The sequence below is a fragment of the Clostridium sardiniense genome (genome assembly GCF_016907995.1).
Lineage (GTDB): Bacteria > Bacillota > Clostridia > Clostridiales > Clostridiaceae > Clostridium > Clostridium sardiniense.
This window is the reverse complement of the sequence record NZ_JAFBDA010000010.1, coordinates 57,672-115,342: the sequence shown is the minus strand read 5'-3', so window position 1 is coordinate 115,342 and position 57,671 is coordinate 57,672. Positions and strand designations below refer to the sequence as shown.

Below are 57,671 nucleotides of genomic sequence, written 5' to 3'. Positions count from 1 at the left end.
CTCTCATGATTGAAGTTAGTTTAAGTTTTTTATGGTTATTATCTATTGTAGCGATAATTATAGAATCAGCTCTTGCAGCCTCATCTACTTTACGCGCATCTGTTCCTATTAGTAATATATTTGTAATTCCTGGTTGTTCTTTATAATCTACAGTTTCTGCTTGAGGACTTCCTTGATATATTTGTCCTCTAATATACATGTAAGCTCCTCCAGCTCCTAATATAATAAGAAGGAATAATATCCCTATTGAAATCAAAATCTTTTTCTTTTTAGACATCTTTTTCTTTATGATTTTTGTATTCTTCTTCTTATCTCCCTTATCTTGCATGTCTTCCCTCCCTAATGAATCAAGATCTTAAATCTTAATTACAATTTTCAAAATAACTTAATCTGTGATTTTTCAGTCTAACAATACTATTATAATCGACTTTTTATCTTAAAACCAGTACTTTTATACGTATTTTCCTTACAATTAGACTAAAATTTATTAATATTATTCAAATTTTGTATTTATTTATTATATTTTTTAAATTTTTAGGCTATGATATAATAATAAAAAAGATTCAGAGTACCTTTGGAGGAAAAATATGAAAAATAAAGTTCTAAATCTACTTAGAAATAATAATGGATATATTTCTGGAGAGTATATTAGCGAAGTACTAGGAGTATCTAGAAACTCTGTTTGGAAACATATTAATAGCCTAAAAAAAGATGGTTATGTTATTGATGCAATTCGAAATAAAGGATATAAAATTATTAAAACTCCTGATAATATAGATTTCAATTCAGTAAGTGAATTCTTAAAAACTAAAATTTTAGGAAGAAATTACTTTTATTATAAAGAAATTGACTCTACAAATATAAAAGCTAAAGAGATTGCTCAAAATAATAATAGTGATTATTCTGTTATAACATCTGAAATTCAAACTAAAGGTACAGGTAGATTTAATCGTGTTTGGCAATCACCTAAGGGAGGTATATGGACCTCTCTAATATTAAAACCTAATATAAGTCCAAATCAAGCAAACAAAATAACACTAATCGCAGCAGCTTCAGTATTTAAAGTTTTACATGAACTTGATATACCTTGCAAAATTAAATGGCCAAACGACATATATATTAATAATAAAAAATTCTGTGGAATACTTACTCTTATGAATTGTGATATGGATACAATAAACCATATTATAGTAGGAGTTGGTATGAATATAAACATTACTAAAGAGGAGTTTACTTCTGATCTAAATACTGCAACTTCTCTATTAATAGAAAAAAATATTGAATTTAATCGTTCAAAAATACTTGCAAATTTTTTAAATAATTTTGAAGTTTTTTATGATGATTTTGTAGATAAGAATGATTTATCAGAGGTTATACATATTTGTAGAAACAATTCACTTCTTATTGATATGACTGCTAGACTAGTTACTCCAAGGAGTGAGGAGTTGGTAACTTGTCTTGGAATAGATGATGATGGAGAACTTATAATTAAGGATGAACTTGGAAATATAAGAAAAGTAATCAGTGGAGAAATAACATTTAAAGATGAAAATACTCAATAGCTAAGTTTAGCCGTTGAGTATTTTTTTATATCAAGTATTTTTTATAATAATTCTATTCCATTTTCTTTACATATTCTATTATTTTTTTCATCCCAAACAGATGCTTGAACTTCTCCAACATGTGCTTTTCTTAAGAAATACATACATATTCTTGATTGTCCAATTCCTCCTCCAATAGTATAAGGAAGCTTTCCTTCTAATAATGCTTTATGAAATTCTAAGTTCTTTCTTTCTAAGCAGTCAGCTTTCTCTAGCTGACTTTCTAAAGATTTTTCATCTACTCTTATACCCATTGATGATAATTCCATAGCATCGTCTAAAACTGAGTTCCAGAATAAAATATCTCCATTTAAGTTCCAGTCATCATAATCTGGTGCTCTACCATCATGCTTTTCACCTGAAGCTAATTCATGTCCTATCTGCATTATAAAGACTGCCCCTTTATCTTTACATATTGCAGCTTCTCTTTCCTTAGATGTTAAATCTTTATACATGTCCTCAAGTTCTTGAGATGTAATAAAGAATATTTCCTCTGGAAGTTCTTCTTTTATATCTATAAGGTTATCTTTTACAAACTTTTCTGTATCCTTAAATACACTATATATTCTTCTTACAGTATCTTTTAAAGTTTCTAAATTTCTATCCTCTTTATTTATGATACGCTCCCAATCCCATTGATCAACATATATAGAATGTAGATTATCAAGATCCTCATCTCTTCTTATAGCATTCATATCAGCATACAGACCTTTACCAACTGGGAAATTGTATCTATGTAAACTCATTCTCTTCCACTTTGCAAGGGAATGTACAATTTCTACATCTTCCTTTGATGCCAAAACATCAAATTTTACTGGTCTTTCAACTCCATTTAGATTATCATTTAATCCTGATTTAGAATCAACAAAAAGAGGAGCTGATACTCTGATTAAGTCTAATCTCTCTGCTAAATTCTTTTCAAAATAATCCTTTATAGATTTAATATGAACTTCTGTTTCAATTAGTGTTGCTTTACTTTTATATCCTTCTGGTATAATAATACCTTCTTGTTTCATAAATAGCCCTCCTTTAATTTTAAATATTATTATATACAAAAAAATAAAAAAAATAAAGTATTCTTTAAATATAAAGAATACTTTTTGTTAATTTCTAAATATGACACTGGTCTAAATGTGATTTTAATATTTTTGCTGACTCTTTAAGTCTACTTTCTTCACTATTTGATAATGGTATCTCTATTATCTCTTTAGCTCCTTCTCTATTAACTATAGTTGGAATTGCTAAATACATATCTTTAATTCCATATTGCCCTTCAAATAAAGAATCAATAGTTAATATACTATTTTCATCTCTAAATATAGCCTCAACAATTCTATTGACAGCAAGTGCTACTGCAAAATATGTTGCTTTTTTTCTGTTTATTATTTCATAAGCAGCATTTTTAACATCTTCTTCTATTACTTTTTTAATTTCTTCATCCCAGTTAAGTGATTTTTGTTTTGCATATATATCAAAATCTTCTCCACCTATTCTACCATTGCTCCAAGTAACTAATTCACTGTCACCATGCTCACCAATAACATATGAATGTATATTATTATTATTTACACTAAAGTATTTACCAAGTACATACTTTAGTCTAGAAGTATCTAGCACAGTACCTGATCCTATAACTCTTTCTTTTGGGAATCCTGATAACTTATAAGTTATATAAGTTAATACATCTACTGGATTAGATACAACTAATAAAATTGATTCTGGACTTAATCTTGCGATTTCAGGAACAAATCCTTTGAAAACTTCAAAGTTCTTTCCAATCATATCTAATCTAGTTTCTCCTTCTTTTTGTCCAATACCTGCTGTTATTATTACTATATCAGAATCTGCAGTCTCCTCTAGTGATCCTGCATATATATTGACTGGCTTTACAAAAGATGTTCCATGAACTAAATCCATTACCTCTCCCATTGCTTTATCCATATTTATATCATATATGCAAATTTCTGTTGCTATTCCACTATTCATTAATGCATAAGCTGTAGTTGCTCCTACAAAACCTGCTCCAATTATTGATACTTTTCTTTTTCTTTCAACTAACATAACTTTCCCTCCGGTTTCCATGATTCCATTAGTTTAACCAATTTGCTATTTTTTATTATAATTTAATTATACTATCAGCGATAATTAATTTCAATTAATTCTTACTGTTTTCATCTGATTTTTTGTTATTTTATTATGAACAGATATGGTATATAATTATAATTATATTTGTACACTAGGAGGATATTCAATGAAATTACTTTTTTTCGATACAGAAACAACAAGCATACGCCCTGGACACATATGTCAACTAAGCTACATAGTAGTGGATACATCAACAAAGCCTCAAACTACTACAGGTAAAAACTTCTTTTTTGCAGTTGATGAGATGGATCCAAATGCTGAAGCAGTACATGGTTTTTCTCTTGAAAAATTATACGAGCTTTCAGAAGGAATGTATTTTGAAGATTCCGTTGGTGAATTTATAGATGATTTTATGGAAGCAGACTTTGTAATAGGTCATAATGTAAATTTTGATGTTAAATTTATGCATAGTGAATTATTATTCCTTGGAGCAAATTATGAACCAAAGAGAACATTCTGTACTATGTCATACTATAAGGATATATGTAAAATGCTAAAACCTAATGGCACTTTTAAAAATCCAAAACTTGAAGAGGTTATATCATATCTAAATATTACAAAAGAACAAATTGAAAGTAAGGCAAAAGAGTTATTTGGCGGAAGTGGAAACTATCATGATGCTAGATTTGATACAGCTGCCACTTATTTAACAGTAATAGAAGGTCTAAAAAGAAAGATAATACCTCATGGATACTTCTCAAATATATCTAAAAATTAATCTACATTAGGTTAGAAGGGTTACAATATGAAAATATTGTAACTCTTTTTATCATACTGTATAATTTTTAATATATCATAATGGTGGGGAGGAGATTTTATTATGAGTTCTCAATCAAAAACTTTTTTAAAATTCGTTGCTTCTATAATTTTAATAGCATTCATATTAGATATAATGTTACATAATGTAATTTTATCTTCAGGTGTTGCATTTTTAATATCTGTTACTTTCTTTTATTCACCTGATAGGCTTATTGCTAAAAAAGAAAAAGAAGAAGAAGGTAAAAATAAGGATGTCGCTACTAGATCAACTAGTGTAAATTCAAAGAAAAAGAAGAAGAAAACTAAATAGACTTAAATAAAAAAGAGTTAGTTTAAAATCTAACTCTTTACTCTTCATTTAATATTTTTTGGTACTGTTTAATTTTCTCTTTATCCATAGCTTCAACACCTTCTAATGGATAATTAAGTCCCATATTTTCGTATTTATTTACTCCAAGTAAATGGTATGGAAGAAGCTCTACTTTCTCTACATTATCTAAAGTTTTTATAAATTCCTTTAACTTTCTTATATGTTCTTCCCCATCAGTTAATCCAGGCACAACAACATGTCTTATCCACATTTTTGTTCCAGCATTTTGCACCGCGCCAAGAAACTTTAGAGACTCATCAATATTCATTAAAGTTACATTTTTATATCCTTCTCTTGTTAGATCTTTTATATCAAAAAGAACTAAATCTGTATATTTTAATATTTCATCATACATTCCAACTCCAAATCCTGAAGTATCTATACATGTATGTATACCTTCTTTTTTACATAGCTTCAATGCTTCAATTAAAAACTCTGGTTGTCTTAAAGGTTCGCCACCTGAAAATGTAACGCCACCATTTGAAGTATTAAAATACGCCTTATATCTTTTTATCTTATTTACCAATTCAGATGGAGTATATTCTTCACCACAGCCATATTCCCATGTATCAGGGTTATGACAATACTTACATCTTAAAGAACACCCTTGCAAAAACACAACAACTCTTATACCAGGCCCATCTACAAGCCCCATAGTTTCTATTGAATGAATTTTTCCTACAGTCATAGTCATTAACTTCCTCCTTGAACAATTGATGATTTAAAGTTTATAAATATAACTTCTATTTATAAATTTTAAATCATCAATTACTTATTTAAAATTATAATACATATCCCCTGCTAAGTATAACCCTAGCAGAGGATAATTTAATTGATACTACATTTTAATAGTATAAATATTACATTCTTGAGTGGAATGTTCTGTTTATAACATCAAGTTGTTGCTCTCTAGTTAACTTGATGAAGTTTACAGCATATCCTGAAACTCTGATAGTTAATTGTGGATATTCTTCTGGTCTTTCCATTGCATCTAATAATGTCTCTCTGTTAAATACATTAACATTTAAGTGATGTGCTTTTTGACCAAAGTATCCATCTAACATATTGCTTAAATTAGATATTCTATCTTCCTTTGACTTTCCTAAAGCATCTGGAACTATTGAGAAAGTATTTGATATACCATCTTGTGAATGCTCATATGGAAGCTTAGCAACTGAATTTAATGATGCAAGTGATCCACTTGAATCTCTACCATGCATTGGATTAGCTCCTGGTGCAAATGGTTCTCCAGCTTTTCTTCCACAAGGAGTTGTTCCTGTCTTCTTACCGTATACTACGTTTGAAGTTATAGTTAATACAGATTGAGTATGGTATGAATTTCTGTAAGTCTTATTCTTTCTGATCTTTTCCATCATATTCTTAACTAAGAATACAGCTATTTCATCAACTCTATCATCATCATTTCCGTATTTAGGGAAATCTCCTTCAACTTCGAAATCAATAGCAATTCCTTCTTCGTTTCTTATTGGCTTAACCTTAGCATACTTAATAGCTGATAAAGAGTCAGCACAAACTGATAAACCAGCTATACCGCAAGCCATTGTTCTAAATACATCTCTATCATGTAATGCCATTTGAAGTGATTCATATGAATACTTGTCATGCATGTAGTGGATACAGTTTAAAGTATTAACATAAAGGTTTGCTAACCAGTCTGTCATTACATCAAATTTTTCCATAACTTCATTGTAATCTAAATAATCACTTGTTATAGGTGCCATCTTAGGTGCTACTTGTACTCCTGACTTTTCATCTATACCACCATTTATAGTGTAAAGTAAAGTCTTAGCTAAGTTAACTCTTGCACCGAAGAATTGCATTTGCTTACCTATTCTCATTGCAGATACACAACAAGCAATAGCGTAGTCATCTCCCCAGTATTCTGTCATTAAATCATCATTTTCATATTGAACTGAACTTGTATCAATAGATACCTTTGAACAGAAATCTTTGAAGTTTTGAGGTAATCTAGTTGACCATAGTACTGTTAAGTTTGGTTCAGGTGATGGTCCTAATGTATAAAGTGTATTAAGAACTCTAAATGAATTCTTAGTAACTAAACTCTTTCCATTTAATCCCATACCACCAATTGATTCAGTTACCCAAGTTGGATCTCCTGAGAATAAATCATTGTATTCTGGTGTTCTTAAGAACTTAACTAATCTAAGTTTCATTACGAAATGGTCCATTATTTCTTGAGCTTCTTCTTCAGTGATTACTCCTGCATCTAAATCTCTTTGAATATATATGTCTAAGAAAGTAGAAGTTCTACCTAATGACATAGCAGCACCATTTTGTTGCTTAATTGCAGCTAAGTATGCAAAGTAAACCCATTGAACAGCTTCTTTAGCATTCATTGCAGGCTTTGATAAATCAAATCCATAGCTTGATCCCATTGCTTTAAGTTCTTTTAAAGCTACTATTTGATCGCTAATTTCTTCTCTTAATTGAATTACATCTGCATCAATAGTATTAACTTCTAAGCTCTTCTTTTGAGCCATCTTGTCTTCTATTAATCTATCTACACCATATAAAGCAACTCTTCTATAGTCACCTATAATTCTTCCTCTACCATAAGCATCTGGAAGTCCTGTTACTATACCATATTTTCTAGCTAACTTCATTTCATCAGTATATGCATCAAATACACCTTGGTTATGAGTCTTTCTGTGCTTAGTGAATATTTCTGATATTCTACCATCAACCTCATATCCATAAGCTTTAGCTGCATTTTCTGCCATTCTTATACCACCTTGTGGCATAACAGCTCTCTTAAGTGGAGCGTCAGTTTGTACACCCACTATCTTTTCTATTGCTTGGTCTATATAGCCAGGCGCATATTCATTTATTCCTGATACTGTTTTAGTATCAACATCTAAAACTCCACCATTTTCTCTTTCCTTCTTAAATAGCTCACTTACTTCATCCCATAACTTAGTTGTATTTTCAGTTGCTCCCTTTAAGAAAGAATCATCTCCCTCATATGGAGTATAATTATTTTGAATAAAGTTTCTGACATCAATTTCTTTTTGCCAATTTCCTTCTTTAAAGCCTTCCCATTCCCTAAACATTAATGCGTCGCCTCTCTTTCATATTAATTTATGATTAAATTATAAATGATAAATTTTTCACAGTCAATAATTATTTTCATTTGAAACTTGCTATCATTAATCTAACCTTCTTTCACTTTATATTTTAAACGAAAAAGGACTAAATGTAAAAGTTTTTTTAACAATTAGTCCTTTTTTTATATTTTTTTAACAATATTTTTCATTTTTATGAGCTTGTTTTTACTTTGCACCATATTGCTTATAATAATTATTTATTCTTTCCATAATTTCATCATCTATTATTACTTTATCATTTATTTTTCTGTTATAAAGATACTCTATTACTTCTTCCATAGTTACTATAGCACATGTCTTAAATCCAAACTTTTCTTTTATTTCATTTAAGGCAGATTTTTCTCCTTTTCCTCGTTCCATCCTATCTACAGATATTATAAGTCCAGTAACATCAATCTCCCCTTGTCCCTTTAAAATAGGCATTGTTTCGTATATTGACGTACCTGCTGTTGTTACATCTTCAACTATTAAAACTTTATCTCCATCTTTTAAATTAGCACCAAGAAGTATTCCCTTATCTCCATGATCTTTAACTTCTTTTCTATTAGAACAGTAATCTACATCTATATTATACATGTCTGATAATGCAATTGAAGTTGTAACTGTTAATGGAATTCCTTTATATGCAGGTCCAAATAAAACATTAAATTCTTCTCCAAAATTCTCCTTTATAGCTTCTGCATAAAACTCTCCAAGTCTCTTTAGTTGACTTCCTTTTTTGTAATTTCCTGTATTTACAAAAAATGGTGTTTTTCTTCCGCTCTTTGTTACAAAATCTCCAAATGTAAGAACTCCACACTCTACCATAAACTCTATAAACTCTTTTTTATACGCTTTCATACTAAAAAACCTCCAAATTTTCGTTAAATTTTAAACAATCCCTATTATCTCGTTAATATCTTTTATTCCTTCTTTTATTAAGAAATTTTCCATTCCTTCTATTATTTCTTTTCCTGCCATTGGATTTGTAAAATTAACAGTTCCAATCTGTATAGCTGATGCTCCCGCCATCATAAACTCAATTGCATCTTTCCAATTAGAAATTCCACCTAGTCCTACCACCGGTATATCAACCGCCTTTGATACTTCGTGTACCATTCTAAGTGCTATTGGTTTTATAGCTGGTCCTGATAACCCTGCATATGTATTATTAAATACTGGTTTTCTTTTATTTATATCAATAGCAAATCCTTTTAATGTATTTATTAAAGATAATGAATCAGCCCCAGCTTCTCTACATTTTACAGCCATTTCCACTATATTTTCTGCATTTGGTGATAATTTCACCATAAGAGGTTTATTAGCGATACTCTTTATTTTGCTGACAACATCATATGCAACTTCTGATCTTATTCCAAAAGCCATACCACCTGATTTTACATTTGGACATGATATATTAAGTTCTATCATATCAATATCTGTATTATTAAGCTTAATTATGGCCTCTTCATAATCTTCCATACAACCACCACCAACATTTGCAATTACATTAGTATTAAGCTTTTTCATTTTCTTCAATTCATGTTCTATAAAGTGATCTATTCCTGGATTTTGAAGTCCAACTGAATTCATCATACCACTTGGAGTTTCATATACTCTTATTCCTTCATTTCCATCCTTTGGATTTATAGTTAATCCCTTTGATGATATTCCACCTAGTATACCAACATCATAGAAATCTTTATATTCTTCTCCAAATCCAAATGTACCTGAAGCTGCTATAACAGGATTCTTAAATTCTACTCCATTTATATTAACCTTTAGCATATAACTCCTCCTCTACAGTTCTACATAGTTTCCATCAAATACTGGTCCATCTTTACAAGTTCTCTTATGCCCATCCTTTGTCTTACATGTGCAAACTAAGCATGCTCCGACTCCACAAGCCATATGTTTTTCCATTGATACAAATATCTTTGTACCACATTCTTTGCACATTTCTACTACCTTTTTCATCATAACTTCCGGTCCACAACATAAAACTACATCATAATCTCTTGGATTTAAGACTTCTGTTACAAAACCTTTCTTTCCGTGCTTTCCTGTATTAGTTGTTATATTTATATTGTCTACATACTTTTCAAAGTCATTTATTAAATATACATCATCTCTAAATCCTGCATATAGATCTATATTAGATGCATTATTTTTTTCTCTAAGTTCTTTAGCTACTTGAAGCATAGGTGCAGTTCCTATCCCTCCAGATACTAAAGCAACTCTACCTAACTTTTCATTTACATTAAATCCATTTCCTAAAGGTCCTGTAATTTTTATTTCATCTAATTCCTTAATCTTGCTTATTTCTTCTGTTCCAGTACCAACTACTGCATAAAGAAATGTAAGCTTATCATCTTCTTTTTCACAAATACTTATAGGCCTTGGAAGAAGTGCATTTTTGACTTTAAGCATATAAAATTGACCACACTTTATCTCATTCTCATCTTTTACTACTAATTTAAATATCCCTTTTGCTATCTCATCATTACTAAGTACAGTAACATCTTTATAGACAATACCCATAGTCAAAATCCTCCCTATCTATTACACGCTGATCTTATTTCGTCTCTCATTCTAATTACTTCTTCTCTAGCACCTTTTGCAAAGTCTTTCTCAGAAGCTTTATTATTTTTATAAGCTAGAAGTATTCCTCTTGAAGAGTTTACTACTCCTCCGTTTCCATTATTAAGATACATTGCAACATCTTCAGCCTTTCCACCTTGCGCTCCATATCCTGGTATTAAGAAAAACATTTCCTTTAAAGTTTCTCTAATCTTTGCACCTTCTTCTATATGTGTACATCCAATTACTCCACCCATTGGAGTATATCCACATTCACCCATATATTCTCTTCCCATGTTTAATACCTTTTCGCCAACTATATCATAAACATTTCTTCCAGCTGGAGTTTTGATATACTCTATATCTTTTGCTCCTTTATTTGAAGTTCTAACTAAGCTAAATATTCCTTTATCTCCACCTTCTATATAAGGTATATATGGCTCTATGCTATCCATCCCCATATATGGACTTAATGTTATAAAGTCTGCTTCAAAGTCGCCTTCAAAATGAGCTTTAGCGTACATTGTTGCTGTAGCTGCAATATCCCCTCTTTTTATATCAGCTATAATTATTTCACCCTTTTCTCTAAGGTATGCTAATGTATCTCTGTAAGCTTCTAGTCCTTCAATGCCTAATGCCTCATAATAAGCTATTTGCACTTTAAAGCATGCAGCTACATCAAATGTTGCATCAATTATTGCCTTATTAAACTCAACAATAGCATCTTTATTTGACTTTCCCTCTTTTATAAAACTTGGTATGTAGTCAAGTGATGTGTCAAGACCAACACACACCACTCCTCTTTCATTAACTCTATTATATAATTTATCTATTATTCTACTCTTCATCTTTTAATCCCCCACTATTTTTTATATAAAACTCTTCCACCTTTTATTGTCATAACTACTTCACCATAGAACTCCATACCTTCAAATGGTGTATTTTTCCCTTTTGAGTGGAACTCCTCTGAATTTATAACTATCTTTTTATTTGGATCTATTAAAACTACATCTCCATCTAATCCAATACTAATATTACCCTTATTCATCTTTAATATATTAGCTGGATTTCTTGACATCATCTCTGATAGCTTATTTATTGATATAACTCCATCTTTTACAAGTTTTGTATAACATATTGGAAAAGCTGTTTCTAGTCCTACCATCCCTGGTGAACCTTTCTTTTTATCTTCATAAGTATGCGGTGCATGATCTGTTCCTATACAATCTACATCCCCATGACTTATTGCTTTAATTAAAAAGTCAACATCTTCTCTTTCCCTTATTGGAGGATTAACTCTATAATTACTAACATCATTAGTTAGTGCAATATGATGTGGGGTAACTTCACAAGTTACTTGTACCCCTTTGCATTTTCCATCTATTATATATTGCATAGCTTCTTTAGTACTTACATGAGCCATATGAAGCTTAGCTTCTGTAACCTTTGCAAGTGTTATATCTCTCCAAGTCATCATATTTTCTGCAAGTCGCATATCTATATCTGAAAATTCACCTGACTCTGCATGAGACATAACTATCCAGTCATTTTCTTTTGCTATCTTCATAGCTTCCATCATAACTCTTGAATCTGATACTCCAACTCCATCATCTGATATTGCTCTCACTCTAGAATCATTTTTAAATTCTTCTAAGTGTGATATTGTTTTCCCATCAAAATTCTTTGTTATTGTTACACATTGGTGTATATCTATAAGGTTTAACTTCTCTTCCTTTTCTTTGACATAATTTAAAACTTCCTTAGTTGAACATATAGGACTAGTGTTTCCCATTAAACATACTCCTGTATATCCACCTCTAAGTGCAGATCTAGATCCAGTCTCTAGATCTTCTTTATAAGTAAGTCCAGGATCTCTAAAGTGGGCATGAGTATCAACAAATGATGGCATTAAAGTTAATCCATTTGCATCTATAGTTTCTACTCCACTTTTACTTATATCTATACCTACTTCTTTTATTTTTCCATTTTCTATATAAACATCACCAAAAAAGTTTTGGCATGAATCAATTACATTTGCATTCTTTATTAATATATTCAAATCAAGCACCTCTTTAAGCTCTTATACTAGTTTCATTATGTGATCACAATACTCACATTTATAAGTTGCTTTATCTCTATCTACTAAGTTAAATATTTGAGGAACATAATTTTCATCAGTTGTTATACATCTTACATTATCACAAGTAATTATATTTTCAACTTTCTCTGGAAGTTCTGGTATTAGCTTGTTAACTATTTTTTCATCTCTAACTTCATTTATTGTTATATTAGGTGAAAGCATTGCTAATACTCTATAATCTATTTCTTGTATTCCTTCAATTTTTATAATATCTTTTTTACCTAAAGTATTACTTTTAACATTCATTATTAATGCTACGCTTAAATCTGATTCTTCTAAATTTAGGTGGTTAAATATTTTAATTCCAATTCCAGCTTGTATATGGTCTATAACTAATCCATTTTTTATACTTGTAATTTCTAACATATTAACATACCCCCAAAAGTTTACATATTAACGCCATTCTTGCATACATTCCATATTCAGCTTGCTTAAAGTAAGCAGCTCTCTTATCTGAATCAACTTCTACAGCAATTTCATTTACTCTTGGTAGTGGATGCATAACTATCATATCTTCCTTAGCTAAATTCATCTTGTCCATATCTAATATATAACTATCTTTAAGTCTTAAGTATTCTTTCTCATTAAAGAATCTTTCTTTTTGAATTCTTGTCATGTAAAGTATATCTACTTCTTCTATTACATCTTCTAATCTTTCAACTTCTTTAAATTCTATATTATTCTTTTTTAAGATTTCATCTCTTATATAATCTGGTATTTGAAGTTCCTTTGGTGATATTAATACAAATTTATTACCTTCATACCTAGACATTGCCTTTATTAATGAATGCACTGTTCGTCCATATTTTAAATCTCCACATAAACCAATTGTTTGATTTGAAAGACTTCCTTTTAAAGTTTCTATTGTTAATAAATCTGTTAATGTTTGAGTTGGATGTTGATGTCCACCATCTCCTGCATTTATAACTGGTACCTCTGAGTACATACTTGCAACTCTTGCAGAGCCTTCTCTTGGATGTCTCATTGTTATAATATCTGAATAGATTGATACCATTTTTATAGTATCTGCAAGGGTTTCTCCCTTAGATGCTGAACTTGAATTTGGTTCTGAAAAACCTAAGATATTTCCACCTAGTCTCATCATAGCTGCTTCAAAGCTAAATCTTGTTCTTGTACTAGGTTCATAAAATAGAGTCGCTAGGATTTTCCCATCACATATATGAGAATATTCCTTTGGATTTTCAATAATTTGATGTGCTAATTTGAAAATTTCTTCTAGTTGTCCTATAGTAAAATCCATAGGATCGATTAAATGTTTATCTTTTAACATAATTTCACTCCTTCTTAACCTCTCTGTGTTAAATTAAAAGGGAAATATTTTCTTACAATTGTATAAGTATATAAAAAAAGTCTTCCTCACAAGACATAAGGAAGACGCAGTTATTCTACGATACAATTGCATTACTATTACTTCCTTACTGATCTCTCTGGATCAAATTAAAGGTTATCTTTTCTGTAGAATACCATGTTAAACATTAACTGTCAATATTTTTAATTTATTTTTATAAAATCATTTAGAAATTTATTTAATACTACCCATCTTATAAAGTCCTTAGTATCAAGTTTATGTAACTTTGCAAGTTTTTCTATTATTTCTTTTTCCTCTTTAGATACAGGAATCTCTATCTTATCTATATTTCTCTTATTTATAATTGCAGAATTTATCTTCTCTTTTATTCCATACAATATAGTAGTCACCACCTCTCAAATACTTATTTATAATATATTCATTATGTAAACTCTTTAGAATTATTTTTAAATAAAAAAGAAAACCCCTAGAATTTAAACTCTAGGAGTTTTCTTTAAATTATTATTTTGTTTAAGTTAATGTTTGTTTAAATTGATGTTTTTTAAGTTAATGTTTTGTTTTGATACTGTTAATTATAAATTTATCTTAATCTTTATTTTATTAAAGATTAGTTAGCTGATATTATTTTAATAATTCTTCTACTGTATTATCTGGTAAAGTTTCTTCTTTAGTAGTTTTTCCAAGTAAAGATTCTTCTAATTCTAAAGTTTCTTCTGCTCTTGGACTTATAGCTTTTACAAATAACAATAAGAAGTTAAATACTACATAGAAGATTACTCCTGTTCCTATAAATATTTCAATATCTCCTAATACTTTAAAAACTCCGGCTCCTACTCCTCCTACCTTCATTAAATATTCACTTACTTTATAAGCAGCCATAATACTAATTGCAAGCGGGAATGTAAGTGATGCATATATTGGTGCAAAGCCTTTTTTTATAAAACCTACTATATATGTATAAACTAATAATAAATTTATTATTGAAATAACTATTAATACTCCTAGAATTATAGGGTTTAAAGTTTTAAAGGCAGTAATATATCCAACTAAACAAAGGCTAGCTGGAGCTGCCATTATTCCTATTGTAGGTAGATGATGCTCTTCTATAGCTTTATGATTAAATACTCTATATAGCATTATTGGCCAAGTTATTATATATATAATAAATCCAAAATAAAATAACCATTGTGCTAATTTATCATATCCCATTCCTGTACTTGTAACGCAAGCAACAACTACTCCAACCCAAACTACGAACCAACTTGGAACCATATGTTCAAGCTTAAAACCTTTTATTCTAAATGCAAAGAAAACTATGAATAATATAAAATGTACAATTATACATGCAAGCCATAACCCTTTTGCAAATCTTGGTGCAACATTTAAGAAGTATGCTGCTATTAACATTAATCCCATATCTATTGTTGGATAAAAGCTTCCTAACACTGGATGTTTTATCTCTTGTATAATTTTTTTAGGAAATACTACTATTCTTATAAACATTAATGATAATGCTAAAATTGTAAATATTATTGCTAATGGCTTTAAAAAATTTATTCCATTTATTTGCCATGCTGTACTTACTGTTATTAAACCAAGAGAAGTTCCACATATACCTATTGGATAATTCTCTAATTTACTTATTAAACTCTTCTTTTGATTCATATTGATTCCTCCGTATATTATTTACATGATTAATTATATATAATAAAAATAGATAAGTGAAAGAGTATTTTTATATATATATTATATGCATTTAGTTATATATAACTTTTTCTATATTCTCATAATATACCCGCAAAATTTAAATTCATTACTCTTATCAATTTATTAATACTAATTTTATATAGCTAAAAAAAGCTTAACAACATATTAAAATATGTTGTTAAGCTTTTTTTAAATTTACTATTAATGTAAACTCTTATATATGACGAAATTAAGCTGTGTAACTTTCATATATTTCTTGCCATACTATTAAATTTTTATATTAATTCATTATATTATCTATTCTTATATAATTAAAGAATAAAAATCTTATTGAGTAATATACTAAAGGTATTGATTTACTTATATAAGTAAGGAGGACTTAATATGAATTCAGATAATAGGAAACCGAAATTCACCAAACCGAAAAAAATAATCCTAATTCCTTTTATAATTATATTAATAATATGGATCTCATTATTTACAATAATAAAACATAATTCTAATAACACAGAAGTTGTGGCATCTGAAAATGAATTGGGTACTTCTTATTACTTACAATTAAAGGATGATCCTAATGCAGATGATGCATTAATCGTATCTAAATTTATGAATGATTTATATAAAGGTTACAAACAATATCCCGTTAGGAATGATAGAAAAAAAGTGGTTTATTTAACCTTTGATGACGGTCCATCAACAACAAATACTCCAGCTTTACTTAAAGTTCTAGATAAACACAAGATTAAAGCAACATTTTTTGTAACTGGAGTATCATTAAATGCTAATGATGAAGCTAAAGAATTATTAAAAGAAATTGCTACCAACGGACATGCCATAGGAAATCATACATATAGTCATAACTACCATTACCTTTATCCAAGTAGGACCATAAATGTAGATCATGTTATTGATGATTTACATAAAAATGAAAAGTTAATGCAAAGTATTTTGGGCAAGGATTTCTTTACTAGAATTATTAGATTACCAGGTGGATATCGTACATGGAATGGCAAGGAAGCATTAAAAAATAAGCTGAATGAACTTGAAATTCAAAATATTGATTGGAATGCTTTAAATGGTGATGCAGAAGGAAAAAAGAAAAATGCACAAGAATTAGTTATGTATCTAAAAAAGACCGTTAAGAAGCTCGGTGAAGATGCAGACAATATCGTGGTTTTAATGCATGATGCATATGGAAAAGATGAAACTGTAAAAGCTTTACCTCAGATAATTAAATATTTTAAAGATAAAGGTTTTGAATTCAAAACAATAAAATAGGAATTCTTAGTATACGCTTTCTAATTTTTAATTTAACATAAATACACGAAATTAAAAAAGCTAAAATGATTAATAAAAAATCATTTTAGCTTTTTATAATAAATAACTATCTTAATATTTACTCTATTAATCAGAAACTAATTCCAATTATTTATTACATTATCTTACATAACAATTTTGTAAATAATAAACATTTATATAATCTTATAAAACGTAGTTATTTCAATTATTATATAGTTCTATAATATATTTTGACTAATTAATTTTGTATAAACTTTTAATTTTCGGCAATAATTAAAATACAAATGTATTAAAAATACCATTTAATCTCATTAAAAAGACTAGAATTAATTCTAGTCTTTTTCATTTATATCCATATTGTTTATCAAACTTTTATTTTATAATAAATTTTTAAGTACTATGAAAGTTAACTAAGTTAAACTTTTATCTCTATTATTCTATATAAATATCATTATTTTATAACTCTCTTTTCCTTTACATTATACTTATACCCATTCTCTTTCAGATATTTACTTAAGGATTTTATCATTTCATAATTATGTATAACATCTATGTTCACAAAATACTTAACATTATCTTGTGATAATTTTATATCATTATCTATTTTTTCACGCTCATTCTCATTATTTTTTGCTTGTACATTTTTTTCCATATACTGTACTGTTTTTTCTGCCTTTAATATTGTTTCTGCTCTGTCATTTATCTCCTTTAATATTTTATCCAGGGGCCATCCTAATTCTATATAATATGTAAAATCATCCATAGTAAGTTTAGTTTTTATATCTCTATTAACTGAATTTATTGCATTTCTTATTGACACTTCAAATATTAATCTTTTCTCCCTATCATCTTCTTGCTGTTTTTCTAATATTGCAGCTCTCATTTCAATATCTTCTTTTATACTCTTTAATGTTCCGCTAAGATTTAAGTATTGTTCCTTGATAGTTAACTTAGATGCATACTCTTCTTTTAATTTATGATTTCTTATACTTTCCTTTATGTATTCAATAGCTTTAAGTCTTTTTTCTTCTCTCCGTTTATCATCATATATTTTAATTCCATCCTTTATTGGTTTCTCTACTTCTGATATCAATTTTATAAGATCTCTACATTGAGATTCAAATTCTCTTATTGGTTTTTCCATTTCCTTTTTTACATTTTTTCTATAACTATCTATATTATTTCTAAGTTTAGCTAGATCCTTTTGAGTTGCTTTACACTTTTTTAAACTTTCTTCTGTAACTACTATACCTTTATATTTATTCATTGTATCATTTAGTGATAATTTAACTTCATCAAAATTCATTAATATAACTGGTAATTGCTTCTCTACTTCTATTTCTTTCATAGGACTTTCCTCCTAAAATTCAAAATCTTCTTCTGTATGTTTTTCTACTTCTTCTTGAGACTCTTCTTGTTGTTTCTTTATTTCAATATCTTTTTTCTTTTTATTAAGCATTTGAATACATATATTTAAAGCTGAATTAGGTATATCTTCAACTTTATTTACACCAGCCCAGGATAAAAATTTTCTTTTATCTACTCCAGTTTCATCTATTAAATTATTTATAGTCATTACACTTGCTCTGTTTATTTTTTGTTTTCCCGCTTCTGCATCTGCATCAACAGCTCCTCCATCTATAACATCTGTTTCAGCTATCTCAAAAGCCATCATATATAAGTATCTTCTTGAAAAACTTTGAGTACCTCCTATATTTTGTATTGCACTACACCCTTTTAAAGTGGCAATCTCCACAGGTGTTGACCACTCTCTAAATATATCTGGATTATCAATATCTCTAATATATAACCAAGCTTGTTGTGGTGTAAATTTAAACTCTGTATATAATCCAATCTTTAAACAAACGTCATTTATATGAGGTAAGAAATCTCCTAATTCAAAATATTTATAGTTTGCGAATTTATTATATCCTGTTTTCTTAAGTTCTCTATTTTGTAGTTCAACTCTAGCTTGTTGAATTTTTTGATATATATTAAATTTATTTGACTCAAAATTATCTAGTAAATTATTAATATCAATATTTATATTATCAAATAAATCTGATACTTTATCAAAGCTATTAGTTGCATCTATTATATCTATCTCATCATCTTGATTTAACCTTATATTTTTAATATTAATTCCTAATTCTCTTATTTCTTTATTAATTTCTTCAATTTCTTTTTTTATTTCAATAAAATCATTCATAATAATCCTCCTATAGTAAAAACTTTATTTAATAATTCACCTATAAGTTTTACTTTATATAAATTATTATTTGCAAATTTAATTAACATTACTCTATTGATTTTATGTTACTTAAGCTTTTTTATACTATTATTTTCCATTATCCTATATCCATTAGATAATGATTATTCATAACTACACTCATATGCTTTCTAATATGCCTTAGCAGCATTAAAATAATTTATATAATAAATGCAAAAGTGCCTTTTCTTATCAGTAAGCTCAATATTTTCTAATACATCTTTTACCTCTTCCACAATAGTCTCTTTTTATTATTTAAAATTTAATGATCTCTCCATTTACATTTATCTTAAACATCCATTAATGCTTCTCCAAATCCTTGGAAATAAACAACCACTCTTTATCTTAAGAAACGTAAAATTTCTTTTACCTCTTCATCATCAGTTAAACTTATAAGCCATTCATAAGTTGCTCTAGATTTTTGTTCTGCAGCCATATCCTCATGTAAATCAGCTATAGCATCATCTTTTGCTTGAATATAAGTTGCTGTCCATGGATTTCCTTGAGCATCAGAATAATATAGTTCTTTACCATGATCTGTATAATGCCCACCAAGTCCAGCCTTTTTTAACTCTTTAACTGACGCATTATCCATTAATTGATAAATCATAGTACCAGTCATTTCTGCATGAGCCATTTTTTCAGTACCTAAATTATTTAATACATCATACATACTTTATCTTTTTAGAACATTAAATACCTAGAAAAATATATTATTCAATTTAAATAATTTTCTTAAGTATTTCATAATTCCTAAGTATATAAAATAAAAAATCACTTATATTTCTACAAGTGATTTTTAATGTTTTCTACTTTTTATAGAACAGAGGAATAAAATTAATTATTGATACAATTCATTTATACACATGTACATATATATTTATTCATAATAAAAAAAGCCTATTCAATTAACTACTAGGCTCTTTTCTTTATAGACTTAAACTAATAGCACATGTAATCCCTATTGTTAGTCTCTAGCTTGCTATACGCATTACAGAACTGTATTAAACTCTATAATAGCATATAGTAACTAAAATATATTGATGAAGATAGCGAGATTTGAACTCACACCCAATAGATTTATAACCTATTCACTCTACCACTTGAGTTATATCTCCAAGAAGTAGGCTCTTACACCTACTATTAAATCATACATAGGGTCTGAGAAATTATATAAAAACTAATAAACAATTATAAGTTTGGCCTTATTTATTTCTACATTTTATTATTTCCCATAAATTAATTTTTTTATCCCTATTTTTATCAATAATAGGATGAATACTAATGACATTTAATATCCATACATCTATATACTAACATAAACTTTTTGGTATTAGTTGAGCGTAAATTGGGTATAAACTGGGGGATTTTTATATTTCCAATCTTTCTTGTTTACACCTGTCTATAAATATAGTTTACCTAATTTATTTATTGCATCCTACCTTATTTCTTTTCTAACGTAATCTACATTAAATCCTAAAATGGATTGTGCTTGATTCTAAGATATATATTTCTATTAGTATATTTAAACTCTATTAATTTTCTTTCACTATCATTCATGCTTTCTACTATACTATCTATTCGATCCTTTAATGTTCTTTTATTATTTAAATCTCTATTTAGTCCTATTAATTATTTTTTCTTATCTATAATCTCATTCTGAACTATTGAACTTATTTATAGATTGTGTTCTTTCCTCATATGCTATTGATTTACAACCTTCATAATTATTCTTTATATTATTTATTTTTAATTCTAAATATTTTATTTCTTCTAATTGTGAATAGGCATATAATATTAATACCTTTTTTCTTCTTCATCATCTATTTCTTAATTTATAATGGCCCTAATAACATTATAAATATTAATACTCATTTTTTAAAATTGACATTACTATCAATGACTCATATTTATTATTATAAAAAATACATTCTCTTAAAACTCCATCTTCTTTAAACCCTTCCGATTTATAAATGTTTTGCGCTCTAATATTTTTTACTCTTACATCTAACCATAATCTATGAGCCTTTAAATCATTAAAAGATAGCTTTTTTACTAATTTTAATGTTCCTTTGCCAAACCCTGTACCTTTTTCACATATTACAAACCGTCTAAATTCTATACTATTATTTTTATTTTCAATTCCTGATATAATTAAATATCCAATAGGTTTCTGTGTAGCAGATTCTTCAATGATTATATGTAGAATGTCTTTATTAACTAATGAATTAGTGTGTTGATCTTTTGGCCATTGACCTATATATTGAGCATTTTCTTTCTGTCGTTCTGCATTAATAACAAATTCTAAATCTTCAACTTTAGTCTTTCTCAAAATTATATTTTCTGATTCTTTTATTATATATTTCATATACCAATTTCTCCTTATATATTATGAACCAATAATCATAATATTCTACTCCTATGATAGACTATTAATAAATTGTGATTATAATAATACAATACCTTTTTCTATTTTATTTCCTTTTAAAAATTCTTTTACCTCAAGAGGTTTCCCCCCTGGAAACTGTAATATTTCTATAATCAGAATACCATTACTGGTGGCGACTGAAATTCCTTCATTATTTGCATCTATAATATAACCAGGTGGTTTAATAATATTTGCCTCTAATGACTTGGATTTGAATATTTTAATTGGAATATCTTTATAATAAGTATGAGCAGTTGGCCATGAGTTTATATTTTTATATGGCCAAGAACTCAATCCTCTTATTAAATTATGTATGTTAATACTACTATCATTCCAATTAATCTTTGCCATTTGCTTGTTTAGCATCTGTACATAAGAATTTCCATCACTCTGTTGCTTTACCCCACAAATTTTACCTGTGGCAATTCCCTTTATTGTTTCCTCTAACAGTTCAGCACCATTTATTTTTAATAAATTGTACAATTCTCCTGCTGTCATAGATTCAGATATGTCAAACTCACTTCTCATAAGCATATCACCCGTATCCATACCAGTATCCATTAGTATAGTTGTATTTCCAGTTTTTATTTCACCATTTATTAAACTCCAATTTATTGGTGCTGCCCCCCTATACATTGGAAGGCGAGATGCATGTAAACAAATACATCCAAGTTTTGGTATGTCAAGTATTTGCTTAATTAAGATTTGACCATATGCTACAACAATAATAAAATCAGGATTTATTTCTTTTAATTTATCAATAATTACAGAGTCTGATCTTATTTTTTCGGGCTGAAAAATTTGAATTTCATTCGATAGTCCTACCTTTTTGATTGGTGAAATTACTACCTTTTTCCCTCTTCCACTTGGTTTATCAGGTTGTGTTACAATCGCACTTACATTATATTTCTCTATCATTTTCTTCAATGAGGGAACTGCAAAATCAGGAGTTCCCATAAAAACTATTTTCACTATTAACACCTTCCTTTGATAATACAAAATATATTTTGTAGTTATTCATTAGTTGCACAATAATTTACAATTATATGCTAATTATAACATATTTTGTAAATATAGTACTATTCAATTTTCAAAGATCAATTTTTCTTAACTAATTCGCTTAATCCTTATATTGCTAACTTTTTTAATTTAGTAGGCTATATTTATATCACCTACCTTTTAATATTTTATTTTTATGGTGCTCTTTCTTTTTTTGTTTTAATCCAATAATCATTTACGAGTAAATCTATTAAGAATATATATCTTCAAAAAAAAAATTCTTAACACTATATTTGAATCTAACTTTCTTTTTAATTCCATCAATCTATATTCAATTTCCTATACACCATTTAACAGTATTCCTATTAATAAGCAACCTAATAAAAGAAAAGCCTTATGTATTTTAGAAGAAAAAACTATAATGGATTACTATCTAAAAAAAGATAGTGATTATCAAATCATTGTATCATTAGCTTTAACTTGTGGTCTTAGAGTTGGCGAAATTATGGGATTAACTTGGAATGATATAGATTTTAAAAATAATTCTATACCTATAACTAAACAATGGCAAAAGAAAAAGGATGGTTGTTTCGGATTAACTGATATAAAGAGAAAAATTTTAATAGAATAGTTCCGTTAACTCCTAGTACTAAAAAGATATTATTGAAAATAAAAAAATCTCGACCTTTAAATATAGATCAGAGATTAATAACTGAAAAAAGTTCTGATATATGATAAGTATGAGAACAAACTTAGATAAACAATTACGTAAAAATTTAATACATGTATACATGTACTTAGACATACTTACACAACAAAACTTATAGCATATAGATTAGATCTTTAAAACAGCTGCTCATATACTTAGTCATAATGTAGAACAAACTTGAGAGTGTATTCACATATAACAGATTAAATGTATAATAAAGCAGCTGAATTAATATCTAATTTATTTTAAATTTTTGCCGAATTTTTGATGAATCGCCTTTTTAGCTATTTTTCAAATTTAAGAATGCCTTAAACACTGATATTCAGAGGTTAATTCCAATTATTCATCACATTATCCCACATCATCTTACCACATTTAGCTAATGTTACAGTTCCATAAACACTATTTGGAATTGACATCGAAAGAACTGTAAATGCAAATGTTCCTTTTGAAAGCTGAATTAGTGCTGTATCATTTTCGACTCCTGTTTTATCTCCAGTCTTACTTGAAATTTCATATTTTAAATCATCTGGTATATAAAGTGCTAATTTATTCTTAATCTGCTGTCTCCTTAGAATATCTATTAACATTGTACTATTTTCCTTACTTAGAAAAGTTCCTTCGTATAAATGCTTCCACATCTTTGATAAATCTCTAGCTGATGTTAAATTTTCTATATCTGATTTTCCCTTTCTTTCATCAGTTGTTTTTCTATTTAGGACGGTATTTTTCAAACCCATTTCTTTGATATCTTTATTTATTTGATCTATTCCAACAATATCAATAATTTTGTTTGCTGCTGTATTATCACTTTGAATAAGCATAGCAACTAAAAGTTCAAATACAGTATAATCTCTAGAGTTAAATTCATGAATTATACCCGTTCCATAAACTTTATCTGAGCCTTCTATCTTTATTTTATCCATAAAAGATGTAGTTCCTCTTTCAACATCTTTTATTAAAGAAACTGCTATAGGTAACTTCATACATCCAGCTGAAACCATCTGAACGTTTTCATTGTAACCGTAAACAAATCCACTTTCTAAATCTTCAAAGAAGAAACTATAAGTACCAATTCTTGATTCTAAATATTTTTTAATCTCTTTCATAATACCCTCCAGCTTTAAAATTTAAATCTGTCCCAATTGTTAATAAAATTATAACATATTACCATATATTTTTGAACCATCTATAATTATATCAATATTAAAATTAAAGGATTTAGCGACATGCTAAATCCTTTAAATACCTTTAACTAATCTCCAAATGAGATTCCTATTTTTTTAGCAATTGTAACTAATTCACAACTTGGATCAACTTGTTTAGTTTTTTGACCTATTACATTTTCTAAGCTATCGTAAGTTATTTCATCCCCCTTTAAGCATACCATATTACCAAATAAGCCTTCATTAATCATTTCAACTGCAGCTACTCCATATCTTGTCGATAAAATTCTATCAAAAGTTGAAGTATTACCCCCTCTTTGAATATGCCCAAGAACAGTACACCTTACTTCATGATCTTTTATTATCTTTTCTAAATCATCAGCCAATTTATTTCCAATTCCACCAAGCCTTATAGGATCTGGACTATCAGCTACAATCTTAGAAACTACAACTTCTCCATCCTTTGCTTTTGCACCTTCAGCAACTACTATGATTGTGAATAGTTTACCTTCGGCTTTTCTTTCATTAATTTTGTCTACTATCTTATTAATATCATATGGAATCTCTGGTAATAAAATTACATCAGCTGAACCTGCTATTCCAGATTCTAATGCAATCCAGCCAGCCCCTCTTCCCATAACTTCACAGAGCATAATTCTATGATGTGATTCTGCTGTTGTATGAAGTCTATCTAAAGCATCTGTTGCTACATCTATTGCAGTATTAAATCCAAATGTAACATCAGTCGATGCTAAATCATTATCTATAGTCTTTGGAACACCTATAACTTTTATACCTTTTCGTGAAAAATCTCTAGCTGAGGTTAGTGTACCATCCCCTCCTATAACTACTAATACATCTACTCCTTCTTTTTTAAGATTCTCAACTGCTACATCTGAGACATCTTTCTTTACAATTACTCCATCTTCTTCAATACTATAATCAAAAAGATTGTCCTTATTTGAACTATATAATATTGTACCTCCTCTATGAAGTATTCCAGATACTGATTCTAATGTTAATGGTATAAAATCATTGCTATATAACCCACGATAACCAAATTTATAACCTATAACTTCATAACCATAATTTAAAATTGCAGTTCTAGTTACTGCTCTAATTACAGCATTTAAACCAGGACAATCTCCTCCTCCAGTTAATAAAGCTATTTTTTTAACTCCTTTTGTCATTTCACAAATCCCCCTCTACCCATTTTATAGACATTCTCGATTAAATTTTCTTTATTTTCTGACAACTTCAAACAAAAAAATTTAATCTTTTTCTCTCCTAACCTTTGTACAACACTCGATGCAATTGTTTTCAATATTAACATTAAAAGTAAACTATTTCTTTTTTTTATATTACCATAACTTATCAATTTTATAAAGCATATTTTACCATATTATTAATAAATTGTATTTTAAGCTTACTTCGTATAAATATATTATTTATTTTAATTTATTATGTCTATAAAAAAAGTTTAGCTAATACTTATTAGCTAAACTCTTTAACCTATAAAGGTGGTAAAGTCATAAAACCTGCAAATACTAATACAGCAAGTATTACACCTACTATTATTCTGTATACTGCAAATACTCTCATTGGTTTCTTCTTTAAGTAACTTATAAACTTATCCATTACTATTAATGAAACTATAAATGCTACCACAAATCCAACTGCTAATGCTATCCATTTTGTTGAATCCATTTGTGAATAGTCAAATTTCAACATATCGAGACCACTTGACCCAACCATAGCTGGTATTGCTAAGAAGAATGAAAATTCTGCTGCAATTGGAGTTGAAAGACCTGCTATCCAACCACCCATTATAGTAGAAGCACTTCTTGACATTCCAGGCCACATAGCAAAACATTGAGCCACACCAACTATTAATGCTTCTTTAGCTGTAATCTTGTCTATATCATTTGCCTTAGGTCTTCTTTTTCTATAAGTATTCTCTATAACTATTAATAGAATACCACCAACTATAAATCCATATATAACAGCCCTTGGTGTAAATAAAGACTTAATTTTATCATGAAGAGCTAGACCAACTATAAGTGCTGGTATTGAACCAACTATTACATTAATCCCGAATCTGAAACCAGTTTCTCCTTCTCTTCCCTTTGTAAATATAAATTTAAAGAATTCTACTACACTTGTACTAATTTTTTTCCAGAATAATACAACGACTGCTAAAATTGCTCCAAGTTGTATAACAACTTCAAACATATTTGCAAATTCACCAGTAAAATCAATTAGATTTCCTACTAGTATCATATGCCCTGTCGATGATACCGGAACAAATTCTGTAAGACCTTCTACTATAGCAATAATTATTGCTTTAAGTATTAATAGTAAATCTATTCCCACTAATTCTCACTCACTTTCAAAAATATTATTGACTTTTTAATTATAAGTATATTGTGACACCTTGTCTACATTATCCAATTAATTAAGTAAAATTTAAGAAAATAAGGAGACTTTAGTAAAATAAAGTCTCCTTATATATTATTTTATATATATTATTTTAAAACTGGAGCTAATATCTTTTTCTTTTCTTCTTCAACATCTGGTACAAAGCTCTTAAGAAGTGTAAATTCTCCCTTAAGCTCATACGCTCCAAGGTATGCTGGAATAAGTATACTGTCTCCCATCTTAACTTCTAATGATCCCTTATCCCAAACTATTTCTCCATTTCCTTCAACACAAGTAAATAGATAGAATCTATCTCTATCACTTTCTTCTTTTGCACTTTCTTTTATTTCATATTTTTCTATTGCAAAATACTCTCCAATGCAAAGAACTGTTTTATCATATCCATCTTCATGAATTGTAATTCCCTTTATATTTTCTCCCTTTAATGAGAAATCAATAACATCTAGTGCTTTTTCTACATGTATTTCTCTTCCTCTTCCATAATCATATACTCTATAAGTAGTATCACTATTTTGTTGTATTTCTGCAATTACAACACCTTCACAGATGGCATGAACTAATCCACTTTTTACATAAAACATATCTCCTCTTTTTACAGGTATTTGATTTAAATATGGAGTTAAATCTCCTTTTTTAATAGCTTCTTCAAAAGTTTTCTTATCACAATTCTTTGTTCCAACTATAAGTGAAGCTCCTTCTTTTGCATCAACAACATACCAAGCTTCAGTCTTTCCAAGATCATTATCAGCCACTCTTGCATATTCATCTCCTGGATGAACTTGAACTGATAACTTATCGTTTGCATTTATAAGTTTTATTAATAATGGGAAGTTATTTGTTGCTATCTTATCACCTACTAGTTTGTGACCTAGTTCTTCTATAAGCTCATCAAACTTCATTCCCTTAAATTCTCCATTTCCAACAACTCCAGTACCATTTCTATGACATGCAATATCCCAAGTTTCTCCTATTAATCCATCTGGCATATTATCTCTGAAGTTTTCTAGGTCTCTGCCTCCCCATATTTTGTCATAGTATAAGTTTTCAAATCTAATTGGATACATAGTAATTAATCTCCTTCTTTCTATATTGGTGCTTTTTAATATATTAATTCAACTTGAGATGAATCTATCTTTCTATATCTGTCATCTTCAAATTGCTCATACCCTATTTTAAACTTATTATAGTTTTTATCTATAATTTCTTTCTTGATAAAATCATCAGATTCTGATACTAATTCATTAGCTGTAGCTATATTTTTATAAGCTCTTTCTATGTTGTCCTCATATACAGCATAGTAAATTGCAGCATTATTTAAAGCTTCTATATTTCTTTCATTTATCTCATATGCTTTTCTAGTATTTTCAATCCCTTTATCCATATCCCCTTCTTTAAAGTAAAGATATCCAAGTGTTGCAAAATATTTATCATTAGATTTATTTATTTTAACAGCCGTTTCTAAGCTATCTATTGCTTTATCTAACTCATTTTTTATTATGTTTATACTAGCCATATGATAATAATTTTCTATTCTTCCTGCGTCTACATATGAAACTAACCTATAATAATCATACGCTAAATCTATTTTTTGCTCAACCTTTTCATAAAAATTCGCCACATTTTCTATTATTAAACAGTTTGACGGAGAATAATATAGCCCTCTTCTTAAGTAAGCCTTTGTGATATTTTCATCTCCCTCATTTTGCATCAAATTAGAAAGCAATAAACCATATATATTACTATATTCTTTATTTATAAAAGAACTTTTTATTGCATAATCACTAGCCTTTTTATAATCTTTATTTTCTAGATAATACATACCGGCTATATAATTTGCTCCATAAGTATCTTCATATTTACTTATTATTTTATCTATTATTTCAGTACAATCTTTAACTTGTTTTTTATTTATTTCTAATTGAATGCAGTTATAAAGTAAGGAATCTTTCTCTTCATCACTTAAAGTATCTAAAATTTCCAAACTCTTATTTAAATTTTTTTCTTCTATAGAATATGTTTTTGCTAATGCTAATTTAGTTATAGTATTAGATGAATTTTCTTTATATAACTCTTCTAAATACTCAATTGCGCCCTCTCGATTTCCATATGCATTGTTTTCTATAACATCTAATATCTTAATATCATTTTTATTAAGATTATAGGATTCTTGTAAGTTTTTATATCCTTCTTCATAATTATTAACTATCATATTTAAATCAGCTTTTTTAGCTAATTCAAAGGAATCATCTGCTTTATATCCATTTACCATTTCTTTTGCTTTGTCTTTATTATTTTGAGCTAAATACACAACAGTCATAGTTTCTCTTAACGGATTATTATTTTGTTCTTTCATTAAAAAATCTTCTCCATACTGTCTTGCCTTTTCAGCATCTCCATTCATAAGATAGGTAAAGGTGATATAATTCCCAAGAACCTTGTCCTCTTCCTTATATTTATCAATCCCCTTGTCCTTTTCTAGTTTATTTCTATCTCTATATGCTTTATCTAATAAAGAATTAGACTGTGCACGCTCTTCTTTTAATGAATATATTTCTGCTTCCTTTATTGTCCAAATAGGCCACTTTTCCCTCTTCTGCTTTTTTTCGTACTCTTTTAATGCTTCATCGTACTTTCCTGAATAATATATTCCATCCTCTTTATCTAATATAAGTTCTTCTTCAGCCCCGAAAAGCCCATTACATCCTACAGCCATCAGAAATGCAAATACTAAACTTCCAATAAGAGTTAGGATACTCTGTATATTTTGTTTTCTATTACTCCGAATTTTATTTTCTTTAAAATTATCGTTAAACGCTTTCATAAATACCCCCAAGAGTTTAGAATGTTAATTCTCTTTTAATTGTTTATTCATATATTTTACATTTTATCAAAAACCAATAAAAGAATCTACATAAAACTACATATAATTCTATTTGCAAAGCCAGTTTATTTTTGTATTTTTCTATGACTATTTCCTTATATTAATATTAATTTTATTGTATTTAAAAGTATTTCTATGTAATATAATTTTATGTTATACTAGTTATTATTTATGTGATAACTGTCGATACTTATTAACTATAGGGTGGTGAATACTATTAATATAAAATCATTTATAAGTATTATTTCTAGTAAAATAGTGCTTTTCATATCAAAAAACTTTTTAAAAGGTGGTAGTACTTTCCCAGGAAGAATTGCTTTAAAATTAGATAGAAATATTTTAAAGACTGTTTCTAAGGGATATAAAGTTATTCTTATCACTGGTACAAATGGTAAAACAACAACTACAAGTATGATTACAAACATACTTAAAGAAAATGGATTTAAAGTAATAACAAATAATACAGGGGCAAACCTTTTCCCTGGTATTGTGTCATGTTTTATTGATAACTTTAAATTTGGAGATAAAAACACTTCTAAATATGCAGTTATAGAGGTTGATGAAGCTAATGTTAAATTCATCACTGAATACATAAGCCCAGAACTTTTAACTGTAACTAATCTATTTAGAGACCAACTCGACAGATATGGCGAAGTATATACAACACTTACAAAGATACTTGAAGGAGTAGTTAAAACTCCCAAAACAAAACTTATTTTAAATGGAGATGAATCATTACTTGGTAATCTAGAAATTAAAAATCCTACAGAGTTTTATGGATTTAATGTTCCAGTTCAAGAAGATACAAAGCTTGATGTAAATGCAGATTCTAAGTTCTGTAAATTCTGTAAATCTCCATACAGTTATAACTTCATTACATATAATCATTTAGGAGATTTTTATTGTCCTAGCTGTGGATACAAAAGAGCTCCTTTAAAATATGCAGTTGATGAAATAATTGAAGTTACACCTGAATACTCAAGAGTTGTCATTAATGGAACTCCAATTACAATAAGTCAATCTGGAGCTTATAATATATATAATGGACTTTGCGCTTATTCAATAACAAAAGAACTTGGAGTATCAGATGAAGTAATTGCAAAATCTTTAGGAAAACAAGATTCAAGTTTTGGTAGACAAGAAGTTATTAAAATTGATGATAAAAATGTTAAAATAATACTTGTAAAAAATCCAGCAGGTTATAATCAAGCAATTGATACTTTATGTTTAAATAAAGAGCCATTCTCAGCTTTATTTATGCTAAACGATAACTATGCAGATGGACGAGATGTGTCTTGGATTTGGGATGTTGGATTTGAAAGACTTCCGAATCTTCCAATAAATGATATATACATCTCTGGTATGAGAATGTATGATATGGCAGTTAGACTTAAAACGGCTGGTCTTGATTCTAATAAGTTTATAATAGAAGATGATTATGAAGCATTAACTAATAAACTTAAAGAATGTGAAGATAAAAATATCTATATACTTGCAACTTATACTGCAATGATTAATTATAGAAAACACCTTCACTCAAAAGGCTATATAGAAAAACTTTGGTAAAGGAAGGTAGTATTATGGAATTAAATATTTGTCATCTTTATCCTGATCTACTAAATGTTTATGGTGATGTAGGAAATATATTAATACTTAAGTCAAGAGCTGAAGCTCGTGGTATAAAAATTAATGTTGTTGATATATCTGTAAATGATAAATTCGATGGAGATAATTATGATATAGTCTTCTTTGGTGGTGGCCAAGACTATGAGCAATCAATAGTTTCAGAAGATTTAATGAAAAATAAAAAAGAGGATTTAACTAAATATGTAGAAGATTCTAAAGTTTTACTAGCTATATGTGGTGGATATCAACTTCTTGGTAATTACTATAGAGCACCAAATGGTGAAAAACTTGAAGGACTAAAAATACTTGATATATATACCGAAGGTGGAGATACTCGTTTTATTGGAGATACAATCATACAAAATGATGAATTTTCTCACACTTATGTTGGTTTTGAAAATCATTCAGGTAGAACATATATAAATAATTTAAAACCTCTTGGTAGATGCATTCAAGGATATGGTAATAATGGTGAAGATGGAAATGAAGGTTGTGTATATAAAAATACATTTTGTACTTACTTCCATGGATCACTACTTTCAAAAAACCCTGAACTTGCAGATAAATTACTTGAGCTTGCTTTAAATCATAAATATGGAAATGTTACTTTAGAACCTTTAAATGATGATTTAGAAATTAAAGCTAAAGCTAATATAACAAAAAGATTTGAAAAGAAAGATAAGTAAAGAAAGAATCCTATAGATAAATTATCTATAGGATTCTTTCTTTTAACTAATTATTGTTTATTACTTTAACGTCTTTTAGATATTGAATATCATCATTTGAGATATTATCTAAAGTCTTAAATTCATAATTCATAAGCTTATATTCATTTATAATATTTTCTAAAGTGGTTACTGTACTCTTCTTTCCTTCTGCATCATGCATTAAGACAACTTCTACTCTATATGCTCCTGCATTATTTTTAATATTTTTTCTTATGCATTCACTGGATACATTGGAAGCTGTCGCATCTCCTGAATCAATATTCCAATCAACATACATAACATTCCTAGATTTTAGTTCCTTTTTTATTCCACTTAATACACTTTGTTTTCCAACCCTATTAGTAGAACCTCCAGGAAGCCTTACAAATTTAAAATCTAATTTTTCATTAAGTACATTATTTATTTTATTTTCACATAAATTTAAATCTTTAAAATATTCATCTGTACTACTATATATCTTTTCATAATCATGAACATTACAATGTGGATATATAGACATTCCTAAATTTCTAGCTTTTTTAAGTATATTTTTATTCTCCGCCGCCTTGTTTCCAACTACAAAAAAAGTACCTTTTACTCCATTTTTATTTAAGATATCAATAATATTATTTGTGTTTGTAATAGATGGTCCATCATCAAAAGTTAAATAAACAACCTTTTTTTTAGAATTATTGCAGTTTCCTTGAATATAAGCTGAATTTAAAGTAATAATTAAGATAATTGCTAATATTAAGTTTAATTTTTTTAATATTTTTATAAGATCACCCCCATATTAATAGTTTGCCTACTATCTTAATTTTTATTTAATTATATTGTAATATTTTTGGTACCTATTTCTGGGTAATGTTTATTGTTATTAACTGCGTAAAATGTTATACTTTTTTGTATGCATGTCCTTTATAGCAAAAAAAAAGAACGAGGTGGAGAAATGAGTTTAACTAAGAAAGGTATACTATTAAAAACAATGGTGCTTGTTTTTGCTATGTACTTATTAGCTCCTTTAGGAATGGTAAAATCATATGCAGATACACAAACACCATCTGATCCAAGTATAACTGCAAAGTATGCAATTACTATGGATTTAAAAACTGGTGAAGTTATTTATTCAAAAAATGCAGATGCAAAGGCATATCCTGCAAGTATCACCAAATTATTAACTGCATTAATCTTTGCAGAAAACGCACAAAAATATGACACAATTAAATTTACTGAGTCTGCAAAAGCTCAACCTCAGTATTCATTACATTCAAACTGGCCAGGAGTTACTATGAAAGTTGGCGACACAATGACTGCTGATGATGTAATGAAAGGCTTATTAATGTTCTCAGGAAATGATGCAGCTTATATGATAGCTGATAAGGTAGCTGGAAATGCAGAAAACTTTGCAAAGCTTATGAATAAAAAAGCTCAAGAACTTGGAATGAAAGATAGTCACTTTGTAACACCAAATGGATTACATAACCCAAATCATTATACTACAGCTTATGACTTAGCAATACTTACTAAAGCAGCTTTTGCTAACCCATGGGTTAAAGAAGTAATGGAAACTAAAGAAGCTACTATTACTATTGGTGGTAAAACTGTCAAATTAGAAAATAGAAATAAGACTTTGGGTAAAAATGGTAATGTCGCTGGTAAAACTGGTACAACTAATCAAGCTGGTGAATGCTTAGCTACTATTTTTAACAGAAATGGCAGAGATATTATTGGTGTTGTATTAAATTCAGCTGTTAGTGCTGATGACTCAACTAGATATGCTGACATGGATAAAATAATGGATTATAGCTACGCTGCAAAACCAGCAGTATTTGAAAAAGCTGGTGATTCTATAAAGAATGTTACTTTAGACTATAAAATGTTTAAATTCTTTGGTCCTACAAAGACAATCGAAGTACCTGTAACACTATCAGAAGATGCTATGCTTTATAAAAATACATTTAATGATAAAAATGCTGAAATAACATTTAATCCTGAAAATAAAGATGCATGGTCTGTAGCTGCAAATAATGATGTTAATCTTAATCTTTCTGTTAAAGAATATCATGCAGCTTTAACTGGAAACATAGGAGTATCAATTGGTCAATTATTTAAAGCAAACGTATTTGCTTACTTAGGTATAATTTTAGCTATTGTTATAATAATCCTTATAATAATATTTATTATAAGATTCATTAACAAAAGACGTTACCGCAAGAGCCGTTACAGAAGAAGTTACGGAAGTTATAAAAGATATTAATTTATAACTTAAGTATTAATAAAAGAGAGGACTTTAATTCCTCTCTTTTTATTTTCTCTTTTTACTTTTTTTACTTATAGACTTTTTATTATTTTTAGAAGATTTTCCTCTAAACTTTTTATTTTCTATGTTATTATTTTTATCTTTTGATTTACTCTTATATTTTGTTTTTTTATCTAAAACATCAGTTTTCTTGCCTTCTTTTAAATCTTTACTACTCTTGTTTTCCTTAATTGCCCTTGATTCTTTTTTCTTCATAATTGAATATCCAAAGCATCCAATTGAAATTCTAGGTAATTTATAATATTCGCCATGGCAATAAGCTATTAAATCACCTTTTTCAAAATGTATCTTTCCATTTTCATCTATAAGTTCCTCATTTATATGAGAACTTAAAACATCTGCAATGAACATATCATGACTGCCAAGGGAAATTATTTGCTTTACTCTACATTCAATATTTATTGGACACTCTTCAATATAAGATGCATTTATATTGTCGCATTCTTTCATAGTAAAATTCATTTCTTTTATCTTATCTAATTTTTTACCACTTCTAACTCCACAAAAATCTACTTCTTTTGTCATTCCCGCATGAGGAATATTAACTACAAATTCCATTGATTCTTTTATATAATCATAAGATAACCTCTCTGGTCTTACTGATATAGATAACATAGGGGGCCTTGTGCATACTGTTCCAGTCCAACCTACAGTAAATACATTTTCTTTTCCTTCTTTATTTCTTGATGTAATTAAAACTACTGGAACTGGATTTAAAACTACACTTCCTTTAAAATCTCTTTTTTTCATATGTTCTATTACTCCCATTCATTCCAGATTTCTGGTTTATATCCTATAGTTGCTGACTTTCCATTTCTAACTATAGGTGTTTTTATTAAACTTTGATTCTTTAATAAAACTTCAAGTTTCATTTCGCTACTTCTTATTTTATCTAAATTTGAAGCCTTATATCCCTTACCTTTTTCATTAATTAATTCATTTACAGGTATTGCTCTGCTTACATTATTTAATTCACCCTTACTTATTCCTTTTTCCTTCATATCAATAAGTGAATATTTTATTTTTCTTTCCTTAAAATATCTTTCTGCCTTTTTTGTATCAAAGCATTTTTTGCTTCCAAATATCTGTATGTTCAAAACTTTAATTCCTCTTTCTAATTTATAATAATTCTAATATTTCTTCTGGAGAATCTATAAAATAATCTGGCTTTAATTCCTCTAATCTCTTTATATCTAATTCTGTATATCTAACTCCACAAGTTTTACATCCAGCTTCTATGCCACATAATAAATCAAAATGGCTATCTCCTACCATTATTGTTTCCTCAGGCTTTACTCCTAAATGATTACACGCATATATTGCAGGTTCTCCACTTGGCTTATGTTTTTCTGTACATTCTGGAGTAACTATTATATCCATATATTTTGTTATATTAGCTATTTCCATTCCTCTTCTTGCCATCTCACCTCTTTTAGAAGTAACTACTCCCATTTTTATACCTCTATTTTTAAGTTCTTCTAAAAGTGTATCTACGCCTTTAAAAGTGAAACACATATTATCATGAAATTCTTCATTATATTTTCTATATCTATTTATTAAACTTTGAATTTTATCTTCATTTTCAGTATACATTTTAAAAGTATATGGTAACGGCTGTCCATAATGTGATGTTATTTCACTTTTTGAAGGTGTAAGTCCTAACCCCTCTTTAAATGTATGCTTAAAAGATTTATATATTAATTCGTTAGTATTTAATAAAGTTCCATCTAAATCAAATAAAACTGCTTTTATCACTTTATCCTATCCCCTCTCTTTATTTATAATGGTTATTATATCAAAAATAATTCTTTATTACTAACTTTAAATATTGATAAAGATTCAATCAATACCAATTGTATTAAATATCTAATTATGCTATATTTCTAAATAGAACAATTATCAACTGGAGGTTTATCATGGAAACACAACAAAGAAATAGGGATTTCTATTTTGATACATTAAAAGGTTTACTTATTTTATTTGTTATAATAGGTAATTCTCTTGAACTTGCTAGTCCGCAAAATATAGATACACATTATTTTATATTATTTTTATATATGTTTCATATGCCTATGTTTACATTTGTATCTGGATATTTTTCTAAGCTTAGTAAAAGAACCACAGTTCAAAAAGCTAAATCAACTTTTAAATTGTATTTTTTCGCTCAGTTATTATATATAATATTCTATAAATATTTACTAGGAAATAGTTCATATAAATTTGAACTCATGTATTCTCAATGGACTCTTTGGTATCTATTATCACTAACTTGTTGGTATATATTATCTGACTATGTTACTGATAAGAAAAAGTGGATTATTGGGTCAATAATTGTATCTCTTATGCTTGGATTTGATAATACTATAGGACTTCTTGCAAACATGTCAAGAACATTATTTTTCTTCCCTTTCTTTATAACTGGAATGGTTTTTAAAAAAGAATATATAGATGTTTTAAAGAAGCATATGATAAAACTATTAGTTGGATCATCGCTAGTGCTCATTATACTTTACATATTATCACATGATATAAAAATAGAGCTTTTATTTGAGTCAGCACCATACTCTAGTTATTATGATAATTTAGCTTTTCCATTTTATATACGATTATTCCACTATATAGGTTCCTTTGTACTAGGTGCATCTATATTAACCTTTATACCAAACTTTAAAACAATCTTTTCATCACTTGGAAGAAATTCATTGGTTCTATATCTTCTTCATGGAGGTATAAGTTATATATTGATAACTTTAGGATTTACAAGATATAATAATTTATTTGGGCTAATATTATCTGAACTACTTATAATTTGGGTCACTATTTTATGTACTGTAATATTTTTAAAGATAAAAACATCCTATGTACTAAAAAAAGGCACTATCAAATGATATTGCCTTTTTAATATATTTTAATAATGCTTTTTCTACTACTTTATCTTATTATGTTATATATCATAATAAGATCTTTTATTAAATTTTATATTATGAAAATATTACTTTCTTTCTATTAATTCTATTTAAAATCCTAGGATAGCTGTAGTTTAAGATTAAAAAGAATGCTATAACTGGAACTATTATATCTTTATCAGATACAAATGATGCAAAAATAATTATAGTTTCTAATGAGAGTATTAATATCTTGGATTTATTTAAATTATTATCAAGTATAGCTTTTTGCGTATAATACATAACTATAAGAATCCATGATAAAGTTATTAATAAAAATCCTATATTATTCAAATTAAAATGTAGTGAATTTGTAATATTTTTAATATCATATCTCTCATCTGTGATTTTACTACCTCTATAACTGTCTAAGTCTGTTTGCTTACTACTAATCGTCCATCCATTATTTCCTCTACCACTTATACTTTCTGATCCGTTTTTTATTAATTCAGGAGACACTTCTCTATTGTATTCATACATAGGTATACTATCTTTTAATACTTTAATATTATAAAGTCCATTTTCATATCTATCATTATACTCATTTAGTATATGATCAAAAGCATCTTTCTCTTTTCCTGTAATTTCTTCTTTTCCCTCTAAAGTATCTGCAATTTTGTTTAGTATATCACCAGAAACTCGTGCTCTATTTTCATCCCATAAATCCATAAATCTATTTTCTGAGATAACTCCGCCTAATTTTAAAAGACAACCCACAACAAATACTATTATACTTACTTTAAACAAAATATTAGTATATCTAGTTTGATTAGTTATAAGTGACTTTACATCATTTGAAATACTATTTTCATCTCCAAATTTTTCTATAGCAATGTTTATACTCTCTTCTTCTGTGTAGCCATCTTCCATCAGATCAGAAACTTTATCATATAAATGAAATTTCATTTCCTCTTTTAAAATTTCTGTTTCCTCATTATTTTTATTAACACCACTATATATTCTCTCAATATATTCCTCAATTCTTCCCATACTTATTTACCTCTCATAAAATTATTTATAATCTCTTTTAAAACATTCCATTCATTAGAATTCTTATTAAATATTTCTTTTCCTTCATCTGTTATAGAATAATACCTTCTCCGTCCCCCACTAGTTCCTGAATTATCATTCCAATATCCTTTAAGATATCCACGTGTTTCAAGCCTCTTTAGTGATACATAAAGTGTAGCTTCTTTTATTTCAAACTCATTTTTGGATATTTCTTTTATCTTCTTTAAAATCAAATATCCATACATATCCTCTTTATATAATACTGATAAAACAATTGAATCAATATATCCTTTTAAAACTTCCTTCCCAAACTCCATACTTATCCTCCTCTCTTTTATAAATTACTTTATATTATTAAGTACTTGTATTTATTATATAAGATACTACTTTATAATATCAAGTACTTTTTTAAAATTAAAGGAATTAATTAACAATAGGTTTTATATAAACTTTGAATTTAATTTACCATAATGAATTTAAGTTTCTATATTCAAAAAATATATAAAACTTTAGATTTTTAAAATTGATTTGTATAGATTTTAAATCTTTATTAATTTAACAATATATCACTTTTTGTCATACTATAAAGCATAATTAATTATTTTGTTAGAAGGGATATTTTATGAAAAGGAAATCTAAATTAGCCATTTTACTTACTATAATTTTTTCTGTATGTATGTGCTTTGTTGGATGTAAAAAAGAGGATGATACTTCTAGTCTAAAAACTATAAGACTTAATGAAGTTGTTCGTTCTGTCTTCTATGCACCAATGTATGTTGCAATAAACGAAAGATTCTTTGAGGAAGAAGGTATAAATATAGATCTATCTACAGGTCAAGGTGCAGATAAGGTCATGCAAAATGTATTATCTAATAATGCAGATATAGGTTTTTGTGGACCTGAACAAGTTATCTATATTTATAACCAAGGCCGAGATGATTACCCTGTATTATTCACGCAACTTACTAAAAGGGATGGCTCTTTCTTAGTGGGAAGGGAAAAAGATGAAAACTTTAAGTGGTCATCTTTAAAAGGTAAAGACATAATAGGTGGACGACCTGGTGGAGTTCCTGAAATGGCTCTAGAATATGTTTTAAATAAAAATAATATCGTTCCAAAGAAAGATGTTAACATGGTAACAAACTTAGACTTTACTGCAACTGCTGGCGCTTTTAAAGCTGGCACTGCTGATTACGTATCATTATTTGAACCTACAGCTTCAATGCTTGAAAAAGAAGGTAGTGGAAGTATAGTTGCTTCTATAGGAGAATCTTCTGGTGAAATGCCTTACACTTGTTTCTTTTCAACAAAATCTTATATGAATGATAATAAAGATGTAATAGAGAAGTTTACACGAGCTATATATAAAGGACAATTATGGTTTAAAGATCATACATCTAGCGAAGTAGCTGATTCAATATCATCCTTCTTCCCTGGAACTGATAAAGATATCATTATTTCAGTTATCGATAACTATAAAAAAATTGATGCTATTGCAGATAATCCAACTTTAAGTGAAGATGGCTTAAATCATCTTATGGATATAATAACTGATTATGACTCTTCTTTAATACCAGCAAGACCACCTTTTGCTGATATAGTTAATAATGAATTTGCAGAAAAAATCACTTCTGAAAAATAACTTTTAATTTTAAGGGGTTGTTCTTTATATGGAACAACTCTCTTATTGCATAAATAATATACAATATTTTACATATCTCTTAAATTAAAGGTGGTGAAATTATTTTGGCTCTATTAAATATTAATAATATAACAATGAAATATCACTCTCTTAAAGGAGAAACTGAAGCTATAAAAGATATTACTTTTGCTGTAGATGATAAAGATTTCTTAAGTATTCTTGGTCCTTCTGGCTGTGGAAAATCTACTCTTTTAAACATTATGAGTGGACTTTTACCACAGTCAAGTGGTACTGTCACATATAACAATGAACCTATAAAGGCCAATCTAGATAAAATAGGATACATGTTTCAAAAGGATCATCTCTTTGATTGGACCACAGTTTGGAATAATGTAACTCTAGGGCTAAAAATTAAAGGATTACTAACTGATGAAAATATAAAAAGAGTTGAAAATTTATTAGAAAATTATGATTTAAGTAAATTTAAAGATCATAAGCCTAGTGAATTATCTGGTGGTATGCGTCAAAGAGTTGCTCTAATTAGAACTCTTGCTTTAAATCCTAGAGTTTTATTCTTGGATGAACCTTTTTCAGCATTAGACTACCAAACTAGACTCAATGTTTGTGATGAAATTCATGAAATAATAAAACTCGAAGGTAAAACTGCTATTATGGTAACACATGATATAAGTGAAGCTATATCAACTTCAAATAGAGTTATTGTGCTGACTAAAAGACCCGCTATCATAAAAAAGGAAATATCTATTTCTTTCAGAAATGATCCTTTAACTCCTTTTAATAGGAGAAAAGAAAGTGAATTTAAAGATTATTTTAATTTGCTATGGAAGGAGCTTGATGATAGTGATAAGTAAAGAACATGAACTTTATATAAAAAATTTAAAAAGAGATAAATTTAAAGTAGCATTTTTTAGAATTTTCATATTAGTTTTCTTCCTGTGTCTATGGGAGGTTGCAGCTGATTTTAAATGGATAGATCCATTCTTAACCTCTTCTCCTAGCAGAATATTTGATTCCCTTTTAACTTTCATCGCAGATGGAACTATATGGAGACACATTGCAGTTACATGTTACGAAACAATTCTTGGATTCCTTCTTGGTACTGTAATTGGAACTATTATTGCAATTATTTTATGGTGGTGTCCTTTTACCTCTAAAGTATTAGATCCATATTTAGTTGTCTTAAATGCACTTCCAAAAGTTGCACTTGCTCCAATAATTATATTCTGGGTTGGAAATGGTACAATGGCTATAATTGTTATTGCCCTTCTTATATCACTTGTAACAACAATTATAAGCGTGCTTACTGGTTTCACTGAAGTAGATAGTGAAAAACTATTACTCATGAAGACATTCCAAGCTTCTAAATTCCAAATATTAAGATATCTAATCTACCCATACACTATACCAGTATTAATATCAGCACTTAAAATAAATGTAGGTTTATCTTGGGTTGGTGTAATAATGGGTGAATTCTTAGTAGCTAGAGAAGGTCTTGGTTTCTTAATAGTTTATGGTGGACAGATTTCTCAACTTAACATGGTAATGATGAGTATTGTAATACTTTCCATTATTGCTTTTATAATGTATAAAATCGTAGCTATAGTAGAAGATAAATATATCAAAAAATAATTAACAATATGTTAAAAAAATTTTTTTGATAACAATTTCATTGAGAAAAATAGAGGATTTGCAGATACTTCAAATTTACAATTCCTCTATTTTTTTGGACTTACCATTGGTTTACTTAATTCTTCTAAAGTGATACATTTATAAGGTACTAAAGATACTAAGGAGAGATTGACTTGAAATTATTCAGAGAAGCACTTATTATATTCGGAATATATTTAATAGGAGAAGTAATAGTTGCCTTAACTCATATTCCTATTCCAGGAAATATTATTGGTTTACTATTACTTTTAATATGCCTTTGTACTAAAATAATAAAAGTTAGCCAAGTTGAAACCCTAACAAATTTCTTTTTAGATCATTTAGCTTTCTTCTTCTTACCAGCAGGAGTTAGCTTAATGAATTCACTTGGAGTTATAAAAGCAAACTTTATTCAGATACTAGTAGTGTGTGTAATTACTACGGCAGTTATTATTGCCTCAACTGGTTTAATTGTACAATTTATTGTTAACCTGTTAAATAAAAAAAAGAAAGGAACTGAAGAAGATGAGTGTAATAACTAGCAATATATTTTTTAGCATAGTTCTTTCTCTTATTGCATTTGAGATTGGATTATTTATCTATAAAAAAACAAATATACCGCTATTTAATCCCTTACTTATAGCAATAGTTATTGTAATTGCAGTTTTAACTGCATTCCACGTAAATTTTGATACTTATAATGAAGGAGCACAATTTATAAATATGTTCCTTGGACCTGCAACAGTCGTTCTAGCAGTTCCACTTTATAAACAAATAGAATTACTAAAGAAAAATGCAATAGCTATTTTTATTGGAATATTTTTTGGAACATTAATTGGAATTTTTTCAATTATACTTTTATCCCATTCATTAGGTCTTAATATATCAATGATAGTATCATTAATGCCTAAGTCTGTAACAACTCCAATAGGTATTGCTATAAGTAAAGAATTTAACGGTATAGTTCCAGTTACTGTACTTGCGATTATTTTATCTGGAATAATTGGTGCAATAATTGGACCTACAATATGTAGAATATGTAGAATAACAAATAGAATTGCAATTGGTATTTCTCTAGGAACAGCATCACATGCTGTTGGAACTACAAAAGCATTAGAACTTGGAGAAACTGAAGGCGCTATGAGTTCACTTTCAATAGGTATAGCTGGTATGATGACCGTATTTATTGCACCTCTAGCCTTTAATATTGCAATGTTTGTATACAGATTATTTGTACATTAGAATTTATTTTCAGCATTTATCTAAGCATTATTATTTGTAAAAAAGAAACCTAAAATTCTTAGGTTTCTTTTTTCTTATCTTTTTATTTTATAAACATAAGCCTTCCGTTGTTCATCCCCCTCACTTCATCTGCATACACAGATGACTCACCACTTGGAAATAACTTATCAAAATCTTCTAAAGTCTCCAGACTAGTTATTATTTCATTTTTTCCATTTGATATATCTTCTCTAATCCCTCTTTCATTGTATAAGCTAATTCTTTATTGTCCTCTATAACTAATACACCTCATACAAACACACCTTAAATACTTAATATTAAAATTGCCTTTATTATAACATAACAAAAAGGATTTTACATAATATTGTAAAATCCTTTTTACTACTTAATTACTATATACACTTTTGACTTCTAAAAGTTTTCTATTTAATAATCCTATTCTATTCTCTTTAAAAACTGTATATGTTGATTTCTTTGTATAAGCTTCTAACTTAACCATAAACTCCTCAGGCTGTATGCTTTTTTCATGTACAAGTTTTAACCCCTTTTCCCATGATGCTGTAAGCTTTGGATTTAAAAGAGATGGTATAGATGCATTTATTACTTCATAAATCATCTCACCAAGCTCTGTTGGTGTTAGGGTTTGTGTTTTGTTATTCGATTTTACATAATCAATATTCATGAGCTTTTTTAATATCTCAGCTCTAGTTGCTGAAGTTCCAATACCTGCACCTTTTATATGCTCTCTTAGTTCTTCATCTTCTATAAGCTTACCTGCATTTTCCATAGCTATTATTATTGAACCTGTCGTAAATCTCTTTGGAGGGCTAGTTTCCCCCTCTTTCATTTCTAAAGAATTTATACTAACCTTTTGACCTTTTCTTAAATCTTTAGGGAATTCATCGGCTCCGTCTTCCTTTTTGCTATCTAATATATCTAAGTATCCTCTTTCAATACATACCTTCTTTGTTGTATAGAAAGATTCATCACCTACAGTTATAGTTATCGCTTGCTTACTATACTGTGCTTTAGGATAAAATATAGCTATAAATCTTCTAAGTATTAAGAAATACATTTTTCTCTCTATTTCTTTTAAAGAATTTATAATAGAACTTCCCTCTCCAGTTGGAACTATAGCATAGTGATCTGTGATTTTCTTATCATCAACATACTTACTTTTTAGTATAGTTTTATCCCAGTTATTATCTAATATAGCATTAGTAGCATTCTTTAAATCCTCTCCTATATCTATTTTAGATAACTTAAATATTGTTTTCTTAATTCCCTTTGCAACTGCTGTAGATAATACTCTAGCATCAGTTCTAGGATATGTCACCATCTTCTTTTCATATAGAGTTTGAAGGTGCTTTAAGGTCTCATCAGGACTTATTTTAAATTTCTTAGAACATTCATTTTGAAGCTCTGCTAAATTAAATAAAAGTGGTGCATTTTTATTTTCTTTAGTCTTTTTTATATTTGATATTATTCCTTCTTCTAAAACCTCTAATTCCTTAATAAGATTTTCGCAGTCTTCTTTTTTCTTAAATCCACCTTCATTATATAATTTAGGTGAATCCTTATATTTAGACTTCTCTAAAGCTTTCCATTCACTCTGTATATCTTCCTCCTTCTCTTCTCTACTAAAACTTCCTGCAATCTTATAAAATGATGTCTTTTTAAAGTTTCTAATTTCCCTCTCTCTATCAACAACCATTCCTAAAACACAGCTCATAACTCTTCCGACAGCTACAACTGAATTCTTATCTTTCTTTAATATGTTAGATACCTGTCTTCCATATATAAGTGTTAACAGTCTTGAGAAATTAATTCCTATTATGTAATCTTCCTTTGCTCTTAAATAAGCTGAGTGTGCTAAAGAGTCATACTCTTTTAGAGGCTTTGCTTCCTTAATACCTCTTTTTATTTCTTCCTCAGTTTGAGAATCAATCCATATACGTAGTTTTTCTTTTTCTGGATTACCTGATAAATCATCAACTAACCTGTATATATATTCCCCTTCTCTTCCCGAGTCGGTACATACATATATTTTGTCAATATCACTTCTATTTAACAACTTACTAACTACATTAAATTGACCTTTAGCTGAATTTATTACCTCATATTTATAATCCGTAGGTAAAAATGGAAGGTCCTTTAAATTCCAGTATTTTAACTTTTCATCATAAGCCTCCGGATAAGACATAGTCACCATATGTCCTACACACCAAGTAAATACTGCTTTGTCACTCTCTATATATCCATTATTTCTTTTTCCATCTACCTTTAGTAACTTAACAAAATCCATTGCTACTGAAGGTTTTTCTGCTACAAATAAAGCTTTTCCCATAATTATTTCCTTTCTAAAGAAAATAAACCTTCAAAAAGAAGGTCTATTAAAATTATACTATGAAATTATTATTTTTCCAAATATAATGTTTTACATTTCATTTATCATCCAAATTACTATGTTTAAATAGGCTGCATAACCACACCAAATTAAATATGGAATTAATAATACTGATGATATCTTATCAATCTTTATAAATTTTATTATACATATTATTATTAAAATTATAAGTATGATTATATTAATTGCTGATAGTCCATACAATTTTAAATTAAAGAATAATATAGGCCATAAGAAATTAATCAAAAGCTGAATAAAATACACTATTAAAATTCCATAACTCCTTTTTTCTTCTTTAAGAATCATATATACTCTGTATAGAGCAAACCCTATAAGTATATATAGAATAGGCCATACAATGCCAAACAGCCATCCTGGTGGTGAAAATTTAGGTTTTGCAAGAGTTTCGTACAAAGCCATAGAATCTTTTGTAATATATCCTACCAATACTCCTCCACCTACTGGAATTAATATTGATATAATAAATGGTATAATCTTAAATTTGTCATTTACCTTAAATATATTTTTCATAACTCACCTCAAAGTACATCTTTAATATTAATAATATACTTAATATAAGTTAATTATTCTTAAATATATATATCTGCGAACTCAACATCAACCTTTTTATCTAACGTTACTATCTCAACACTCTCTCCTGGCTCATACCCTCTTATATCCTCTACAATAGGAAGCTTTATTATAAACTTATTTCCTTGAGCCTTTTCTGATTCAAATTCTATGCTTCCATCATGTAATTCTATAATTGTTTTACTTAAAAATAATCCAAGACCACTACCTTCTTTTTGTCTATTTAATGATTTATTTAACTTTGTAAACTGATCAAAGATATATTTTTTCTCTTCTTCATCAATAATTTTTGTATAATTTTTAACTATTATATATAAATAATTTTTCTTAGAATACATATTAATTTTTATGTTTCTATTTCGTTCTCCATGTTTTACACTATTAGATAATAAATTAAGTATTACTCTTTCAATCATATCTCTATCAACAGGTAAATATATTTCGCTCTCTTCTGAATCAAATATTATAGAGTTATTAATTTTCTTTGCATACTTACTTGTTGCAATGGATACTCCTTCAACAACTTCGACTATATTATAGATTTTCTTATTAGGTTTTAAATACCCTTCTGAAATCTTATTTGCATCAATAAAATTATTTATTGTTCTTATAAGTCTCAAACAATTTTGTCTTATAATATCATTATTTTTACTTACACTATTAATATTGTTATCTTTAAGATATATTTCATTTAATGTAAGGGCTGAATTTATAACATTTATTGGAGTTCTCAGCTCATGAGATATATTAGAATAAAATTCATTTTTTATATCTTCTTGTCTTACAAAATCTTCATACCTTTCTCTAATCTTATTATATACATTGTTATCTGTAATATCTCTTATATACACTATCTCTCTTTTTTCTCTGTTTTTAACTAAATATAATTCTAACTCTTTTAAGTTATTACTTTTACTATTAAATCTATATAATTTTTCAAGATTATTACCAAATAATCTAACATCACTACCTTCTAATATTAAGCTACTATCTATACTCTCTTTTTCTATTAAATTATCTAATACGTAATCGAAATCTCTTCCTAATAATTCTCCCTTATATCTAAAACCTAACATATCTACAGCCTCATTATTAACGTAAGTAATCTTCCCCATATTAAATGTTATAATCCCATCTTTAAATGATTCTATTAAATCATAGTATCTTTTTTCACTTTTAATATTTATTGTATTTAATTCATTTAAAATTACATTCCTTTGATTTAATTTTAAATTTAATTCACTTTGCTTCTTTTTTACTTTTAATAAATTTTCCTTCATTTGTGTATACATCAGACTTAAGATATTACTAGTTATACCTTCATATATAGAAAAATACGCTACATACTTTACTACATATGCTTCAAAAGCAAAATTACATGTATATATATAAGATATTTTAAGTAACAAATGATACATATTCATAAGTATAAAATAAAGGAATATATATTTATACTTAATTTCCTTATATTTTTTTCTAATTCTATTTAATAATATTATTAAAAGAATTATTAAGATAAATTGTACAAGAAGTACTGTTATGAATACTGAAGATTCATCAATCTCTCTTAAATCATATAGAAAAATCCCCAATATACTAGATATTATAGTAATCACAAAATATGTAATAATGGATTTTTTATTATCGACCTTATGTTTCATTAATATAAATGAAACAGGTAATATTAATATTCCCAATATCTCACTTATTGTAAAAGTAATATACAACCCCATATTTTCTAAGATATGAATTCCAAACTTACTTATGAAAACTTGCGAGAATTCAATTAATCCTATAAATAAGAATCCAATTCCTATGTAATTATAATAATTAGAACTCTTCCTAATTATTGCTATTACTGCAAGAGATATTCCAAAGGATGCACATGATACATTTAACATATTATAAAACATTGGATATGACCCTGTTATATAATATATAATTAATAATATTAATAATATAGCTATTGCACCATTAAGTGAGTATGTTAATCTATTATTACATAATTTCGAATTCATACATTTCATTCTCATTTGAAATAAACTCCCTTTTAAATGTTATAGTAATTTTAGTTCCTTGTCCTTTGCTGCTCTCTATAACTATATTTCCCTTTTGTAATTCTACTAATTTTTTAACAACAAATAATCCTATTCCACTTCCCTTGTCTGACACATCATCGTTATTCTCTCCCATAGCATACTTCATAAAAATTTTATCAATAAATTCTTTATCCATGCCTATGCCATTATCCTGTATAACTAAATCAACCAAATCTCCATTTTCAAAAATTCCTACTTCAATTTTTCCATTTTTACTAGTAAACTTTATAGAATTTGATATTAAATTTAATAAAATCCTTTGCATAAATTCCTCATCTAAGTAAGAATATATCTCTTCATTATCAGTATCAAAAATAAGCTCTATATCTTTTTCATTAGCATAGAAAATCAAACTATTTACTGTATCTTCAACAAATTCCACTATATTTATTATCTCTAAGGTCGGAAATAAGTAATCTGATTGAATCTTGCTACTATCTATAAGATTATTTGTAAGTTTTATTAAGGCAAGACAATTCTTTTTTGATATATTATTATACTTAAGTAATGCTTGTATATCTTTATTTTCCACAAAAATATATTCAAGCTGAAGTGCTGAATATATTACATTTATAGGAGTTTTTAAATCATGACTTATATTTGAAAGAAAATCTCTTTTTATACCTTCCTGCGTTAACTTTCTCTCCAAATTTTCTTTCATAGAGCTCATATCAACTTTAGATGTTATGTCACTTATACCTAATATTATTTCTCCATTCTCTTTATTTTTATCTATAAATTCTATATTTAGGTATCTTGTCTGTCCGGCTTTCTCTATTCTTCCTCTATATATATTTTTATTATATGCTATCTCATCATTTCCCCTCTCCCTTTCATCTAAAGAAATAAAATTATTTACTTTTTTATTTATAACATTCTTAATATCTTCTTCTTTAATTAGATTCAAAAAAGATTTATTACAATAAATTATTCTATGTGTACTGTCACTTAATATAATTATAGGTACTGGTATACTTCTAAAGAATTCCTTAAACATAATTTCCTTTCTTCTAATTAAATTATGTGAAAATTCTAATTCATCATTTTTTAATGAAATATCGTAATTAATAGAATTAAGTTTTTCATTACTTTCATATAAATCTTTAAATAACAATTTATATGGTGTATCTATAATTTTGTATATAGTACTGATAAATAGTATCGATACTGATATAAATATAAGTAAATTAATTATATATCTTATAAAAATATTTTCACCAAAAAGCATTATAACTGTTAGCGTATTCATTATAGATGCCAAAATAGCATATGAATATAAATAATTTATTTTATTATTTATATATAGCTTATATTTAGATATATTATATATATTATATATATTCACTAAAATACACGTTAAAATTACAACAATTAACAAAACCCAAAATAATCTATTTGATTCCAAAATATATGCTAAATATCCACTACTTACTATTATAAACATACTAAATATTACATTTACACGTCTATTAGCTATATACCGATATACAGATACTGTTGATAAGGCCCCTACTATAAATAATGTATATTTATAAGATAAGCCATTAATTCCAGGTCTAAATCTAAAAAAAGTATGTGGAATATCTATTGTAAGTAAATTCATCATTACTATAATAAAAAAAACAAAATAGACTGATAACGCCTCAAAGATTTTACTTTCTGATATATTTGCATTAGAATAGGTTAAAAGTAATCCGCAACAAGATACTACAACATAATATGCTTTTATTATAAAATCAAATACCGGAACATTATCATCTATAAAAATCATAAGAAATACATATAACCATATATATATAACAAAGGATATAACAACTATACTTATAAAAAATCTCTTATTAATATATATAATATCCCTTAATTCCTTCTCAAGCTCCATTTTTTCCCCTCCTATATAATATATATTTTACTTTATTTTTCCTATTATGTGAAGTTTTTATAAACAAAACCTAGTCAAATTAAATTCGACTAGGTTCTATTATCCATCCTATTTTTTCTAAATTTCTTTACTATTTTTTAATTACTACTGCAACTACATCCTTACCTTCTGTAACTTCTCCATAATTAATCTCCACTTTATTATTCTCTGTTAAGTTAGTAAAGACTACTGGTGTTACAATTGATGGTACCTTCTCTCTTATGATATCAAAATCTACAGAAAGAAGTTTATCTCCGATTTTAACTCTATCTCCTTGTTTTACATAGGGTGTAAAGCCTTCTCCATTTAATGAAACAGTATCCATACCAACATGAATAAGAATTTCTAACCCATTATCACTAGTTATTCCTATTGCATGCTTAGTCGTAAATAGTGATGTTATTTCTCCAGCAACAGGAGCTGAAACAATATTTCCTAATGGCTCTATTGCAAATCCTTCACCCATCATCTTTTCTGCGAAGACCTTATCAGGTACATCCTCTATTCTTATAACATTTCCTGTAAGTGGGGCTAATATATCTTCCGGTATATCCTCAAGATTTTTATCCCTTATATCTTTTATTTCATCGTGATTTTCTAATTTTTTTTCTGTTGGTATTTTACCTGCCATTATCTCTTTTATTTGACCTTTTAATATATCAGATTTCGGTCCAAATATTGCTTGAATATTATTTCCAACTTCCATAACTCCAGCTGCACCCAGAGCTTTTAATTCCTCTTTATCTACTTCTGATATATCATTTACTATTACTCTGAGTCTTGTAATACAAGCATCTAAATTACTAATATTTTTTTTCCCACCTAAGGCCCTTAATACTTCTGTCGCAAGAGAAGCACCTTCTATATTTGTTGTACTTATACTTTCATTATCATCTTCTCTACCTGGAGTCTTTAAGTTAAACTTTTTAATTAATACTCTAAAAACTGAATAGTATATAAATGCATAAATTATACCTACAACTATAACTAAATACCACGGTGTTCTATTGGGTATTACTCCAAATAATATAAAGTCAATTACTCCTCCTGAGAAGGTCATACCTATTTTAACATTTAAAAGCTGCATGGTCATAAATGATAGTCCAGCCATTAAGCAATGTATAATAAATAATATAGGTGCAACAAAAAGGAATGAGAATTCTAGTGGTTCAGTAATACCTGTTAAAAATGATGTAAGTGCTGCTGACCCCATAATACCAGCTACTGCCTTCTTATGCTCTGGTTTAGCTTCTTGATATATAGCAAGTGCTGCTGCTGGAAGTCCAAACATCATAAATGGGAATTTACCTGTCATAAATGTTCCTGCTGTGAATGGTACTCCATCTTTCAATTGTGCAAAGAATATATTCTGATCTCCCATAATCAATTGTCCTGCTTTATCTACATACTCTCCAAATTGATACCAGAAAGGATTATACCAAATATGATGCAGTCCAAATGGAATAAGTGCTCTTTCGACAACTCCAAATATAAATGATGCTACAGTAGGATTAGCATATATCATACTTTTTGAAACATAAAATAACCCTTCTTGTATAGGTGGCCATATAAATGTCATGATTACACCTATTATTACTCCTAATGCCGCAGTAATAATAGGTACAAATCTTTTGCCTGCAAAAAAACCTAAATATGGTGGTAATTCAATTCTATAAAATTTATTATACATAGCCGATGCTATAAGTCCCATTATTATTCCACCAAATACTCCCGTCTGAAGGGTTGGTACTCCCACAACAGTAGTATACATAGGATCTGACAGCATATCAGTTGTTACCCCCACAAATGTTCCCATAGAAACATTCATAATTAAGAATCCTACAATAGCTGCAAGTCCTGCAACACCATCACCATCAGATAATCCGATAGCAACACCAACAGAAAATATTAATGGTAAATTTGCAAATATTATATTTCCTGATTGCTCCATCACACTTGCAACTAATTGTATCCAATCAGCTCTTAAATATGGTGCATTTACCAACAGAGCCTCATTCATAAATAAATTCCCAAAAGCTAACAATAATCCTGCTGCTGGAAGAAGAGCTACTGGTAACATCAAAGCCTTACCGATTCTTTGTAATACTCCAAAAATCTTTTTACCCATCTCTCTATTCTCCTTTCTATATTTATGGCAAGATTATTTTTTCCATCTTTCTATTTATTTACACTGGATAAAGTATCCATAAAATATAATATCTACTTTCAAATAAAAAAATAGATGATCATTTATAATAATTACAAACTTAACTTTGCATTATTTCATACAATCATCTACTAATATATAGTACCTTATATCTTAAACTATATTAAATAGTTTATTTTCTCTATCTTTAATCCATATTATTATGTCATTTATTACTTCATCTCTATTTTTCTCATTTAACATTTCATGTCTTCCATCTTTATATAACTTATATTGTATATCTTTAACACCTATATTTTTATATAAATTATATAAATTGACTATTCCTTTACCAAAATACCCTACAGGATCTTTATCACCTGCAAATATATATATGGGAATATCTTTTCTTATGTTATTAAAATTATCGCCTTCATGAATACTCCATATTCCGTCTATTAGATCATGATAAAAAGATGTAGTACATATAAATCCACAATATTCATCATTTATATACTCATCTACAGTTTCCTCATTTCCGCATATCCAATCATATGGAGTCCTTGCAGGCTCAAAAGTTTTATTAAAATCTCCAAAGGACAACTTGTCCATAAGTGGACTTTTAGCTTTTCTTCCTTTTAAATTCATTTCAATTTTAGCTATTTTTCTTCCTACCTTAGTTATAGGATTAGGTTTTCCATTACTTCCTGATAATATCAGCATTTTAATTGTTTCCCCATATATCTGTGCATATCTTTGACTTAAGAATGATCCCATACTATGCCCAAATAATATTATAGGGAGTTCTCTATACTCTTTTTTTATAATGTCATTTAATTCTTTCATATTTGCTATCATTAATTTAAAACTGCTATCATCACCAATATACCCAAGTTCTTCTTTGCTAGATACGCTTTTCCCATGACCTCTATGATCGTTAGCATATACAGCATATCCCTCTTTATTAAGTCTTCTTGCAAAATAATCATATCTTTCTGCAGTCTCAGCCATGCCATGTGCTATTTGAACTACTCCTTTAATTTCTATTTTTCCATCTGGAACCCACTTATATACATGTATTTCTTTTCCTAAACTATCTTTAAATTTAAAATTATTAATACTCATATTTCCCCCTCCATATAAATTTATTTTAATTAAAAATAAAGAGACTGTAAATTAAAAACAGTCTCTTTAAGTCAAAATTAATGTTCTACAATATCACTTTCTCTAAGCTTTTTAATAAAGTTTGCACTTGCTTTATTCATGATCTTCTTAAAGAATATACCAATCAATATGAAAATTATAGCAACAGAAACTAATATTATTATATCTCTTTGCATAAGTTCTGGTACTATACCTCCAACTAAACCTCTCATTCCTTCAATTGCATATTTAAATGGCAGGAATGGATTTATTCCTTTAAAGAACCCTGACATAACTTCTACTGGGAATGTTCCTCCTGATGCTGCAACTTGAAGCACTAGGAATATTATACATATAGCTTTACCAACATTTCCAAAAACAGAGACAGTTGAATATATAATTGTTATAAATATTACACTTATAAACATTCCAAGTAATACAAACAATGCTGGATGCATTACATAAGTTTTAAGTATAAATATATCTCCTAGTGTTACAACAGCACCTTGAAGTATTCCTATAGTAAGGAACGTTAAATACTTTCCAAAGTATACTTCCCTAGGAGATGGAACTATTCCATCTTCAAAAGGTTTCACGCTAACTGTTAATATTGATACAAGTATTAATCCTCCAACCCAAAGTGCCAATGTTGTATAAAATGGTGACATTGCTGAACCATAATTCGGTACAGGGAATAATCTATTTGTTTGTATCTCTACTGGACTTACTAAGAAACTAGTCTTTTCTTTCCAATCCCCTGTAATGATTTTAAGAATTTCATCTATGTCTGCTTTTTTATCTACCTTCTTTATATCTGCAACCATTTTACTAAATGTCTTTTTAAATTCTGGGAACTCTTTTTTAACTTTTGCAAGTTCTTTATTTGTAAGTTTTGTTCCTTTTGAAAGCAATGATAATACATTTTTAACGTCTGGCATAACCTTTTGAGTACTATCAATTAGTCCTAATGCATCCTTAGACATTCCATCTAGTTTATCTAAAGCACCGTTTATTCCAGGTACAATGTTACTATCATAACTTCCTATTATATTTCCGATCTCTGATGATATTGAGTCTATTTTATTATTTAATTTCTTAATACTTTCTGGTTGTAATATAGTATTATTATTTACCAAACCAATATCTTTGTTTATTTCAGATATAAGATTTGAAAGCTTTCCTTCAATATTTTTCAGTCTAGTAATAGTATTCGATATTGAATCCTTATTTCCTACTTTATTTATAGATTCTAACATATCTATAACTGAGTTTAATGTTTTATCGACTGTAGTTAATTTATTATTTACATTGGTTAAAACCTTAAGTAATGTTTCTTTATCATAACCTTCAGATACATTTCCTAGAATTTCACTTGCACCATTTAATAAATCTTTTCCAAAAATTAAATCCTCTTTTATTATAGGAGCAAGACTATTAAAGCTTTCTTTTGACTTTTCAATAAAACTCTTCCCCTTATTTAAGGCATCATCTGCATTCTTTAAGGTATTGTCAACTTGAGGCATAATTTTATCTATTTTGGCCAGCATTTGATCTATTGTAATTGTTCCATCATAAGCCTTATTTATTAAATCTTCTATTTGTGGCATATTATCATTTATTTTATATATTAAATCAACTGCATCTCTAATCTTGTCTCTAGATGATTCATACTCTATACCAACATTATTTAACGCTTTGAATATTGCCCCATTTACTGTTTCTGATACTGTATCATCAACTTGTGCCTTTAAAGATTGAACTCCTTTATCTGTTATCTTTGGAGCTATTGCATTTGATGATTCATTTACTGTATATATAAGTTTTGGTTTTACTATTTTATCTGAAGTTGGTGATATTAAATCTTTTGAGAAATCATCTGGTATTATAATACTTGCAAAGTAATCTCCCATACGAACTCCATTATCAGCTTTTTCTTTATTTACAAATTGCCAACCAATATCATGGTTCTTTGAAAGTTCTTCAATCACTTGCTTACCAACATTTACTTCTTTATCATTAAATTCAGATCCCTTATCTTCATTAACTATAGCTACTTTTATTCCACTCGTACTCCCATATGGATCCCATGAAGATTTTATATTAAACCATGCATATAATGATGGAAGTATTATAAGTCCACATACTACAATTACTGCAACCCAATTTGTAACTATCTTTTTTATATCTCTTGTAAAAATCTTAAAAACGTTTTTCATAAAGCATTCCTTTCTTCATATTTTGTTAATGTAACGATTATAACATAATTAATGACTAAAAGTCATTAATTATTTTTGCATTTTTTAAATTAATTTTATATGTATTTTCTTAATTAGTATGCACTATTATATAAAAATAAAATATCATCCTAATAAATAATATTTATTAGGATGATATTTCCACTTTATCTTATATCTCTATATGCAAGTAATGCATTTAAATTATCAAACGAATATACTTGAAGTGTTTTCGTATCACCGTAACCTCCATATATAGCACTATTTTTATCCATTACCTGAAACTCTTTAAGTTTTTTTAATGCTATATTGTATAGATCTTGGTTTCCAGTTTTACTTCCTATTCTAACTAGTAGACTATATATAGAAGTCGATTGTATATCAGAAGTTCCTTTCCCTGTGCTCGGATTATATGTTGCATAAATTGCTCCATCCTTTTTTAATTTTTCAGTAAGCCAATTTACACTAGTTGAGACATCTTGAGATACCTCTGCTTTATTTAATATACATATTAATGATAAAAGTGTATCAACATTCTCATCATCATATTTTCTAGTCTTCCTATCATAAGCCTTTCTATATAATGGTACTTCATTACTTATATATCCACCATCTAATAATTTAAGTGATGCACCATATATCTTTTTCCAATTATAATCTATATTACTTAAATATTTCATTGTAGGCAGATCAATATAGCAAAGAGTTGTTACATCACTTTTATTATATCCATCATTAAAATCACTTAATAAACTCTGATCTAACAAATCTTCCTTTATTGCCCTTGAAATACTTATAGCAAGCTTTCTATATTTAAAGTCACCCCATCTTTCATTAGCAAGAAGAAGTGATTTTACTATTCTTAAATCATCAATGGTTGCTGATGTTTTAGTTTTCTCTGTTCCTGTAACTCTCCATGAAACTAAATGATTTGGCAAAATCATATAATCTTCAATATACTTTAATGTCTTATTAAATGATTCTTGATCATCTCTCTCTAGATAATATAATAACATCATCCCCTCTGATTCAGATAAGACAGCATCCCCTTTAGTAATATCTCCCTCAGATTTTATATTTTTATAATTTGTCTTTATTCCCCCCTCTTTATTAGTTAGCTTTGAATCTATAAAGTTTAGAAGGAGTCCTTCTCTTTCTGATACTTGATTATTACTATAAGTAACTCCACTATCAACCGGCAATACATAAGGCATAGCAGCCTTTGCAATTATAAGTAAAATTAATAAAATAAAAAATCCTATTCCATAATTGAATATCTTTTTCTTTTTCACAACTTTATACACCTACTTTTCCTTAAAAATATATAGCTGATTATAAAAATAATCAGCTATGTTTTATTCGTATAGATATTTATAAACCTTATAGTAGATATTTACTTTATCTACATAATTCTTAGTCTCTGGGAATGGTATGTAATGAATGTCTTTGCCATTCTTTGAATAATTTTGATCCTTAAGCCACTTATTAACATTACCTCTTCCAGCATTATACGCTGATATTACTAAATCTCTATCCCCAAATTCATCATTTAAGTTATTTAAATACCAACATCCCATTTTTATATTTGTTTCTTCATTATAAAGCATATCAGTTGAATAATTTTTCATTCCCATTTGTTCTGCAATCCATTTCCCAGTACTTTCAGTAATTTGCATTAATCCAAAAGCATCTTTATGGGAATGAGCATTTGGATTGAATTTACTTTCAGCCTTAATTATAGACAACACAAATAACGGATCTAAGTTATATTCCTTACTATATTTATCAATAACCTCTTTATGCTTATATGGAAAAGCATATTTTTTAACTCCAAATTTTATTCCTAATAATGCTACTACTATAATAATCAACCAGATTATCACTTTTTTAAACTTCATCCTAAAGCTCCTTGTTAAATTACTTTATTTATAAAATCTATAAAGTCGTCTACCTGCTCCTTAGCATATAATAGGTCTTTATTATTATCTATTATTATATTTGCAAAGTCTTTCTTTTTTTCTAGAG

General features: G+C 27.9%; 54 protein-coding genes, 1 tRNA gene and 1 pseudogene (2 of these 56 cut by a window edge). 14 read left to right on the top strand and 42 right to left on the bottom strand.

Going from position 1 to position 57,671, the window contains the following annotated elements; all coding sequences use genetic code 11:
• A protein-coding gene (locus JOC62_RS10360; protein ID WP_204595194.1) for an LCP family protein crosses the window boundary here: on the bottom strand, positions 1-328 show its beginning. 1,034 nt of this gene lie to the left of the window's left edge; the window shows 328 of its 1,362 coding nt (coding positions 1-328); its start codon is at positions 326-328; its stop codon lies off the left edge, out of view.
• A 259-nt stretch (positions 329-587) separates the two neighbouring features.
• Here JOC62_RS10360 and JOC62_RS10355 point away from each other — a divergent pair, with 259 nt between their 5' ends.
• Entirely contained in the window at positions 588-1,562 is a 975-nt protein-coding gene (locus JOC62_RS10355; protein WP_204595193.1) for a biotin--[acetyl-CoA-carboxylase] ligase, read from the top strand.
• 41 nt (positions 1,563-1,603) lie between these two features.
• Here the strand turns inward: JOC62_RS10355 and asnA are convergent, their stop codons facing one another.
• Together asnA and JOC62_RS10345 are read right to left on the bottom strand one after the other, a co-directional pair.
• Complete coding sequence (asnA, locus tag JOC62_RS10350) at positions 1,604-2,617, bottom strand: aspartate--ammonia ligase (protein ID WP_204595192.1); 1,014 nt, start codon at positions 2,615-2,617, stop codon at positions 1,604-1,606.
• 94 nt (positions 2,618-2,711) lie between these two features.
• Positions 2,712-3,662, bottom strand: a complete 951-nt coding sequence (locus JOC62_RS10345; RefSeq protein WP_204595191.1) for an L-lactate dehydrogenase — start codon at positions 3,660-3,662, stop codon at positions 2,712-2,714.
• Between the two features lie 190 nt (positions 3,663-3,852).
• Between JOC62_RS10345 and JOC62_RS10340 the strand changes: the two genes are divergently transcribed.
• Positions 3,853-4,464 (top strand): 3'-5' exonuclease, encoded by a 612-nt coding sequence (locus tag JOC62_RS10340; RefSeq protein WP_204595190.1) that lies wholly within the window; start codon positions 3,853-3,855, stop codon positions 4,462-4,464.
• Positions 4,465-4,566: 102 nt separating this feature from the next.
• A complete protein-coding gene (locus JOC62_RS10335) occupies positions 4,567-4,815 on the top strand; it encodes a hypothetical protein (protein WP_204595189.1) in 249 nt (82 codons plus the stop codon).
• A gap of 37 nt (positions 4,816-4,852) precedes the next feature.
• Here JOC62_RS10335 and pflA read toward each other — a convergent pair whose 3' ends face one another.
• From pflA to JOC62_RS10280, 11 genes are all read right to left on the bottom strand, one after another.
• Entirely contained in the window at positions 4,853-5,563 is a 711-nt protein-coding gene (gene pflA, locus JOC62_RS10330) for a pyruvate formate-lyase-activating protein (protein ID WP_204595215.1), read from the bottom strand.
• Positions 5,564-5,735: 172 nt separating this feature from the next.
• Positions 5,736-7,967, bottom strand: coding sequence for a formate C-acetyltransferase (pflB, locus tag JOC62_RS10325; protein ID WP_204595188.1), 2,232 nt, complete (start codon positions 7,965-7,967; stop codon positions 5,736-5,738).
• Positions 7,968-8,186: 219 nt separating this feature from the next.
• Positions 8,187-8,861, bottom strand: coding sequence for an orotate phosphoribosyltransferase (pyrE, locus tag JOC62_RS10320; protein WP_204595187.1), 675 nt, complete (start codon positions 8,859-8,861; stop codon positions 8,187-8,189).
• 30 nt (positions 8,862-8,891) lie between these two features.
• Entirely contained in the window at positions 8,892-9,788 is an 897-nt protein-coding gene (locus JOC62_RS10315) for a dihydroorotate dehydrogenase (RefSeq protein WP_204595186.1), read from the bottom strand.
• Positions 9,789-9,800: 12 nt separating this feature from the next.
• Positions 9,801-10,541, bottom strand: coding sequence for a dihydroorotate dehydrogenase electron transfer subunit (locus JOC62_RS10310; RefSeq protein WP_204595185.1), 741 nt, complete (start codon positions 10,539-10,541; stop codon positions 9,801-9,803).
• A gap of 14 nt (positions 10,542-10,555) precedes the next feature.
• The gene (gene pyrF / locus JOC62_RS10305) at positions 10,556-11,428 is read right to left on the bottom strand and encodes an orotidine-5'-phosphate decarboxylase (RefSeq protein ID WP_204595184.1); all 873 of its coding nucleotides are present in this window, start codon (positions 11,426-11,428) and stop codon (positions 10,556-10,558) included.
• Between the two features lie 14 nt (positions 11,429-11,442).
• Positions 11,443-12,639 carry a dihydroorotase gene (locus JOC62_RS10300; protein WP_204595183.1) on the bottom strand — a complete coding sequence of 399 codons (1,197 nt, stop codon included), beginning with the start codon at positions 12,637-12,639 and terminating at the stop codon, positions 11,443-11,445.
• A gap of 21 nt (positions 12,640-12,660) precedes the next feature.
• Complete coding sequence (locus JOC62_RS10295) at positions 12,661-13,086, bottom strand: aspartate carbamoyltransferase regulatory subunit (RefSeq protein ID WP_204595182.1); 426 nt, start codon at positions 13,084-13,086, stop codon at positions 12,661-12,663.
• A gap of 1 nt (position 13,087) precedes the next feature.
• A complete protein-coding gene (gene pyrB / locus JOC62_RS10290; protein WP_204595181.1) occupies positions 13,088-14,011 on the bottom strand; it encodes an aspartate carbamoyltransferase in 924 nt (307 codons plus the stop codon).
• Between the two features lie 221 nt (positions 14,012-14,232).
• Positions 14,233-14,427 (bottom strand): hypothetical protein, encoded by a 195-nt coding sequence (locus JOC62_RS10285; protein ID WP_204595180.1) that lies wholly within the window; start codon positions 14,425-14,427, stop codon positions 14,233-14,235.
• 244 nt (positions 14,428-14,671) lie between these two features.
• Complete coding sequence (locus tag JOC62_RS10280; protein WP_204595179.1) at positions 14,672-15,715, bottom strand: TDT family transporter; 1,044 nt, start codon at positions 15,713-15,715, stop codon at positions 14,672-14,674.
• Between the two features lie 558 nt (positions 15,716-16,273).
• On the opposite strand from JOC62_RS10280, the gene JOC62_RS10275 reads away from it, so the two are divergent.
• The gene (locus tag JOC62_RS10275; RefSeq protein WP_341534804.1) at positions 16,274-17,035 is read left to right on the top strand and encodes a polysaccharide deacetylase family protein; all 762 of its coding nucleotides are present in this window, start codon (positions 16,274-16,276) and stop codon (positions 17,033-17,035) included.
• 472 nt (positions 17,036-17,507) lie between these two features.
• On the opposite strand, the gene JOC62_RS10270 is transcribed toward JOC62_RS10275, so the two are convergent.
• The 7 genes and pseudogenes from JOC62_RS10270 to fmt form a co-directional block, all read right to left on the bottom strand.
• Positions 17,508-18,404, bottom strand: coding sequence for a DUF1351 domain-containing protein (locus tag JOC62_RS10270; protein WP_204595177.1), 897 nt, complete (start codon positions 18,402-18,404; stop codon positions 17,508-17,510).
• A 12-nt stretch (positions 18,405-18,416) separates the two neighbouring features.
• The gene (locus JOC62_RS10265; protein ID WP_204595176.1) at positions 18,417-19,265 is read right to left on the bottom strand and encodes an ERF family protein; all 849 of its coding nucleotides are present in this window, start codon (positions 19,263-19,265) and stop codon (positions 18,417-18,419) included.
• 191 nt (positions 19,266-19,456) lie between these two features.
• Positions 19,457-19,561 carry a terminase small subunit gene (locus JOC62_RS10260; protein WP_204595175.1) on the bottom strand — a complete coding sequence of 35 codons (105 nt, stop codon included), beginning with the start codon at positions 19,559-19,561 and terminating at the stop codon, positions 19,457-19,459.
• A 107-nt stretch (positions 19,562-19,668) separates the two neighbouring features.
• A pseudogene (locus JOC62_RS10255) lies at positions 19,669-19,989 on the bottom strand (manganese catalase family protein); the annotation flags it as partial.
• Positions 19,990-20,369: 380 nt separating this feature from the next.
• A tRNA-Tyr gene (locus JOC62_RS10250) sits at positions 20,370-20,443 on the bottom strand.
• A 746-nt stretch (positions 20,444-21,189) separates the two neighbouring features.
• Positions 21,190-21,693 (bottom strand): GNAT family N-acetyltransferase, encoded by a 504-nt coding sequence (locus JOC62_RS10245; protein ID WP_204595173.1) that lies wholly within the window; start codon positions 21,691-21,693, stop codon positions 21,190-21,192.
• Between the two features lie 78 nt (positions 21,694-21,771).
• Entirely contained in the window at positions 21,772-22,725 is a 954-nt protein-coding gene (gene fmt, locus JOC62_RS10240; RefSeq protein ID WP_204595172.1) for a methionyl-tRNA formyltransferase, read from the bottom strand.
• A gap of 448 nt (positions 22,726-23,173) precedes the next feature.
• Between fmt and JOC62_RS10235 the strand changes: the two genes are divergently transcribed.
• Entirely contained in the window at positions 23,174-23,383 is a 210-nt protein-coding gene (locus tag JOC62_RS10235; RefSeq protein WP_204595171.1) for a tyrosine-type recombinase/integrase, read from the top strand.
• A gap of 407 nt (positions 23,384-23,790) precedes the next feature.
• Here JOC62_RS10235 and JOC62_RS10230 read toward each other — a convergent pair whose 3' ends face one another.
• The 5 genes from JOC62_RS10230 to JOC62_RS10210 all read right to left on the bottom strand — a co-directional run bounded on the left by JOC62_RS10230 (position 23,791) and on the right by JOC62_RS10210 (position 29,887).
• Entirely contained in the window at positions 23,791-24,570 is a 780-nt protein-coding gene (locus tag JOC62_RS10230; protein ID WP_204595170.1) for a serine hydrolase, read from the bottom strand.
• Between the two features lie 146 nt (positions 24,571-24,716).
• The gene (locus tag JOC62_RS10225) at positions 24,717-25,817 is read right to left on the bottom strand and encodes a 6-phosphofructokinase (RefSeq protein ID WP_204595169.1); all 1,101 of its coding nucleotides are present in this window, start codon (positions 25,815-25,817) and stop codon (positions 24,717-24,719) included.
• Between the two features lie 322 nt (positions 25,818-26,139).
• A complete protein-coding gene (locus JOC62_RS10220; protein ID WP_204595168.1) occupies positions 26,140-27,000 on the bottom strand; it encodes an undecaprenyl-diphosphate phosphatase in 861 nt (286 codons plus the stop codon).
• Positions 27,001-27,152: 152 nt separating this feature from the next.
• The gene (locus JOC62_RS10215; protein WP_204595167.1) at positions 27,153-28,130 is read right to left on the bottom strand and encodes a type I phosphomannose isomerase catalytic subunit; all 978 of its coding nucleotides are present in this window, start codon (positions 28,128-28,130) and stop codon (positions 27,153-27,155) included.
• Positions 28,131-28,165: 35 nt separating this feature from the next.
• Complete coding sequence (locus tag JOC62_RS10210) at positions 28,166-29,887, bottom strand: tetratricopeptide repeat protein (RefSeq protein WP_204595166.1); 1,722 nt, start codon at positions 29,885-29,887, stop codon at positions 28,166-28,168.
• A 267-nt stretch (positions 29,888-30,154) separates the two neighbouring features.
• Here JOC62_RS10210 and JOC62_RS10205 point away from each other — a divergent pair, with 267 nt between their 5' ends.
• Positions 30,155-31,513, top strand: a complete 1,359-nt coding sequence (locus JOC62_RS10205; RefSeq protein ID WP_204595165.1) for a MurT ligase domain-containing protein — start codon at positions 30,155-30,157, stop codon at positions 31,511-31,513.
• Between the two features lie 14 nt (positions 31,514-31,527).
• A complete protein-coding gene (locus JOC62_RS10200) occupies positions 31,528-32,259 on the top strand; it encodes a type 1 glutamine amidotransferase (protein WP_204595164.1) in 732 nt (243 codons plus the stop codon).
• Positions 32,260-32,305: 46 nt separating this feature from the next.
• Here JOC62_RS10200 and JOC62_RS10195 read toward each other — a convergent pair whose 3' ends face one another.
• The gene (locus JOC62_RS10195) at positions 32,306-32,989 is read right to left on the bottom strand and encodes a polysaccharide deacetylase family protein (protein WP_341534805.1); all 684 of its coding nucleotides are present in this window, start codon (positions 32,987-32,989) and stop codon (positions 32,306-32,308) included.
• Between the two features lie 240 nt (positions 32,990-33,229).
• Here JOC62_RS10195 and JOC62_RS10190 point away from each other — a divergent pair, with 240 nt between their 5' ends.
• Positions 33,230-34,537 (top strand): D-alanyl-D-alanine carboxypeptidase family protein, encoded by a 1,308-nt coding sequence (locus JOC62_RS10190; RefSeq protein ID WP_204595163.1) that lies wholly within the window; start codon positions 33,230-33,232, stop codon positions 34,535-34,537.
• A 48-nt stretch (positions 34,538-34,585) separates the two neighbouring features.
• Here JOC62_RS10190 and JOC62_RS10185 read toward each other — a convergent pair whose 3' ends face one another.
• The 3 genes from JOC62_RS10185 to ppaX are packed head-to-tail and all read right to left on the bottom strand — an operon-like array spanning position 34,586 to position 36,355.
• A complete protein-coding gene (locus tag JOC62_RS10185) occupies positions 34,586-35,350 on the bottom strand; it encodes a flavin reductase family protein (protein WP_204595162.1) in 765 nt (254 codons plus the stop codon).
• 8 nt (positions 35,351-35,358) lie between these two features.
• The gene (locus JOC62_RS10180; RefSeq protein ID WP_204595161.1) at positions 35,359-35,697 is read right to left on the bottom strand and encodes an arsenate reductase family protein; all 339 of its coding nucleotides are present in this window, start codon (positions 35,695-35,697) and stop codon (positions 35,359-35,361) included.
• Between the two features lie 22 nt (positions 35,698-35,719).
• A complete protein-coding gene (gene ppaX / locus JOC62_RS10175; protein ID WP_204595160.1) occupies positions 35,720-36,355 on the bottom strand; it encodes a pyrophosphatase PpaX in 636 nt (211 codons plus the stop codon).
• Between the two features lie 161 nt (positions 36,356-36,516).
• Between ppaX and JOC62_RS10170 the strand changes: the two genes are divergently transcribed.
• Positions 36,517-37,488 (top strand): acyltransferase family protein, encoded by a 972-nt coding sequence (locus JOC62_RS10170; RefSeq protein ID WP_204595159.1) that lies wholly within the window; start codon positions 36,517-36,519, stop codon positions 37,486-37,488.
• Positions 37,489-37,581: 93 nt separating this feature from the next.
• On the opposite strand, the gene JOC62_RS10165 is transcribed toward JOC62_RS10170, so the two are convergent.
• Together JOC62_RS10165 and JOC62_RS10160 are read right to left on the bottom strand one after the other, a co-directional pair.
• Positions 37,582-38,535, bottom strand: coding sequence for a permease prefix domain 1-containing protein (locus tag JOC62_RS10165; RefSeq protein ID WP_204595158.1), 954 nt, complete (start codon positions 38,533-38,535; stop codon positions 37,582-37,584).
• Between the two features lie 2 nt (positions 38,536-38,537).
• Positions 38,538-38,873 carry a PadR family transcriptional regulator gene (locus JOC62_RS10160; RefSeq protein WP_204595157.1) on the bottom strand — a complete coding sequence of 112 codons (336 nt, stop codon included), beginning with the start codon at positions 38,871-38,873 and terminating at the stop codon, positions 38,538-38,540.
• A 305-nt stretch (positions 38,874-39,178) separates the two neighbouring features.
• Here JOC62_RS10160 and JOC62_RS10155 point away from each other — a divergent pair, with 305 nt between their 5' ends.
• The 5 genes from JOC62_RS10155 to JOC62_RS10135 all read left to right on the top strand — a co-directional run bounded on the left by JOC62_RS10155 (position 39,179) and on the right by JOC62_RS10135 (position 43,108).
• Complete coding sequence (locus JOC62_RS10155) at positions 39,179-40,198, top strand: ABC transporter substrate-binding protein (protein ID WP_204595156.1); 1,020 nt, start codon at positions 39,179-39,181, stop codon at positions 40,196-40,198.
• Between the two features lie 104 nt (positions 40,199-40,302).
• Positions 40,303-41,070: an ABC transporter ATP-binding protein gene (locus JOC62_RS10150; RefSeq protein WP_204595155.1), complete on the top strand. Its 768-nt coding sequence runs from the start codon at positions 40,303-40,305 to the stop codon at positions 41,068-41,070.
• On the top strand, positions 41,063-41,848 hold the full coding sequence (locus JOC62_RS10145) for an ABC transporter permease subunit (RefSeq protein WP_204595213.1): 786 nt from the start codon (positions 41,063-41,065) through the stop codon (positions 41,846-41,848). The genes JOC62_RS10150 and JOC62_RS10145 overlap by 8 nt, the downstream gene beginning before the upstream one ends.
• A 173-nt stretch (positions 41,849-42,021) precedes the next feature.
• Positions 42,022-42,408: a CidA/LrgA family protein gene (locus JOC62_RS10140; protein ID WP_204595154.1), complete on the top strand. Its 387-nt coding sequence runs from the start codon at positions 42,022-42,024 to the stop codon at positions 42,406-42,408.
• Positions 42,392-43,108: an LrgB family protein gene (locus JOC62_RS10135; protein ID WP_204595153.1), complete on the top strand. Its 717-nt coding sequence runs from the start codon at positions 42,392-42,394 to the stop codon at positions 43,106-43,108. The genes JOC62_RS10140 and JOC62_RS10135 overlap by 17 nt, the downstream gene beginning before the upstream one ends.
• Positions 43,109-43,493: 385 nt before the next feature.
• On the opposite strand, the gene JOC62_RS10130 is transcribed toward JOC62_RS10135, so the two are convergent.
• The 10 genes from JOC62_RS10130 to coaE form a co-directional block, all read right to left on the bottom strand.
• On the bottom strand, positions 43,494-45,455 hold the full coding sequence (locus JOC62_RS10130; RefSeq protein WP_204595152.1) for a DNA topoisomerase: 1,962 nt from the start codon (positions 45,453-45,455) through the stop codon (positions 43,494-43,496).
• Positions 45,456-45,545: 90 nt separating this feature from the next.
• A complete protein-coding gene (locus JOC62_RS10125; RefSeq protein WP_204595151.1) occupies positions 45,546-46,046 on the bottom strand; it encodes a TspO/MBR family protein in 501 nt (166 codons plus the stop codon).
• Between the two features lie 59 nt (positions 46,047-46,105).
• A complete protein-coding gene (locus tag JOC62_RS10120; protein WP_204595150.1) occupies positions 46,106-48,139 on the bottom strand; it encodes an ATP-binding protein in 2,034 nt (677 codons plus the stop codon).
• Positions 48,105-50,084, bottom strand: coding sequence for a sensor histidine kinase (locus JOC62_RS10115; RefSeq protein ID WP_204595149.1), 1,980 nt, complete (start codon positions 50,082-50,084; stop codon positions 48,105-48,107). Before JOC62_RS10115 ends, JOC62_RS10120 begins: the two co-directional genes overlap by 35 nt.
• 130 nt (positions 50,085-50,214) lie before the next feature.
• Complete coding sequence (ptsG, locus tag JOC62_RS10110) at positions 50,215-52,251, bottom strand: glucose-specific PTS transporter subunit IIBC (protein WP_204595148.1); 2,037 nt, start codon at positions 52,249-52,251, stop codon at positions 50,215-50,217.
• Positions 52,252-52,443: 192 nt separating this feature from the next.
• The gene (locus JOC62_RS10105) at positions 52,444-53,394 is read right to left on the bottom strand and encodes an alpha/beta hydrolase (protein ID WP_204595147.1); all 951 of its coding nucleotides are present in this window, start codon (positions 53,392-53,394) and stop codon (positions 52,444-52,446) included.
• A 77-nt stretch (positions 53,395-53,471) separates the two neighbouring features.
• On the bottom strand, positions 53,472-55,628 hold the full coding sequence (locus JOC62_RS10100) for a YhgE/Pip domain-containing protein (RefSeq protein ID WP_204595146.1): 2,157 nt from the start codon (positions 55,626-55,628) through the stop codon (positions 53,472-53,474).
• A gap of 185 nt (positions 55,629-55,813) precedes the next feature.
• Positions 55,814-56,938: a glycosyl hydrolase family 8 gene (locus JOC62_RS10095; RefSeq protein ID WP_341534803.1), complete on the bottom strand. Its 1,125-nt coding sequence runs from the start codon at positions 56,936-56,938 to the stop codon at positions 55,814-55,816.
• Positions 56,939-57,001: 63 nt separating this feature from the next.
• Entirely contained in the window at positions 57,002-57,544 is a 543-nt protein-coding gene (locus tag JOC62_RS10090; RefSeq protein ID WP_204595145.1) for a lytic transglycosylase domain-containing protein, read from the bottom strand.
• Between the two features lie 14 nt (positions 57,545-57,558).
• Positions 57,559-57,671: the 3' end of a dephospho-CoA kinase gene (gene coaE, locus JOC62_RS10085; RefSeq protein ID WP_204595144.1), read on the bottom strand. The gene runs 487 nt beyond the window's last position; 113 of the gene's 600 nt are visible here — the last part of the coding sequence; the start codon falls outside the window, past its right edge; the stop codon is at positions 57,559-57,561.

Bases quoted from the DNA above. Each gene is read 5' to 3' on its own strand.
- JOC62_RS10315 (WP_204595186.1), bottom strand. From the start codon at position 9,788: ATGCTAAAGGTTAATATAAATGGAGTAGAATTTAAGAATCCTGTTATA.
- JOC62_RS10160 (WP_204595157.1), bottom strand. From the start codon at position 38,873: ATGGAGTTTGGGAAGGAAGTTTTAAAAGGATATATTGATTCAATTGTT.
- asnA (WP_204595192.1), bottom strand. From the start codon at position 2,617: ATGAAACAAGAAGGTATTATTATACCAGAAGGATATAAAAGTAAAGCA.
- JOC62_RS10125 (WP_204595151.1), bottom strand. From the start codon at position 46,046: ATGAAAAATATATTTAAGGTAAATGACAAATTTAAGATTATACCATTT.
- JOC62_RS10200 (WP_204595164.1), top strand. From the start codon at position 31,528: ATGGAATTAAATATTTGTCATCTTTATCCTGATCTACTAAATGTTTAT.
- JOC62_RS10245 (WP_204595173.1), bottom strand. From the start codon at position 21,693: ATGAAATATATAATAAAAGAATCAGAAAATATAATTTTGAGAAAGACT.
- JOC62_RS10265 (WP_204595176.1), bottom strand. From the start codon at position 19,265: ATGAATGATTTTATTGAAATAAAAAAAGAAATTGAAGAAATTAATAAA.
- JOC62_RS10170 (WP_204595159.1), top strand. From the start codon at position 36,517: ATGGAAACACAACAAAGAAATAGGGATTTCTATTTTGATACATTAAAA.
- JOC62_RS10185 (WP_204595162.1), bottom strand. From the start codon at position 35,350: ATGAAAAAAAGAGATTTTAAAGGAAGTGTAGTTTTAAATCCAGTTCCA.
- JOC62_RS10135 (WP_204595153.1), top strand. From the start codon at position 42,392: ATGAGTGTAATAACTAGCAATATATTTTTTAGCATAGTTCTTTCTCTT.
- JOC62_RS10295 (WP_204595182.1), bottom strand. From the start codon at position 13,086: ATGTTAGAAATTACAAGTATAAAAAATGGATTAGTTATAGACCATATA.
- JOC62_RS10225 (WP_204595169.1), bottom strand. From the start codon at position 25,817: ATGACAAAAGGAGTTAAAAAAATAGCTTTATTAACTGGAGGAGGAGAT.
- JOC62_RS10130 (WP_204595152.1), bottom strand. From the start codon at position 45,455: ATGGGAAAAGCTTTATTTGTAGCAGAAAAACCTTCAGTAGCAATGGAT.
- JOC62_RS10335 (WP_204595189.1), top strand. From the start codon at position 4,567: ATGAGTTCTCAATCAAAAACTTTTTTAAAATTCGTTGCTTCTATAATT.
- JOC62_RS10355 (WP_204595193.1), top strand. From the start codon at position 588: ATGAAAAATAAAGTTCTAAATCTACTTAGAAATAATAATGGATATATT.
- JOC62_RS10190 (WP_204595163.1), top strand. From the start codon at position 33,230: ATGAGTTTAACTAAGAAAGGTATACTATTAAAAACAATGGTGCTTGTT.
- JOC62_RS10215 (WP_204595167.1), bottom strand. From the start codon at position 28,130: ATGTATCCAATTAGATTTGAAAACTTATACTATGACAAAATATGGGGA.
- JOC62_RS10165 (WP_204595158.1), bottom strand. From the start codon at position 38,535: ATGGGAAGAATTGAGGAATATATTGAGAGAATATATAGTGGTGTTAAT.
- JOC62_RS10090 (WP_204595145.1), bottom strand. From the start codon at position 57,544: ATGAAGTTTAAAAAAGTGATAATCTGGTTGATTATTATAGTAGTAGCA.
- pyrE (WP_204595187.1), bottom strand. From the start codon at position 8,861: ATGAAAGCGTATAAAAAAGAGTTTATAGAGTTTATGGTAGAGTGTGGA.
- pflB (WP_204595188.1), bottom strand. From the start codon at position 7,967: ATGTTTAGGGAATGGGAAGGCTTTAAAGAAGGAAATTGGCAAAAAGAA.
- JOC62_RS10105 (WP_204595147.1), bottom strand. From the start codon at position 53,394: ATGAGTATTAATAATTTTAAATTTAAAGATAGTTTAGGAAAAGAAATA.
- JOC62_RS10270 (WP_204595177.1), bottom strand. From the start codon at position 18,404: ATGAAAGAAATAGAAGTAGAGAAGCAATTACCAGTTATATTAATGAAT.
- JOC62_RS10210 (WP_204595166.1), bottom strand. From the start codon at position 29,887: ATGAAAGCGTTTAACGATAATTTTAAAGAAAATAAAATTCGGAGTAAT.
- JOC62_RS10115 (WP_204595149.1), bottom strand. From the start codon at position 50,084: ATGGAGCTTGAGAAGGAATTAAGGGATATTATATATATTAATAAGAGA.
- JOC62_RS10155 (WP_204595156.1), top strand. From the start codon at position 39,179: ATGAAAAGGAAATCTAAATTAGCCATTTTACTTACTATAATTTTTTCT.
- JOC62_RS10120 (WP_204595150.1), bottom strand. From the start codon at position 48,139: ATGAGAATGAAATGTATGAATTCGAAATTATGTAATAATAGATTAACA.
- pflA (WP_204595215.1), bottom strand. From the start codon at position 5,563: ATGACTGTAGGAAAAATTCATTCAATAGAAACTATGGGGCTTGTAGAT.
- pyrF (WP_204595184.1), bottom strand. From the start codon at position 11,428: ATGAAGAGTAGAATAATAGATAAATTATATAATAGAGTTAATGAAAGA.
- JOC62_RS10345 (WP_204595191.1), bottom strand. From the start codon at position 3,662: ATGTTAGTTGAAAGAAAAAGAAAAGTATCAATAATTGGAGCAGGTTTT.
- pyrB (WP_204595181.1), bottom strand. From the start codon at position 14,011: ATGTTAAAAGATAAACATTTAATCGATCCTATGGATTTTACTATAGGA.
- JOC62_RS10280 (WP_204595179.1), bottom strand. From the start codon at position 15,715: ATGAATCAAAAGAAGAGTTTAATAAGTAAATTAGAGAATTATCCAATA.
- JOC62_RS10230 (WP_204595170.1), bottom strand. From the start codon at position 24,570: ATGAAAGAGATTAAAAAATATTTAGAATCAAGAATTGGTACTTATAGT.
- JOC62_RS10235 (WP_204595171.1), top strand. From the start codon at position 23,174: ATGGATTACTATCTAAAAAAAGATAGTGATTATCAAATCATTGTATCA.
- JOC62_RS10340 (WP_204595190.1), top strand. From the start codon at position 3,853: ATGAAATTACTTTTTTTCGATACAGAAACAACAAGCATACGCCCTGGA.
- JOC62_RS10100 (WP_204595146.1), bottom strand. From the start codon at position 55,628: ATGAAAAACGTTTTTAAGATTTTTACAAGAGATATAAAAAAGATAGTT.
- ptsG (WP_204595148.1), bottom strand. From the start codon at position 52,251: ATGGGTAAAAAGATTTTTGGAGTATTACAAAGAATCGGTAAGGCTTTG.
- JOC62_RS10310 (WP_204595185.1), bottom strand. From the start codon at position 10,541: ATGGGTATTGTCTATAAAGATGTTACTGTACTTAGTAATGATGAGATA.